The organism is Nocardia sp. NPDC051833, from assembly GCF_040681225.1.
In the GTDB taxonomy this organism is placed as follows: domain Bacteria; phylum Actinomycetota; class Actinomycetes; order Mycobacteriales; family Mycobacteriaceae; genus Nocardia.
On sequence record NZ_JBFAYK010000003.1, the window covers coordinates 178060 to 232884 of the forward strand.

Here is a 54825-nt window from a genome sequence, read left to right on the forward strand (position 1 = left end):
CGCGGCGCGGGGGGGCGGGCGCTGGGGGGGGGGGCCCGCGCGCCCCCCCCCCCCCCCCCCCCGGCCCTCTCGGCTGTCTAGGGGGTCAGCGCGACGACCGGGCCGTCGGACATGATCACGCCGGTGTCGACCGCGGGGCGGCCGGACGGGGTGAGGCTGCCGTCGGGGCGGATCGTGTAGGTGTGCACCCGGGTCGTGACCTGCGCGGTGAGCACGTCGATCAGGTAGAGGGTCCGGCCGTCGGGATGCAGCGCCACCTGGCCCGGCAGGGTGCCGCCGGGGCCCGCGTACGGCGAACCGGGGAGCTCGGTGAGCCGGCCGTCGTCGTGCACCGTGAAGCCCGCGATCGACTGACCCATGGCATTGGGCACGTAGAGCCGCTCGCCGTCGGCGGTCGGGACCGCGCCGTGCGGGACGCCGTGGGTCGGGTAGGGGGAGCCGGGCGTCGGCGTCAGCTGTCCGTTGTCGCCGACGGCGAAGCCGGACAGGTCGAAGCCGAACTCGTTGCTCACGTACAGATAGCGCCCGTCCGGAGTGAAGCCGGGCGCCACCGGGCCGAGCTCCACCGCCGTGGCGCCCAGCGGGATCATGGTGCCGTTCGGCTGGATCGCGTAGTTGGACAGGGTGTTTCCGAGATACGTGACCACCCGCAGGAAGCGCCCGCTCGGGTCGACCCGCGCCATGCCCACGGCGCTGAAGCCGTCCACCGGCACCGACGGCGCGCCGGTCGGGGTGAGCGCGCCCGTGCCGGTCACCGCGTACGACTCGACACGGCCCGGTGCGCCACCGACCACCACGAACAGCAGGGTGCCGTCGGGGCTGAGGGTCGCCGCGGTCGGTGGGCCGCCGACGGTGATGTCGGCGCCGGGGATCGGATGCAGGGCGCCCGCGTCGTCCAGACGGTAGCCGCTGACGCCGAAATCGCCCGCGTGCGGGACGTAGACGGTCCGCCCGTCCGGCGCGACGACGAGCGAGAGGACACCGAAACCGGTCGGGAAGGGGCTGCCCGCCACGCTCGACAGGGTGGCGTCCTCGTCGACCCGCAGGACGCTGATGCCCATCGACGCGGTGCCCGCGGTGAGCAGGAACCGCGGGTGCGCGGCCGCGGCGACGGGCGCGGGCGCCGCCGTCCAGCCGACGACGGTGAGCAACACCGTCAGGAAAACCGATGCGGCGCAACGGAAGGCGCGGGAAGCGGGGCGGGAAAGGGGCGGCGAAGCCATCGGAGATCTCCTCGACGAGATTTCTGGGGGTGCGATCGACCGGCAGCCGATCGCGCGACAGCTCGAACGATCACATTTTGTATATGGTGTTGCAATCGCCGTTGTGCGGAATAACAACAGGACCGGGCGATGAGTGCGGGATGTCAAATCCGGCTCCGCGTGGAGAAAGCAAACTATATTGTGCTTAGTTCAGGTGGGCGACGTGGCCTGCCGGAACACACGGAGGTTTCGTTCCTGATGCTCGGGATCGTTTTCGAACACCCGCGACGCGTCGCGGTCGGTGTCGCCGCCGCGCTGGCGCTCTCGCTGTCCCCGTCCCTGGCTCACGCCGACGCGGCACCGCGGTATCTGCTCGTCACCGGCACCGGTTCCTCGAACATCAGCGTGCTGCGGGTCGACGACAACGGCACGCTCACCCGGATTCCCGGCGCCCCCTTCGCCAGCGACACCGGGTCGCTGACCCTCGAGATCACCCCGGACGGCCGGCGCGCCTACGCCGGTCACGTGGTGTCCGGCTCGATCATCGGCTACGACCTCGGCGCCGACGGTGCGCTGCACGAGATCGCGGGCAGCCGTATCGATTTCGGCGCCCCGGTGATCGGTGTGACGATCACCCCGGACGGCTCCCGGCTGTTCGCGACCGTCGGCAGCGTCACCACCGAGGTGCGCTCGTTCGACATCACCGCCGCCGGCGTCCTGGTGCCGACCGGCGCGCCGGCCACCCCGGTGCCCGGGATGAGCGGCCTGAGCCTGCCGCAGGTCACCCCGGACGGGCGCAACCTCATCGTGAGCACCTTCGTCGGCGCGACGGTGACCAGCTACGCGATCGGCGCCGACGCCTCGCTGACCCAGGTCGGCGCGACGATGCCCACCGGTGAGCGGCCCGCGCTGCCCGCGGTCACCCCGAACGGCCGCTACCTCTACATCAGCAACGAGGGCAGTGGCACCCTGTCCGGCTATGTGATCGCCCCGGACGGCAGCCTGTCGAACGCGCCCGGCTCGCCGTATGCCACCGGCGCGACACCGCACGGCTCGGCGATCACCGCCGACGGCACCCGGATGTATGTGCCCGCCTCGACCGGCGGTGAGGTCGACGGGTTCCGCATCGGCGGCGACGGCGCGCTCACCCCGCTGCCCGGTTCGCCGTACAAGACCCCCGACGGCGCGCTGCCGGGCCGGCTCGTGCTGAGCCCGGACGAGGACGAACTGTTCGTCATCGACACGCTCACCGTGAATGGCTCGGCCCGGGTGCACACCTACACCGTCGCCGCCGACGGCAGCGTCGCCCCGTCGGGTCTGCTCGCGGCGGATACCGGCGTGACCTTCCACGACGGGCCGTCGGCCCATCTGACCCCCGCACGATGACGCACCGCGGCGGGCCGCCCGGCCCGCCGCGACCGCGTCGCCCGCACCACCCCGAGGAGAACCGCTGTGCCATCGGCCGCTGTCGAGCCGAGCGCCGAGAACCCCCGCGCCGACCGCCCCCGCCGCTCGTGGCGTCACCGTTTCGGCACGAGTGTGCGCACCCGCGTCCTGGCGATCGCGCTGGTGCCCAGCGCCGTGCTGCTCGGCACCGGCGCCGTCGCCGTGACCCTGGTCGGGCTCCAGGCGCAGTCGGTGAAGGAATGGAGCGACTACCGGGGCACGGTCATCGACCCGCTGCTACGGTTCGTGACCGCCATCCAGGCCGAGCGGCTGGCCAGCGTCACCGCGCAGGAGCCCTCGCCCACCGCGGCGGCGGAACTGCGCGCCAGCCGCGACGACACCGATCGCGCGATCCAGGAGACCGCCCGGATCGCCGCCACGGCACAGGGCATCGACCAGGACACCGGCGCCGAATCCATCAAGGCGCTGGGCGATCTCATCGGCCGGATGCAGGTGATCCGGGAGTCGGTGGACAGCAGGCGGGCCACGACCGGCGATGTCGACCAGTACTTCACCGATCTCATCGCCGCCATGCTGTCGGCGGGTCAGGACTCCGCCCGGTACAAGTCGTCGGACACGACGACCATGGACGCCGAGCTGACCTCGATCGACCTGTTGCGCGCGGCCGAAGGCCATTCCCGGGTGGTCGGTCTCGTCGCCGCCGGCGCGGCGCACGGCATGCCCTCGCTGCGCGAACGCCGCACCCTGGCCCAGCACATCGGCGCCTATCGCAAGCAGTTCGATCTCGTCGATTCCCGGCTCTCGCCCGAGGTCAGGGCGAGCGTGCGGGCACTGACCTCCGGCACCGACTGGCGCTTCGGCACCGCCGGCGAGGACGAGATGTCCGAGCGGGGCGACACGACAATGCCCACCGAGGAGTGGCTGGCCGCCGAACGCGCCGTCGACACCAGGATGATCGCGGTGATCCGCGACCAGTTCCGGGTCACCGTCGACGCCACCAGCGCCTCGGCCGACCGCATGCTGAACCGGCTGATCGTGGTCTCGGCCATCATGCTCGTGGTCACCCTGCTGGCCGTCTCGATCTCGATGGTGCTGGCCAACCGGCTCGTACGCCGCCTGCGGACGCTGCGCTCGGCCAGCCTCGACCTCGCCAACGAGCGCCTGCCCGCGCTGATCCGCCGCATCCATCACGGTGAGCAGGTCGACGCCGAGGCCGAGACCGCCGTCGTCGACGGCGGCCACGACGAGATCGGCCAGGTGGCCGCGGCGTTCTCGGTCGCCCAGCGCACCGCGATCGAGACCGCGGTGGGGGAGGCGAGTACCCGCAACGGTTTCAACAAGGTCTTCCTCGACATCGCGTTCCGCAGTCAGGCGCTGGTGCGCAGGCAGCTCGACGTGCTCGATGTCGCCGAGGCCCGCCAGGACGACCCCGAGGACCTGGAACTGCTGTTCCAGCTCGACCACCTGGCCACCCGCGCCCGCCGCAACTCCGAGAACCTGCTGATCCTCGGTGGCCGCGCGCCGGGCAGGCGCTGGCGCAATCCGGTGGCACTCGAGGAGATCGTGCGCAGCGCGGTCTCCGAGACCGAGGGCTACGCGCGGGTGAGCGCGGTCCGGCTGCCCGCGGTGAGCGTGCTCGGCAGCGCCGTCGCCGACCTCATCCACCTGCTGGCCGAGCTGATCGACAACGCCGCCGCGTTCTCGCCGCCGGACGCCCCGGTATCGGTGCACGGCAACGCCGTCGGCCGGGGAGTGGTCGTCGAGATCGACGACCAGGGGCTCGGCATCGTCTTCGAGGAACGCGAACGGCTCAACGCGCTGCTGGCCGAACCGCCGCAGTTCCACGAGATGGCGCTGGCCGGACATCGGCACCTCGGACTGTTCGTGGTGAGCAGGCTGGCCGCCCGGCACGGCGTCACGGTGACCCTGCAGGAGTCGCCCTACGGCGGGGTGAAGGCGATCGTGCTGGTGCCGTGGGGCGTGCTCGAGGCCGGTGACGACAACCCCACCACCGCGGTGGAACCCGTGACCACCCGTGATCTGGGCCCCCGCGCGTCCGAGCCGACCGCGCTGCCTCGTCCGGCCCAGCCGGTGCCCGCCCTGCCCAGCGGCTTCGCCGAGGTGACCCACCCCGGACCCGCCGACGAGACGGCCGGGCACCGGGCGCGCGCCGCGGCGCGCAACGGGCACCCGAACCGGTCGGCCGACCGCAGGCCGGCGCTCCCGCGCCGTGATCGGCTCACCCATCTGTCGCCCCAGCTCAGTGTCGAGTTCGACGAAACCGACACCCGCGCAGCGGCGCCCGACCCGGCGGAGCGCGGCCGGGCGCCCGAGAAGATTCGCGCGGCGATGAGTTCGCTGCAGCACGGCACGCGACAGGGTCGCGGCCGCCCACCCCATACGCACTCGTAGAACGAACGGTCGGAACATGAACGAGGACATGATGGTTCGCCAGCCGCCGGCGGGAACCCTGGACTGGCTGCTCACCACCCTGGTGAAGAACACCTCGGGCGCGGAGTCCGCGGTGGTGCTCTCCGCGGACGGACTGGCGCTGGCCGGGTCCGTCGGGATCGACCGGGAGGACGTCGAACACTTGGCGGCGATGGCGTCGGCGCTGCACAGCCTGGCGCGCGGCGTCGGCACCCGCTTCGGCAAGGGCGCGCTGCACCAGACGGTGATCGAGCTCGAGCTCGGCTACCTGCTGGTGACCGAGGCCGGTCAGGGTGCCTGCCTGGCCCTGCTGGCCGACGCGGAGGCCGATCTGGGCCTGGTCGCCTACGAGATGAACGTGATCGTCGGCCAGGTGCGCGACCATCTCTCGGCGTCACCGCGGAATTCGACGACGCGAGTGTCGCATCTGCCGTGAGTGAGGGACCGGACGACGCGTGGGGCTACGAGGACGACGACCCGGGGCCCCTGGTCCGGCCGTTCGCGCTCACGCGCGGCCGGGCGGGTAGGGAACTGCAGGATCTCGACATCCTGACCTTGGTGATCTCGGTCGGCTACGACGCCGACGTCGGCAAGCTCGACCGCGAGTACGCCGAGATCTTCCGGCTGTGCCGCCACCGTCCGCTCTCGATCGTCGAAATCGCCGCGCACCTGGGCTTGTTGCTGGTCACCGTGAAGGTGCTGGTCAGCGATCTGATCTCGGCCGGCTATGTGATCTTCCGTTCCCCACCGCGGGCCGACGCAGGCCCCGACCCCGAACTCCTGCAGGCGGTACTCGATGGCATACGCAATCTCTGACGGCTACGGCTCCCCGGCGATGTCGGCCGAGCTGGCCGTGAAGGTCCTGGTGGCCGGTGGATTCGGCGTCGGCAAGACGACGATGGTCGGCGCGATCAGCGAGATCACCCCGCTGCGCACGGAGGAACAGCTGACCGAGCTGAGCAGCTCGGTCGACGACCTGCGTGGCATCGAGGCCAAGCGCACCACCACAGTCGCCTTGGATTTCGGCCGGATCACGATCAATCCGCGAGTGATCTTATATCTGTTCGGCACGCCGGGGCAGGACCGTTTCTGGTTTCTGTGGCCGGAACTGTCCCGTGGCGCACTGGGCGCGGTGGTTCTGGTCGATACCCGAAGGCTCGCCGACAGTTTCGCCGCGGTCGACTATTTCGAGTCGCAGCGAATTCCGTTCGTGGTCGCGGTGAACTGCTTCGACGGCGCGGATCGCTACGAGCCCAACGAGATTCGGGCCGCGCTCGGGGTGCCGACGCACGTTCCGATTTTGCTGTGCGACGCCCGCGACCGGGCTTCGTGCAAGGAGGTGCTGGTGTGTCTGTTCGAATACATCATGGCGAACACCACGGCTGTTCGTGATCGGTCAAGCTGAATATATAAAGCGCGCAAGAACTCTGGCGGAAATTACTATGCACAATATATTGTTGGCTCGCCCGGGAGTTCCGGGCAGACACTCAGCGAAAGGCGCACCATGAGCGACCTGCTCGACCTCGTCAACACGCACTACGCCGGCCTCGAGGGCGGCGATCTCGACCTGGCCGCGAGCCCGTTCACCGATGATGTCGCGGCCGAGTTCCCGTCCGGTCCGCTCAGCGGCATCGAGGCGCTGCGCGGCCTCATCGGCGCCTTCATCACCGCGTTTCCCGGGATGAAGATCGAACGCCGCAACACCTGGGTCGACGGCGACACCGCGATCGCCGAGATCGTCTTCACCGGCGTCCAGACCGGCCCGCTGGCGACCGCGGAGGGCGAGGTGCCCGCCTCCGGCCGCACCGTCACCTTCCCGCTCGTCGACACCTTCACGTTGCGCGACGGCAAGGTCTCCGAGCACCGGGTCTATTGGGACAACGTCAGCTTCCTGACCCAGCTGGGTCTGCTGCCCGGCCAGGACTAGTTCCCGGCCCGAAAACCCCGTCGGCTCCGCCGCCGGGGTTTTCGTCGTCTGTGCTGGTCAACGCCGGTCTCGGGTGTGCAGATTTCTGGACAGTTCACCGGCCTGTCCACGACTTAGTCTCCTGCTATGACCTCTGATTCAACGTCGACAGGTGGTTCGGGGACCCGGCGGGCGGCGTGGGCGCTGGCACTGGCCGCGACCGTTCTCCCCGGCTTCACGGCGACGGCTCACCCCGCGTCGGCGGATACCGCCGGATACCACATCTACGCCCACGGCTTCCTCAGCGACGGCATCGCGGGCTACCACGCCTCCGACACCGGACAGCCGGCCCCGATCGGGGCCAGGGTACCGTCCGGCGCTTTCAACTGGCCGCAGGCCGCCACGCCGGACGGACGGTTCCTGATGGTCGCGCCCGGATCGAATCCGCAGTTGATCCCGTACGCGATCGGCGCGGGCGGCGAGCTGACCGCGGGGACGCCGCTGGCGATGCCCGACATTCCCGTCGACATCACCTTCTCGCCCGACGGCCGGTTCGCGTATGTCGTCGTCGGCCTGCAGAACGCCCAGGTCGTGGCGGTCCGCATCGGTGCCGACGGCACCCTGACCCGACACGGTGCCGGGACGCCGTTCGGGGAGCCGGTCGACGGCGTCGCCTCGGCCACCGTCTCGCCCGACGGCCGTCAGCTCTACGCGGCCAGCCTGCTCCCGCGTCAGTTGCTGGTGTTCGACATCGGCCCCGACGGCACGGTGTCGCCGGCCAAGCAGCGGGTCGACACGGGTCTGAACCCGATCTTCCCCCGGGTCACCCCCGATGGGCGCCATGTCTATGTCATCAACGAGATCAGCGGCTCGGTCTCGGGATTCACCAGGGCCGAGGACGGTTCGCTGACCGAGATCGCGGGCTCGCCGTTCCGCACCGGTCTGCTGCCGCATGTCACGAGTATCACGCCCGACGGTCGCTACTTGTACGTGCCGAACATGGGGTCCGGGCACATCAGTTCGTTCCGCGTCGAGCAGAACGGCGTGCTGACTCCGCTGCCCGACGTCGATTTCGCGCCGGGGCAGCCCGGGGTGTTCGCCGAATCGTCGGCGATGTCGCCCAGTGGTGAAGTGCTGTGGGCGCTGGGGACGGATCCGATGCGGGGCGGTGAGGAGATCCTGCGCCGGTTCTCGGTGGGCGCCGACGGTGTTCTCGACCTGGACGAATCGACGGCGGTCTACACCGGCACGTTCGTCGCCGACGGGCGCACGATGACGCTGGTTCCCGGCCGCTGACATCGGGCCCGAAGCCCCTTCCGGCGCCGGTCGGAGGGGGCTTCTGTGGTCTCGGTCTATAAGCAGCATCACCGCAGTTATTCAACTGAATTGATCAATTTAGTTGTATGGTTTCGCTATGCCCCCCGAACGATCCACCGCCCGAGAGCTGGGTGAAGCGCTACATCCGATCGCTCGCCGACTGCTCGCCGGGCGCTCGATCTCGGTGGGAAAGCTCGGTGTGCTCACCTATTTGGCCAAGCACGGCCGGGCCACCGCGACGACTCTGGCCGCCGAGCAAACTGTCAGTCCGCAGGCCATCGCCACCGCGGTGCGCGAGCTCGAAGTCCTCGGACTGGTGACCCGCACGCCCGACGAGGACGACCGCCGCAAAGTCTGGATCGAACCCACCGCCGCGGGCCGGGCGCGGCTCACCGAGGAACGCGCCGTCGGCCTGGACTGGCTCGCCGGCGCCATCGCCGAACGGCTGACACCCGAGGAGCGCGCGTCCCTCGACGCCGCCCTCCCGGCCCTGCGGATATTGGCGGACGCCGGGCCGATCGCATGATCGCCGTACCGCACCGGCTGGCTCCCGCGCTCGTCTACACCGCCCTGACCTCGGCCATCGTCAGTTCGCTCGGCATGCTGCTGGTGCCGGCGATCTCGCACGACATGCACGTCGACGTGAGCGCCGCGCAGTGGATGCTCACCGTGAACCTGTTGGTCGGCGCCGTGACCACGCCGATCATGGGCCGCCTCAGCGACGGCCCGCACAAGAAGCGGCTGCTGCTGTGGTCGCTGATCATCATCCTGGCCGGTTCGCTGGTGGCCGCGCTGGCGCCGAACTTCACGGTATTCCTGATCGGTCGCGCCCTGCAGGGCCTCAGCTACGGGATCGTCCCGGTGACGATCGCACTCGCGCGCCGCTATCTGCCGCCCGAGGAGGTACGCAACGGCATCTCGACCCTGTCGGTGACGGTCACCAGTGGGCTCGGCCTCGGCTATCCGCTCACCGGCATCCTCGCCGACCTGTTCGGCTACCGCTTCGCCTTCTGGGCCGCGGCGCTGTTCCTGCTGTCGACCGTCCTGGTCGTCTGGCTCGTGGTGCCGGACGGCCCCGACGAGCGGGCCGCGCGCACGCCGTTCGACCTGCGCGGCGCCGTGCTGATCGGCGTCGGCCTGGCGAGCCTGCTGCTCGTCGCCGGTGACGGCGCGCGCTGGGGCTGGGGCTCGCCCGCGACGATCGGGCTGTTCCTGGTGTCGGTGGCGATCCTGGTGGTGTGGGGACTGGTCGAACTGCGGACCCCGCACGCCCTCGTCGACCTGCGGGTGCTGCGCACCGGCGACGTGCTCGTCGCCAACGGCACCGCCATCGGGCTCGGCGCGGCGATGTACGCCTGCCTCTCGATCGCCAGCCTGATCGCCCAGGCGCCCACCTCGACCGGCTACGGTGTGGCGCTGCCGCTGTTCTGGGCCGGCTTCGTCATGTTGCCGCTGTCGGTCGGCAGTTTCGCGGCCAACCGGGTGGTACGCGTGGTCTCTGCCCGTATTCCCATGCGCGCCTTGCTGATTCCCGGTTCCGCGCTGGTCACCGCGTCCAGTCTGCTGCTGTGGATCGCCCACGACGAACTCTGGGAGATCCTGGTCGGCATGCTCGGATTCGGTATGGGCATCGGCACCACCTACGCCGCGATGCCCGCGCTGATCGCCCGCAGCGTCGCCGACCGCGAACTCGGCAGCGCGGTGAGCTTCAACCAGGTCCTGCGGACCGTCGGTGGCTCATTCGGTAGCGCCATGTCCGGCGCGGTGCTCGCCGCACACCTCGCTCCGACCGGCTACCCGACCGCCACCGGGATCGGCATCGGCTTGGCGGTGGGCGCCGTCGGCTGCACCGCGGTCCTGGTCGTGCTCAGCGCCACCCACCTGATGACCCGGCAGAAGCAGCCGTAGGCGAGAGGACGAACCACCGAAAGCACCGGCCGCGGTGGCTTGTCGGCCACCGCGGCCGGTGTTCTCGGGTCGGCTCACCTCACGACGCGGCGTGGAACTCCGCGGCGAAGTCGGTGATGAGCGCGACCGTGGCGTCCTTGGTCACGGCGGTCGACCCGCCGTCGACCGGGAGCGCGACCCCGGTGATCCAGGCCGAGAGCTCACTGGCGAGGAACAGCGCGGCGCCGGCGATGTCCCCGGCGCGGCCCGCGCGGCCGATCAACGTCTCGCCGCCGATGCGTTCGCCGATCCCGGTGAGGAATTCGTCCTCGCGCTCGCGGGCGACCCCGAACATGTCGGTGATGATCGAGGTGAGCACCGCGCCCGGCAGGATCGCGTTCGACCGGATGCCGGTGCCCCGGTTCTCCATCGCGGTCTGGCGGACCAGCGCCAGGACGGCCGCCTTGGCCATCGAGTACGCCGCACCGTTCCACCCGGCCTGCAGCGCCGCGACGCTGCCGGTGGTGATGATCGAGCCGGGCGTGCCTTGTAGGCGGAACTGCCGGGCCGCGTACTTGTGCGCGGCGACGTGGGCTCGCAGGTTCAGTGCCAGCGTGCGGTCCAGCCCGGCCGGGGTGAGCTCCTCGATCGGGGAAAGATCCACGGCGGCACCGGCGTTGCTGAACATCACGTCGAGCCGGCCGAAGGCGTCGACCGCGGCGCCGACCAGCGCTTCGACCTCCGCCGCCGAGGTGACATCGGTGCGGACGAAGTGCGCCGAGTCGCCGAGACGGGCGGCGGCCGCGGCACCGCGTTCGTCCTGGATGTCGGCGAGGACCACCCGCGCGCCGTGCTCGACGAAGGCTTCGGCGGTGGCCAGGCCCATGCCGCTCGCGGCCCCGGTGATGACGGCGACCTTGCCGTCCAGCATCTTCACAGCGGCCACTGCACGTGCTTGACCTCGAAGAATTCGCGGAATCCTTCCTCACCACCCTCGCGGCCGATGCCGCTGTGGCCGGGGCCGCCCCAGGGTGCGTCGGCCCGCATACCGCCGCCACCGTTGACGGTCACCGTGCCCGAGCGCAGGCGGCGGGCGAAGGCGATGGCGTCGGGTGTCGGCCCCCAGACATTGGCGTTGAGCGCGTATCGGACGTCGTTGGCCATCCGGACCGCGTCGTCGAGGTCGGTGTAGGGCAGAACGACGCCGACCGGCGCGAACAGTTCCTCCTGCGCGATCTCGGCCGCGTTGGAAACGCCGGTCACCAGGGTCGCCTCGAGGAAGAACCCGCCGTCGAGCCCGGCGGGCCTGCCGCCACCGACCGGCACCGCCGCGCCGGCCGCGCGGGCCCGCTCGAGGTAACCCTCCACGTCGCTGCGGTGCTCGCCGGTGATCAGCGGGCCGAGGACCGTGTCGGCGGCCAGCGGATCGCCGACGGTGAGCCCGCGCAGGAACGCGCCCGAGCGCTCGACGTATTCGTCGAAATCGGCCCGGGGCACCAGGGTTCGGGTGGTCGCGCCGCATGCCTGCCCGCTGTTGCGGGTGAACCGCAGCGCCGAGGCGGGCACGGCGCGTTCGAGGTCGGTGCCCGGCAGGACGATATTGGGCGACTTGCCGCCGAGTTCGAGCACCACCTTCTTCAACGTCGGGGCCGCCAGGGCGAGGATCTTGCTGCCGACCGCGGCGGACCCGGTGAACGTCACCATGTCGACTTCGGGCGCGGCCACCACCTGCTCGGTGACCGCGGGTGGGCCGAACACCAGATTGACCGCGCCTGCGGGGAATCCGGCCTCCTCGACCAGCCGCACGAACGCCGAGGTCAGCAGCACCGCCTTCGGCGAGGTGACCAGCACCGTCGAACACCCGGCCGCGAGCGCGGCGCCCAGCTTGTACGCGCTCATCATGATCGGCACGTTGTAGGCCACCACGGCGGCCACCACGCCCGCGGGCTGACGGAGCAGCAGACTGCTCGTGGTGATCGGGTCGTGGTCGAGTGGCAGCGGCTGCTCGTAGCCCTCGCGCGGTCCCCGGGCCGCGGCATCGGCGAACCAGCGGAAGAACTTCGCGGGCAGGTCGACGTGCAGCGTCGGCCCGCTGCTGATCGGCGTGCCGATCTCGGTGGCGGCGAGCCGGACGAGCGCGTCGCGGTTCGCCTCGAGCAGGTCGGCGAGCCGATGCAGCAGGGCGCCGCGATCGGCGGGCCCGAGCCTGCTCCACTCGCCGCCGTCGAACGCGCGGCGCGCCGCCGAGACCGCCGCGCCGACCTGTGTCTCGCTCGTCGACGGCGTGAGCGCCACCTGCACCCCGGTCGCGGGTGCGATCGTGGCGATCACCGGGCCGTCCCCGGCTTCCCAGCGACCGGCGAGGTAGCTCGCGGCCGTACCAATCAGGGCTGTCATGCGTGAATCCTTTTCGGGTCGAGATCGATTCGAGAAGCGGCGGATCACCCCGCCATGTATCCGCCGTCCACGACGAACTCGCCGCCGGTGGCGTAGGCGGCACGGTCCGACAGCAGCCACACCGCCATCTCCGCGATATCCGCGGGCGCGGCGAGCCGGGCCGCGGGAATGCGCGCCATGATGGTGTCGCCGCTGCGACGCTTGGCGTCCTTCATCAGGTCGGTGTCGGTGTAGCCGGGGCATACCGCGTTGATCCGGACGGCCGGGGCGTACTCGATCGCGGCGGTCTTGGTCAGGCCGATGACGCCGTGTTTGGCTGCCGAGTACCCGGCGGTGGTCTTGAATCCGGTCAGCCCCGCCAGCGACGCGGTGTTCACGATCGCCCCGCCGCCCTGCGCCACCATCTGCGTCAATTCCGCACGCAGACAGAGCCATACGCCCTTGAGGTTCACCGCGATCGCCCGATCGAAGGCGTCTTCGTCCCACTCGGCGACGCGTCGTCCGCCCTGGCCGATCTGTCCGCCGCTGACCCCGGCGTTGTTGAACGCACCGTCGAGGCGGCCGTACTCGGCGACCACCGCGGCCACCATCGCGGTCACGGCCGCGCCGTCGGTCAGGTCGGCGGGCACCGTGAGGGCCTCGCCGCCGGCGGCGCGCACCCGCTCCGCCGTGGCTTCCACGCCGTCCTTCGAGACATCGGTCAGCGCGAGGCGCGCGCCTTCCCGCGCGGCCAGCAGCGCTGTCGCCGTACCGATTCCGCCCGCCGCGCCCGTGATGAGCACGGTCTTCCCGTCGAGCAACAGTCCTGACATCGGTGTTTTCCTTTCGAGAGCTGGAACGGGACGGATCAGCCGACGCGCGAGGCGGGCCAGTCCCTGGCCGGGGCGCGCCACGCGGGCCAGTGGTCCGCTGGCTCGGGGCGCGTCACCGAGACGTGGTGGAAGCACGTCTGGCACTTGACCACCATGCGCGGACCGAGGAAGTTGGCGACGGGATAGCGCGCCAGCTTCTCCGCGCCACACGCGGGGCACGCGCCGTCGACGGGAACGCGTTCGACGTACACGCGCTCGGTGTCGGGGCGGGGGAACAGAAGACGATCGACTGCCATGAGAGTGTCCTTCGCTCAGAGGGTCCAGGTGAGGGGAGTGGCGACCGGCACCTGCCAGCGGCCCTTCGCGCGGTCGGTGGCCAGCCGGTCGCGCAGGGTCGCTGTCGCGCGCTCGTCGACCGCGCCGTCGCTGATCACGACTCCGTAAGCGGCGGCGGCGAATTCGGTGCTGACCAGCCCGGCGCGCACATCGGTGGCGACCCGGTCCGCCTCGCGGTCGAGCGGATCACCCCATCCGCCGCCACCGCCGATGACGAACCGCAGGGCATCACCGGCTTTCAGGATCAGCCCGGAGAACTTGCCGGTCCGATAGCGTGCGCCGCGCCCGAATTCGCCGTGGTTGGGATCGGGCCTGCCCTCGGCGTCGAACATGCCGAACAGCGGCTCGATGCCGCGCAGATCGAGTGGATCGCCGTGCCGGGCGAGATCGAAATCCTCGATGTACCAACCGAAGGCGGGAGCACCGGCGCCGCCGCCGCTGGATCCCGGTGCGCCGACCCGGATCCGGTCCGCGGTGACGGTCACCAGGGTGTCGGATTCGGCGTAGATCGAGTACACCGAACCCGCGCCGCCGCGATAGCGGCCCGCGCCCGCGGTGTCGACGACCATCTCGTGCTGGACCACCACCAGCGGACTCTCGATCTCCAGATGCTCCTGCACGGAGGTGCGGCAGTTGCCGATCGGGATCACACAGAAGGAGACGCCGTCCTCCTTCCAGGTGCCGCCCCAGCCGCCACCCGCCAGCGCGAACGCGCCCCACGGCGTGCCCTCGTGCCCGGGGCGGGTATCGATTCCACCCAGGCTCACCACCACGGCGGTGCCGGTGTCGCAGGCGAACGTCTCGTCGGTGGCCCGGCTCAGCGCCTGGGTGACCACATTGATCCCGCGCGCGCCGATGTCGGCGTGGTTGGAGCAACTCGACGGCGGCAGGACCTGGACCACGCTGCCCGACGGCAGCAGGGTCTCGATCGGCCGCAGCGTGCCGCTGTTGACCGGCGTGGACGGGTCGACCATCAGCTTGACCGCCTCGATGCAGCGGGTGGCCTCGCACCACGCGGTACCGCAGTTGCCCAGGGGCTGGCGGCCCGAGCCGGAGAAGTCGATCTCCATCGAATCGCCCCGGACCTTCACCGTCACGTGCACCGGGATCGCCTCGTCGCCGACACCGTCCTCGTCGAGGAAGTCCTCGGCGGTGTAGTCGCCGTCGGGAATGCTCGCGATGCCGCGCCGCATGCTCGCCTCGGTGGAGTCGATGGCGTACCGTCCGGCGGCGCGGACCTGATCGAGCCCGCTGCGGGCGATCAGGTCCTGGAGCTGGCGCTCACCCACGACCAGGCAGCCGTGCAGGGCGCGCAGATCACCGAGGACGAGCTGGGGGACGCGGTTGTTCTCGAGCAGGAAATTGAACGTCGGGCGCACCGGAACGTCGTTGGCGTACAACAGGGTCGGCGGCAGTTTGAGCTGTTCCTCGAAATGCGTCCGGGTGCCGTTGGAGAAGCCGCCGGGGATCGCGCCGCCGAGGTCGACCAGGTGCGAGGTCGAGTGCAGCAGGAACTCGACGCGGCCGTCGACGAAGATCGGTCGCAGCAGGTTCACGTCGGACTGGTGGATGGTGCCGCGCCACGGGTCGTTGACGAAGATGACGTCGCCGGGCTGCATCGTGTCGATGTCCCAGTCGTCCATCACGAAGTTCGCGATATGCGGTGCGGTGAAGGCGTGCTGCATGCAGCCCTCCCACAGCGCGACGGTCTCCCAGCCGTCGTCGGTGCGCATGTGGATGGCGCTGGTGCAGTCCAGGATGTCGCGGCAGACCGGTGAGAAGGCGCTGCGCATCAGCGAATCCAGCATCTCGCGGGCCACTTCGACGAGGCCGTAGCGCAGGATGTCGAGCTCGACGTCGACGGCGGGGCCCGGGGTTTCGGTGGTGATGGTCATGGGTGTGCTCCTCAGCGCTGCGGCTCGATGATGAGAGTGAGGTCGTCGTCCACGTGGGCCACCCGGCCGGGCAGCACCAGGGTGGTCGCGAACTTCTCGGCGATCAGGGCGGGGCCGGGCACCGGCTGATGCGGCGCGAGGCGTTCCCGGACGTGGATAGCGACCTCGACGGGTGTGGTGGTGCCCGGCACGGTCAGCGGGGTCGTGCGAAGGAAGGACTCGCCCGCCTCCGTGCTGCGGTCGGCGTCGCCGAGTTCACGCGGGAGCACCGCGGTCACCTCGACGGTGGACACCACGACGGGGATCTCCGGGGCCGCGAAACCGTAGGCCTGCCGGTAGAAGTCGTGGAACGCGGGGACCAGTTCGTCGACGCGGTCGGCGGTGACCGCGCCGGCGGCGATCGGCAGCCGGTTGTCCCAGGTCTGGCCGCGATACATCGCGAAGACGGCGCGTTCGAAGCGCAGCCGTGACACATCGATGCCCTGGTCGCGCAGGTCGGTCCTGATGCTGTCCTGGAGCGCGACGAACGCGGCCTCCACCGCGTCGGCCTGCGGGCGGGCCAGCGGCGTCATGATCGACTGCGCGCGGGTCACCATCAGATCGCTGCGCAGCAGCCCGAGCGCGGAGAACTGGCCGGGACTGCGCGGCACGATCACCGTGTCCAGCCCGAGGATCTGGCCGACCCGATCGGCGAGCATCGGCCCGGCCGACCCGGAGGGCTGCAACGCGAACTCCCGGACATCGAGACCGCGGTACACCGAGATGCTGCGCACCTTGGCCGCGATGTCCTGGCACGCGATTTCGTAGGCGGCGGAGGCGAGTTCGAGCGCCGACAGGCCCCACTGCTTGCCGGTCGTGCGCAGCGCATCCAGCGACGCGTCGACATCGAGCTGGATCGCGCCGTTGGCGAACAAGTCCGGTTGCAGGATGCCCAGGGCGGCGCACGCGTCGGTGAGCGTGGGCTCGACACCACCGCGCTGGTAGCAGACCGGGCCGGGATTCGACCCGGCCGAGGCGGGACCGACGGCGACGGCGCCGAGCGCGCTGGGCCGGATGAGGCTGCCCGCGCCGGAGCCGATGCTCTCGACATCGACCAGCGGCATGGTGAGCGTCAGGCCGGTCTCGAGCGTCCAGGTGTCGGTGAGCGGGGTCTTGCCGCCGCGGATCGCGGCCACATCGGTGCTGGTCCCGCCCACATCGATGGTGAGCAGGTCGAGCGCGCCGCTCTCGTTGGCCAGTTTGACGCTGCCGCTGACCCCACCGACCGGACCGGAGACCAGCTGGAAGACCGGCGCCTTGCTCGCGTCGGCGAAGGTCGCGACGCCACCGTTCATCATCATGATCCACAGGGTGCCGCGGTAATCCTGCTCGGCCAGCCGGGCCCGGAGCCGCTCCAGGTAGCCGACGACCGCAGGGCCGACATAGGCGTCCAGCGCCACGGTGGTGGTCCGCTCGTGCTCGCGGGTCACCGGGTACAGCGCCGAGGTCTGGATGTAGGCGCCGGGCAGCTCCTCGGCGACGATCTCGGCGGCGCGCCGCTCGTGCTCGGCGTTGATATAGGAGTTCATCAGGCACACCGCGACCGAGCGGGCACCCTGCTCGCCCAGGGCCCTGGCGGCCTTGCGGACCGCGTCCTCGTCGAGGGTCAGCAGTTCGGTGCCGTCGTAGCGCAGCCGGCCGGGCACACCGAAGCGCGACTCGCGCCGCACGATCGGGCGTTCCTGATGCGGCCGCAGCCAGGTGGGGTCGTAGAACCGGTCGCCGAACTCGCGGTGCATGCGACCGATGTCGAGCAGATCGCGATGGCCGCTGGTCGCGATCAGGCCGGTGTGCTCACCGGTCCGGCTGAGCAGGGCGTTGATGCCCACCGTGTGCCCGTGCACGATCTCGGCGACGTCGGGCACCGCGACGTCGATCGCCGCGAGCGCCTGCAGGACGCCGTTCTCCTGCTCCGGTGTCGACAGCACCTTGCCGTCGCGGATCTCCCCGGTGTTCTGGTGCACGCCGATGATGTCGGTGAACGTGCCACCCACATCGATGCCGACGATCCAGTCGGCTTCCCGTTCGCTCTGCGTCATACCCGCGCCTCCGTGCCGTGTGCGGCGGCGTGTGATCCGCCGCACTATGTCGCAGCTCACTCTCCCTTTCGGCGTGCGTCGCGACATCCCGCGCAGGTCATGCTTTTGTACGACCTTCGGACGACCCGGTGCGCTCAGGCGCGTGCCGAGTCGGTGCCCCGCAGCCAGATCGCGACCGCCTCGGCGCGATTGGCGGCGCCGAGCTTGCGCAGTACGCGCGTGATGTGGGTCTTCACGGTGCCCTCGGTGATGGCGAGTTTGCGGGCGATCCTGCCGTTGGAGTCGCCGTCGGCGAGCAGCCGCACGATCTGCACCTCCCGCCGGGTGAGCACGGTGTCGTCGGCGCGGCTCAGCGCCACCGACGCGGTGACCGGTGGCGCGGTCGATCGCCACCGGCCGAGTGCGCCGAGCTGACTGTGGATCGAGGAGATCCCTTCCAGCACACTGACTTTGGCGAGCTGCTGACTCACTCCGGTGGCGAACGCCGACAGCAGTCCCTGGTCGAAGTCGGTGAGCGCGCGGCGCTGGTGATAACAGTCGCCGTGCAGCATCCCGACGACGTCCCCGTCGACGATCAACGGCGCGATGCCGTACGACGAGGACTTCGTGACGGTCGCCAGCGGCCGGTTCACCCGCGGATTGTCCTGCACCTCGTGCACCAGTACCGCCCGCGCGCCGGCCACGGTGTCGTGCTCGACCAGCGCCTGGTCGAGCACGGGCGGGTTCTCCCGGCCGACGGCGACGATATCGGCCGCCCAGCGCGGATCGCGCACCACGAACATGGTGTGCAGTCGCCACGCGCCGTCGACGGTGGACACCAGTGCCCGATCGAAACCGAGTGCACACGTGGCCTCCGGGATCCGGGTCAGCAGGGTGTCCACGCTGGTCGCGGCGCCGAGGTCGGCCAGCGCGGCGTGCACGGCCGATACCTGCCGGGTCCGGTCCGCGAGCCGCGCCCGCGAGCGCATCGATTCCGCGGCCCTGATCCGCTCGAGCATCCCGATCAGCGCGGTCAGCCGGCCCGCGGACGGCTCCACCACTCGGGATTCGTGGAGCGCCGCGGCGGTCACCTCGTCCCAGAGACCGTCGAGGGTCTCGTCCGTGCGCCGCGGCTCGTCCGGCTCCCGGTCGAGCAGCGCGCTCGCCTGCCCGGTGATCTCGGTGATCTCGGCCGCCAGCTCAGCGGCACGCCACTGTATCGATGAACTGCCCATGTCCAACTCCCGTGATTCAACTCACGTCCAGCATAATATAAAGAATTTCGGGCGATAGGGATCGGTATGGCGCAGGACAGTGATGCGGGTAGTCGACTACGCGTGAGGTGATCGGGCGTGCCGACGACGATGGCGTGCACATCCACCGCACAGCCAGGTCCCGGGAGTGATCGCCATGACTGCCACCCACACACCGTCGACAGCCGTGAGTTCGGCGAGCGAAGCCGTGCCGAGGGCCGGGTACGAGCCGGGGTTCCTCGCCACCAGGATCGAGGTGCCCGAACTCGACGCCGAGGTCGGCGGCGACGCGGTGCGCCTCGACGGGTCGGCGGTCATCCGGTACACCCATTTCTCGCTGGCGCTCAGTGCGGCGCGGCGCTTCGCCTTCTGGGTGGCGTGGAACATCGACGGCGCGTCGATGAAGCGCATCGACCGGACCGGCATCGAATTCGTCAAGGACCCGCGGCTGCCGGCCGATGCGCAGGTGGGCAACGAGCTCTACCTGCGTAATCGGCTCGATCGGGCGCATCTCGCGCGGCGTGCCGACCTGCTGTGGGGGAGCATGCCCGAAGCCGAGAAGGCCAATGTCGACTCGTTCTTCTACACCAACATCACCCCGCAGATGGACGACTTCAATCAGAGCAGCCGCAACGGCGTGTGGGGACAGCTCGAGGACGCCGTCTTCGCCGATGTCGACATCGACGACCTGCGGGTGAGTGTCTTCGGCGGACCGGTGTTCGCCGCCGACGACCGCGTCCACCGGGGCGTGGCGTTGCCCCGCGAGTACTGGAAGCTGATCTGCTTCGTCGAGGGTGGTCGGCTGAAGTGCCGTGCCTTCCTGCTGTCGCAGCGGCTCGACCACCTCGAGGCGCTCGAGCTCGACGAGTTCCGGGTCTTCCAGGTGGCGGTGACCGAGCTGGAGCAGCGGACTCGCCTGCGCTTCCCGGACGCCGTGCGCGCCGCCGACACCGTGCCGGTCACCGAGTCGGCCGCACCGCGCGCGCCGCTGACCTCCACCGCCGACATCACCTGGTGACGGCCGAGGCGCACACGCTTCTACGATGGAGCGATGATTGCCGCGGTCCTGTCGTTCACTCTCGCCGCGGTCGTGCTGGTACTGCTGCCGGGCCCGGACACGCTGGTCGTGGTACGCAGCCTCGTCCGGGGCGGCCGCCGGGCCGGGATCCGCACGGCCGCGGGGGTGCTGTGCGGGCTGACGGTCTGGGTCGTCGCCGCGGTGCTCGGACTCTCGGCGCTGCTGCGCGCCAGCGAAGTCGGGTACGAGGCGCTCAAGATCGTCGGCGCCTGCTATCTGGTGTGGATCGGGGTGCAGTCGCTGAAGGCGCTGCGGCGGCCCGTCGGCGCGGGCGTGCTCGATCCGTCGGGGTCGACGGCGCCGCTGGACCGGGTGGGCAATTTCGGCGCGGGCTTCCTGACCGACATCCTGAACCCGAAGATCGGTGTCCTGTTCGTCAGCTTCCTGCCCGGGTTCGTCCCCGACGGATACTCGCCGGTGTGGACGACCCTGGGGTTGGGCGCGGTGTATATCGTGCTGACCGCCCTGTACTGCGCCGCGCTCGTGGTCGCCGCGGGCTCGATCTCGACCTGGATGCAGACCGAGCGCATCCGCCGCCGCATCGACGCGCTCACCGGGCTGGTGCTGGTCGGGTTCGGCGTGCGCCTGGCGACCGAATCCTGACCGCGCTCAGTGAACCCGTTCGTCCGGCGTCGGTTCCGGCTCCGGGGGATGACGTTGCAGTTCCAGCCAGTAGCTGATCACCACCACGGCGTAGCCGGACACCAGTGAGCCCACGGCCAGTGCACAGAGCCCGCCGATCACGGCCAGCGCTGTCACCACGTCCCTCCCGACCGGCCGTGGCGGTCTCCGCGCAGCCGATCCGATCGAGCGCGCTTGGCCGCATCCGCCAGATCGGCGATATCGAACGCCAGCGAGCGGCCCTCCTGCACCAGCTCGCGACCCGAATCGGTAGCTGTGCGCCGGATTTCGCGTTGATGCGCGGCCACCGCGGCCCCCACCTCCCTGGCGAATTCGCCGAACGCCGCCAGATCCCGCGCGGCCAGCTCGACCCATTCGCCTACTACCGTTGACACCAGCAACTTCATCGTCGCCACCCCGCCGGAATATTGAGTGAACAGTTGTGCACTGACATCACTACGCTATCCGGTAACGGAGGTACCGGCAAGTTCTACCAGGCGCCGGAGCGACGACGCAGTCCCGGTGCCCGGCACCGGGACTGCGTGTCGGCGGCGGGATCAGGGCAGGGGAACCCAGGTGCCGAAGAACCAGAAGCCGTGCTGGGGCGCCTGGTCGCGGTGTTCGGGGCGGTGTTCCTGCTGCGGGCGGTGTTCCTGCTGGGCCTCCGGTCGCGGCTGGTCGTGTCCACCGGGATCGGCACTCGCGACGCCCGCCGCCGCACCTGCCACCCCGACGGCGAGGGTGCCTGCGACCGCGGTCTTGGCCAGTGTCGACTTGATGCTCATGCGGATTCCTCCTGTCGTTCGACCCGGGGGAGTGGGTCGGCGGTCAGCGGTGTGCTGAACCGATAGGAGAAACCCTCGTCCCCGAAACTGGGGACGCGGTGGGCCGTGGGTGTGGGTGAGCTGTGAATCCGACGCGCAGTGGACTCCAGGCGCGGACGCTCAGGGCATCTCGACGGTCTCGGCCCTGGCGATCTCGGTGATGGCGCGCAGCACGGACTCCCGGGCGGGCACCCGTGCGGTGGTGGCGAGGTGGTCGATCAGCAGGATCGCCGCGGGCCGGGGGTCGGTCGGCGGGCGGTCCTCGCCCTCGTCGATGCCCAGCGCGCCGGTCAGCGCGCCGACGACAGCGGCCGGGTCCAGGCGCGGCAGCCAGACCACCGACCGCCGTACCACCGCCTCGAGGACCACGCGGACATCCTCGCCGGTGAGACCGTCCGGATGGGCGATCTCGAGCAGTTCCCGCACCACCGCCGCGAGCACCGCGCTCACCTGATCGGCAGGCAGTTCGGCGAGATCGCCGGTCGCGGCGCCGAATCCGGGCTCGTCGGCGGCCTGCGCGGCGAGCAGGGCGGCCTCGATCGCGGTCGCGATCGCGTGGGCCGGTGCGGGCCACTCGGTCGGCCACATGGCGCTGTCCTCCTCGCGGGTCGATACGCCGCGCACGTCCTGGCGCGGGCAGGTGCCAGCGTAGCGAGCGCCGGTGGTGGGCTGGCGAGGTACGGTGCGAGCCACCGGGATCGGTTATCCTGGAAGCGATCTCAGGAAGGCTTCGCATGCCCATCAGATTCCGTCAGCGCAAGTCGTTCGGCCCGCTGAAATTCAACTTCACCGAATCCGGCCTCTCCTCGTGGAGCATCAAGATCGGCCCGTGGACCTGGAACTCGCGCACCAGGAAGAACAGCGTCGACCTGCCAGGTCCGCTGAGCTGGCGCCAGCGCTGACCCACGCCCAGCGGTAGCGTCAGCCGGCGAGAGGGGTCGGCTGGTTGACGATCTGCGTCATGATCGCGACCGCGTGGGTGAGCACGGTGAGGTCCTCGTCGGAGAGCTTGGACAGCTGCTCGGTCAGCCACTCCTCACGGGCCTGGGCCTCGTCGGAGAGCAGGGCCAGGCCGGATTGTGAAGCGGCGATGATGATCTGACGGCCGTCGGTCGGATGCGGGGACCGCTCCACCAGGTTCATATCGGTGAGCGAGGCGATGACGCGGGTCATCGACGGCGGCTGCACGCATTCCCGGCCCGCCAGCGTGCCCGGTGTCATCGCGCCCTCCCTGGCCAGCGTGGACAGCGCCGAGAGCTGCGTCAGGGAGATGTGCGGATCGGCGCGCCTGCCGCGCAGGCGCCGCGCGAGCCGGACGGTGGACAGGGAAAGGTCACCGGCGAGAGCGCGGGTGTCCGGCAGAGGCGTGGTCATACCCATGAACTTTACGAACAAAACCTCCTCGGCGGCTACCGATCGGGGGGACCGGGGGCGAGACCCCCGGCACACCGCCGCCGACAGGGGAGCTCAGCTCGCGGCCGGGCCGTAGTCGAGGTGGACGACGCCGTTGTCGTAGACGTCGGTCGAGAGCAGCGCGAGGGGGGTCTGTTCGCCGTCGACGAAGAACCGCTCGCCGGTGCCGAGCGCGATGGGGTACACGAACAGGTGCAGGTGGTCGACCAGGCCGTCGCGCAGCAGCGCGCGGACCAGCGTGCCGCTGCCGCTGATGTAGATGGTGCCCTCGGTCTCGTCCTTGAGCTTGCGGATCACGTCGGCGTCGTAGGCGCCGAGGCGCACGCTGTTGGCCCACTCCTCCTTGGGCTCCTGCGATCCGACGATGTACTTGGTGGTCTCGTTGAAGAACGGGGCACCCGGGTCGTCGTCGACCGTGCGGGTCGACCACGCGGGGGCGAACATCTCGAAGGTGTTGCGGCCGAGCAGGATCGCGGTCGCGTCGCCGGTGATCGCGCCGAGGGTCTCGCCCATCTTCGGATCGAATCCGTAGGCGACGGTGAACGACGGGTCGTCGTACATGCCGTCGAGCGCGATGAACTCGTGTACTGCGATGCTGCCCATGATGGTGTCCCTTCGGTGGTTGTCGTCAGCGGTGCTTCGCTGTCGAAAACTACCTTGCCGGAACCGCCTTACGGTTTGTTTACGGTGGCGCGCTGGCAATCGGAAACGGTGCGCGGCAGCGCCGGAAGACCCCGGACAGAACAGTCCCCGGTAGCCTCGATCGTCACCACGAACCTCAGTCGTCGCTGACTGTTCTGGTACCCGATCGGCTTGCCGGGGGCCTGGGCCGGAGCCTGGGAATCAGTCACCACTGTCGACAGACGTCTCCGTCGGCTGCGCGGCTATTTTCCGGTGTTCCGGTATGTATCCAGTCTTCTCCGGATTTCGCCGCTGTCAATACCTGCGCCTACCCCAATATGGCGGAAAAAGGGCATTGTGCGGAGGGTGGGCGTGGAGGACAGTGGGTATGTCCGGTGGTGCCCACCGGGGCGCCGCCTTTACCCAGGTAGGAGGTGGCTCGTGTACGCACGTTCAAGCACAATCGCGGCTCAGCCGTCGTCGATCGACGGCGGGATCGCATACCTCCGCAACGACATCATGCGGAATCTGCCCGAAGTCGAGGGCTGGGTCGGTCTGTCGCTGATGGTGGACAGGGCGACAGGACGCTGTATCGCGACGACCGCGTGGGAATCCGAGGAGATGATGCAGGCCAGCAGGCCGCGCGTCCAGATGTGGCGAGACGGCCTGGCCCAGGCGCTGAACGGGCCGGTGGACAAGGTCGAGGAATGGGAAGTGGCGGTCATGCACCGCGATCACCTGGCCGGCGCGAACGCGTGCACCCGGTGCACGTGGGTGCAGGTCGACCCGTCCGCGGTCGACGGCACGATCGAGACGTTCAAGGCACAACTGCTGCCGGAATTCGAGAAGCTCGACGGCTTCCGCAGCGCCAGCCTGTTCGTGGACCGGGCGACCGGCCGCGGTGTCGGCTCGACCGTCTGGGCGAGTCGCGAGGAGCTCGACAGCAGCCGTGAGCACGCGGACCGGATCAGGGCGATGGCGACCCGGGTCACGGGCGCGCGCATCGTCGACGTGGCCGAATTCCGGCTGGGATTCGCGCACCTGCGGGTGCCCGAGATGGTCTGAATCCCGATCACCGCACGGCGCGCCCGTACCGTGGACGCCATGGGCGAACGTGTGGTGGTCATCGGTGGCGACGCGACGGGAATGGCCGCCGCGTCGCAGGCCCGCAGACTGCGTGGCGCCGACGAGCTCGAGATCGTGGTGTTCGAGAAGGGGTATCACGCCTCGTATTCGGCGTGCGGCATCCCCTACTGGGTGAGCGGGGACGTCGGCGAGGTCGACGACCTGATCGCCCGCACGCCCGCCGAACACCGCGATCGCGGGATCGACCTGCGCCTGCGGACCGAGGCGATCGAGATCGATCCGGCCGGTCGCCGGGTGCGCGCGCGTGATCTCGGCACCGGCGCGGAATCCTGGACCGACTACGACGACCTCGTGCTGGCGACCGGCGCGACACCCGTGCGGCCACCGCTGCCCGGAATCGATGCCGACGGCGTGTACGGCGTGCAGACCCTCGACGACGGGCAGGCCCTCATCGACGGGCTCGCGGCGGCGCCGGGGCGCGAAGCGGTGGTCGTCGGCGCCGGGTACATCGGCGTCGAGATGGCCGAGGCGCTGGTGGTGCGCGGATTCCGGGTCACCATGGTCACCCGGGGTGCCGAACCGATGTCCTCGCTCGATCCCGATATGGGCGCGCTGGTGCGAAAGGCCATGGAGGGGATGGGCATCCGGGTCGTGCCCGACGCGGAGGTCACCGGGCTGCCGACCGGCGCGGACGGCCGGGTCCGCGCAGTGGCGACCGCCGACGCCGAGTATCCGGCCGACGTGGTGGTCCTCGGGATCGGCGTGCGCCCGGCCACCGACCTCGCGCGCCGCGCCGGGCTGCCCCTGGGCGAATCCGGCGGTCTGCTCACCGATCTGGCGCAGCGGGTGCGCGGATACGACGAGATCTGGGCGGGCGGGGATTGCGTCGAGGTGCTCGATCTGGTGTCGGGGACCTCGCGCTATGTGCCGCTGGGCACCCACGCCAACAAGCACGGCCAGGTCATCGGATCCGGTGTCGGCGGTGGCTACGCCACCTTTCCCGGTGTCGTCGGTACCGCGATCAGCCGGGTGTGCGATCTGGAGGTGGCGCGCACCGGCCTGCGGGAGAAGGACGCCGCACGCGCGGGGTTGCAGTTCCACGCCGTCACCATCGAATCCACCGGCCGCGCCGGCTATTTCCCCGGCGCGGCCCCGATGACGGTGAAGATGCTCGCCGAACGCCGCACCGGCCGGCTGCTCGGCGTGCAGATCGTCGGCCGCGACGGCGCCGCCAAGCGCATCGACACCGCGGCCGTCGCGCTCACCGCGCGGATGACGGTGGAGCAGGTGATCTCGCTCGATCTCGGCTACGCGCCGCCGTTCTCCCCGGTTTGGGACCCCATCCTGGTCGCAGCGCGTGCCGCGGCCCGCGCGGTGGTGCGCGGCTAGCGACACCTCAGCCGGACTGGGTCGCCAGGTAGATGAGCAGGGTCAGTCCCAAGGCGAGGGCGCCGAGCACCCCGCCGACCAGGGTGTCGGCGCGATTGTCGGCCTCGCCGCGTTCGATGCGGTCCCAACCGAAGAAAGCCGCCGTCACCGCCGCCACGGCGGTCGGCGCCGCCAGGAATTCACCGGCGAAGGGGATGAACGAGAGCACGAACGCGACGATGCCGAGCACCAGCGCCAGCAGTCCGACACCGTTGCGCGGGGGCGGCGGGACCTCGGGGTCGGGCATGCCACGAGGCTAGCCGGTGTCGCGGCCCGGCGTGGTCCCAGCCGACGCCGGACCGCGCGTCAGGAGAACACAGCGACCAGGAAGTCCGAGTCGTCGGCGAACGGCCGCAGATCCCAGGTCGACAGCAGCAGATCGACGGTGAGACCGGCGGATTCGGCATCGGCCAGGAATTCGGTGAACGCGTAGCCCCGGTCGGCGCCGAATCCGACGACCACCCGGCCGCCCGGACCGCGATGCCGGGCGAAGGCCGTCAGCACCGCCGACCGGGTGGCCGGCGCGAGGAAGGTCATCACATTGCCGGCGCACACGATCACGTCGAAGTCCCGGGTGGGCAGATCCAGTTCGGCGAGGTCACCGACCAGCCAGGTCGGGCCGGGATGATCCGCGCGCGCCGCCTCGATCAGCACCGGATCGCCGTCGACGCCGACCACGGTGTGCCCGGCCTCGTGCAGGTAGCCACCGATCCGGCCCGCGCCGCAGCCCGCGTCGAGCACCCGGCGCCCGCGCCCGAGCATCGCGTCGATCAGGCGTGCCTCACCGACGATGTCCTCGCCCGCGGCCGCGAGGCTGCGGAAACGCTCCACGTACCAGCTCGAATGCGCCGGGTCGGCGGCGGTGAGCTCGTCCCAGCGGCTGGGGGTGCGCTTGCTCGGCGACGCGCTCATGCTCGGGTCCTCCTCGGGTCGACCCGCTCGACCCTACGCCGACCGCGATCACTGACTCGGCTGCGGCAGCGTGCACGCGGAGATCCGGGGGTTGGCGCCCAGATAGTTGAGTGGTCCGGCGAGGACGGTGACGCCGATCGTGCCCAGCCCGCCGCAGTCGGTCGGCGGATTCGCGAAGTACTGGCGTTGCGACGCCGCCAGCAACCCGAGCCCGAACCAGACCAGCATCAGCGTCGACAGGAGGAACTTGGCGATCTGGTGCGATGGCCGAGCGTGGATCTCTCGAACCTCGCGAATCTCTCGATTCCGTCGATTCCGGCGACCGCTCATCGTCATCGCGTCCTTCCCGTTTCCGAGTAGCTCGCTGATACTCCCTGTGACCAGGGCCGATCCTGTGGAACCACCGACACGCGCGACGCTCAGTGCTATCAACAGTGCAGCCCGGCGCCCGGACAGTCAACCGTTACGGGGTGTCGCGGCGGGCGGATCCGGCCGCCGCGGAAAAGTGGTGGTCAAATCCCACGACTCGGCGGGGTTGTGGGACAGAATGTCGCCATGCGGACATTTGCCGGGATGTTGCACGCTGTTGTCGCCGGAGTTCTGGTCGTCGCCGCTGGTCACGGGGTCGCGGGCGCCGCGCCGTCGGGCAGCGCCGCGCTCGACCAGCTGCCCTGGACCGTCGGTCCGGAGGGAGTGCAGGCCACCGGGGCCGCGCTGGCCGACGGGCTCACCGGAACGGTGGTGTGGTCGCGCAACGCGCACACCCCGGTCCCGATCGCCAGCATCACCAAGGTGATGACGGCCATCGTCGTGATCGCGGGCAACGACCTCGAACGGCCCGTGACGGTGCCGAACGAGGCGTTCGCCTACTGCGCCAGGCACAACGGCAGCACCGCGGGCCTGGCGCCGGGCGAGGTGCTCACCGCGCGCCAGCTCCTGTACGGGCTGATGCTGCCGTCGGGCTGCGACGCGGCGTACGCGGTTGCCGAGTCCTTCGGGCCGGGGCAGGACGCGTTCATCGCGAAGATGAACGACACCGCGCGCCTGTTGGGTTTGGCGGGAACACAATTCACCGATCCCAGCGGACTGCCGAACCCCACCGACGACTCCACGCATTCGACCCCGGTGGACCTCGTCGCGATGGGCGTGCGCGCGATGAGCCTGCCGGTGTTCCGTGAGATCGTCGCCGCGCGTGACTATTTCGTGCCCGCCGGACCGGGGAACCGCGAGCACCGCTGGGAGACGACCAACCGGCTGCTGCGGGAATACCCGGGCACCATCGGCATCAAGACCGGCAACACCGACGCGGCGGGCCACTGCCTGCTGTTCGAGACGGTCCGGGCGGGCATCCCGGTGATCGGCGTGGTGCTGCACAGCTCGCCGCACAGCAGCGTCGCCGCGAAGGAAGACGCCGAGCGCCTGCTGAACTGGGCCTACGACCCGATCATGCGCGTGCTGCAACCGGCCTGACGACCAGCGCGCCGATGTCGGACGGTGTTCCTACACTGTCCGGCGTGACGCTCTCTCCCGCCGACCTCGTCGGCTACACCGAACGCGACCTCGACGCCGATCTCGCCCGCTGGTTCCCGGACGCCGAACCCGTCGTCGTCCCCGGCGGAACCCGTTCGGTCGCACCGTTTCTCGACCGGCTCGCGCCCGCCGACGCGGCCGCGCTCGCCGCCTTCGACCGCCGCGTCCGCTCCGGGCGGCTCCCGCAGTTCCTCGACATCTTCGACTGGTCCTACGCCTTCGATTTCGCCGCCAACGACTGCGGCATCCTCGACGCGGACTACACCACCGCGGTCACCGACGACGACGTGTTCTCCGTCGGCGCCGACGGCGGCGGCAATCTCTATGTCGTGCTCACCACCGGCCAGATCGCGGTGTGGTTCCACGAGGAGGAGGTGCTCGAGGGCGGCACCCGCTTCGACAACCTCGACGTGTTCCTCTGGTCGTACGTGCGCTACCGGGCGGTGCGCGCGGGCCGGCTCGCGCGCGCCGACGTCGAGGCCGATTTCACCGCGCTAGGCCAGGACGGCGCGCTCGCGCGGGATCTGGGTCTGCTGGCGATGATGTCCTAGCCGCCCGGCTCGCTCAGGCGCGCGGTGCCCCCGCGGTGAAGGCGTTGTAGAGGACGCTGAGATCGAGGGACTCGATCGGGCTGGTCGGCGGGCGCGGCGTGCGGTCGATCTGCCGGTGCAGGGCCTCCATCTTCTCGTCCAGCTGGGTCGCCACCTCGGCGGCCTGCGCGAGGTCGCTGCGCAGGTTCGGCGGCACCTCGCCCCGGTACTTGTAGTAGATCTTGTGCTCGAGGCTGGCCCAGAAGTCCATCGCGATGGTGCGGATCTGGATCTCGACCGGCACCCGCTGGGTGCGGTCGGAGCGGAACACCGGGATCGAGACGATCAGGTGCAGGCTCTGGTAGCCGTTCGGCTTGCGGTTCGTGATGTAGTCGCGCTCCTCGAGGACGGTGATGTCCTCCTGACCGGCCAGCATGTCCCGGATGGTGCCGATATCGGAGATGAAGCTGCACACCACCCGCACCCCGGCGATATCGAGCACGTTCTCCCTGATCGCGGCCAGGTTCATCGCGTAGTTCTTGCGCTGCACCTTCTCCAGCACGCTCTCCGGCGACTTGAGCCGGGAGCCGACGTGCTCGATCGGGTTGTACTCGTGGGTGTTGTTGAAGTCCTCGCGCAGGATGTTGATCTTGGTGGTGATCTCGTCGATCGCGAACTTGTAGCCGAGCATGAAGTCGACGAACTGTTCGCGCAGATCGCGGATGTCCTCGACGGTGGCGTGCGCTCCGTTCCCGGGCGGGCCGTCGTCGGCGTTGGGGTCGAGCTGCCAGGTTTTCATCGCCCTCCATTGTGCCCGCATCGCCGGGGTGCTCCGGCGGGCGCGGGTAGGGTCGGTGCCACCATGATGCTCACCGATCGCGTCGCGCGCGGGATCGCGTCCGGCGACGTGACCCACGTGTTCCGCCGCTGGGCCCGGCCACGGGTACGCGCCGGTGGCACGCTGCGCACCTCGGCGGGCACCGTCGAGATCACCGGGGTGGACCAGGTCGAAGCCGGTGCCATCACCGACGCGGACGCGCGCGCGGCGGGCGAGGCGGACGCCGACGCCGTGCTGGCGGCCTTTCGCGGCGCGGCGCACTATCCCGTCTTCCGGATCGCGGTCCGCTTTCTCGGTCCCGACGACCGGATCGCGCTGAGCGGCCGTACCGATCCGGACGCGCACGAGGTGGCCGAGATCACGGCGGCACTGGCGCGGTTGGACCGGGCCAGCCGACGGGGGCCGTGGACGGCCGCGGTCCTCGACGTCATCGTGGCCCACCCGGGTCGGCGGGCCGGTGACCTCGCGGATCTGCTCGGCCGGGACCGGGAATCGCTGAAGCTCGATGTCCGCAAGCTGAAGAATCTCGGTCTCACCCGCAGCCTGGAGGTCGGCTACGAGATCTCGCCGCGGGGGCAGGCGTATCTCCGCGCGACCGGGCGGTGATGGGAAGATACGCCGATGTTCCAGATATTGCTGGTCGGTGCGCTCCTCGGGCTCGTGCACTGGCTGCTGTACCGGCGGTTCGGCGTCGCCACCGGACTCGGCCGCGTCGCGCGCCGGGCGCTCGCGGTCCTGCTGGTGATCCTGTGGATTCCGCCGGTCGTCGCGGTCGGCGCGGGCAACGTCTACTCGCCGGAGCCGGTGCGGCCGATCGTGTGGTGGGGCGAGGTCTGGTTCGCGGTCATCTTCTACCTGCTGATCGGGCTGCTCGTGCTCGGCGTGGTGCTCGCGGTGGCCCGGCTGCTGAAGTTCCAGCACCGTCGCGGACTGACCCAGGTGGCCTCGGCGGTGCTGGTGGTGGCCTCACTGGGGACGGTCGCCTACGGCGTCACCGAGGCGAACGACCTGCGGGTGATCGAGACCGAGCTGTCCTTCGCCGACCTGCCCCGCTCGGTCGACGGGCTGCGGGTGGCGGTCGTCGCCGACATCCACGTCGGCGCGGCCCGTGGCGCCGGCTTCACCCAGCGGGTGGTCGACCTGGTCAATGCCCAGCAGCCCGATGTGATCGTGCTGCCCGGCGACCTGCTCGACGGCGCGGTTGCCTACGTCGGCCCCGATATCGACCCGCTCGCGGGGCTGCGCGCGAAGTACGGGAAGTTCGTCGTCGCGGGCAATCACGAAGGGTACGTGGACCGTCCGGACAACTGGCTCGACTACTACGACACCCTCGGGCTCACCACCCTGCGCAACAGCCACGTCCCGCTGACCGTCGGTGACGGCGCCATCGACATCGCCGGGGTCTACGACTTCGACGCCACCGATCCGGCGCCCGATGTCGACGCCGCCCTGGCCGGACAGCAGCCGGGCCGGTTCACGGTGCTGATCGCCCACCAGCCCCTACAGGGCACCGGGGCGAGCGAACGCGGCGTCGACCTGCAGCTGTCGGGACACACCCACGGCGGTCAGATGTGGCCGCTGAGGTACCCGGTCGGCTGGATCAACGGCACCGTCGCCGGCACGAGCCGCATCGGCGACATGCAGATGTACACCACCCGCGGTGTCGGCGCGTGGGGCCCGCCGGTGCGCGTCGGCGCGCCGCCGGACATCACCGTGGTGACGCTGCGGGCCCGCTGACGATCGGTCAGCCGTGGCGCCGGAAATCCGGCAGCTGCCAGGTGCCGTCGAACGCCGGGCCGTCGGGGCCGTAGATGCGGAAATAGGTGAACCAGCCGGTGCCCGGGGTGGTTTGGATCCACCGGTCGATCGGGGTGTTCGGCGGCGGCGTCGGCCCGAAATAGAGGGTCAGCGGCTCGGTGGTGTCGACGTCGGCCAGCTCGTACAGGGAGCGCAGCGCGGGCCGGTTCAACGGCGAGCGCAGTTCGCTGCGGGTGCGGGCGTCGTAGGCGGTGATCGACCAGAACAGGGTCGCCGGAACCGGTTGCGGGACGGTGAGGCTGTAGTAGCCCGCGCCCTCCAGATATGCCCCCGCGGAGTCGCGCAGGCCCAGCCAGTACAGCGAACCCGCGCCGGGAGTGCGCGCGAACATCGCCGGTGACTCGATCTGGGCCTGGTAGAACCACTTCTCGCGCGCGTACAGATCGGTATAGCCCGCGGCGTCGAAGGTGCCGTTCTCCGGGCGCAGGACGGCCCACTCCCAGCGGCTGTCCGGCCACACCTGCCGATCCGGCCTGCGATCGGCGAACGATTGCACGCACAGGTGCAGGTGCCCGCGCCGGGCCGCGTCGGTGAGAATGGCCGTCATCCGCCGATCGGGCACGAACGGGAGGTCGCGCGCGATCCCGAGCGTCGCGAGTTCGCCGTACTGGTAGCGATAGTCGGGGTTGGGCGGCTCGGAGTTCAGGATCTCGTGCAGGATTCGCCAGTAGTCGAGGGTCTCCTCCCACCGCACCGGGGTGAAGTCGAGGCCCTTCTGCTCCGAAAGATCCACCCACTCCAGCGGATTCGACTCGGCCTCGGCGCCCAGCGGATACACCCGCACCTGCTGGATGAGCGCGATCGCGGGGTCGACCTCGGCGCCGTGCGGCAGCGCGCGGACGAGGACGAGCACCCGGTTCGTCGTCGCGGTGCCGGTGAAATAGCCCTCCGGCACCGGCTCGTCGTAGCCGGGCGGCAGCAGCAGGTGCTTGCCGCCCTCGGCACCCGCAGGTCCGGGCAGCCCCAGGTCGAGCACCCAGAGCTGGTTGAGGTCGTTCGCCGTGCCCATGAGCGTGCCCGGCGGCACCTCGACGACCATCGGCCCGGCCGACAGATCGACGGTGAGCCCGGCGTAGGGCGTATCCGAATTGGCGGTGAAGACATACTGGTCCGGGCTGCCGACCAGCAGTGCCATCACCCGATTCGGCACCGCCCCCGCCGCGAGATTCTCCCGCCACGTCGCCTCGAGCGAGACGGTGGGGAAGAAGAACCGGTACATCGCCAGCGCCCGCTGGTAATCGAGTTCGTCATAGGCGCGGCGGACAGCGTCCGGGCTGGGAAAACCGCCACGAATGTACTGCGGTGCAGTCATGCCCGACCTCTTCCGTCGACAGCATCGGCCCCTCGTTGCCGACGTTAGGCAGACGTGTACCGCCTCGCTTCACCCGAAACGGATGAACCACGCACCGTGTGCCGGGCTGCTATCGCCGCCACCCGGCAGCCTTGTCGTCGGGTTCCGGAACCGGCGTCGGCGCGTATCGGGTGGCGACGGCGATCGCGCGATCCCGCAGGGAGGCGCGCAGCGACGACGGGGCCAGGGCTTCCGCGTCGATGCCGAGCTGCCACAGCGCCCATTCGGCGTGCCGGGAATCCTGGAAGGTCACCGCCAGCCGCAGCCACTCGTCGTCGGGTTCCTCGGAATGGACGGCCAGTGCGGTGCGCACCAGCTCCTCACGCCGCGCCGGCCGGACCCGGACCAGCACGGCGAGCTGGTCGCCGCCGGTGCGGAAGCGGGCGCTGCGTTCCTGCCAGGCCCGGTCCAGATCGACCCGGTCGGGCCGCTGTGCCGGTTCGGGCAACTCCTCGGCCGCCAGCACCCGGGACAGCCGATAGGTGCGGTCCGCCCCGGATCTCGTGGCCAGCAGATAGCCGTGGTCACGCACCATGACGATCCCGATCGGGTCCACCGTCCGCCAGCTCGGTGCCTGGCCGACCGCGGCGTAGTGGATGCGCAGCTTGTGCCCGGCGAACACCGCGCGGCGGATCGCGGCCGCGATGTCGCCGGGGACCTCGTCGTCGACCGCCGGACGCGAGAGCAGATCCGTCGCCGGGTCGATGAGCAGCCGTTCGGCGACATCGGCCGCGGTGGTGCGGTGGTTGTCGGGCAGCGCGTCGACCACCTTGAGCATGGCCGAGGACAGGGCCGACCCGAGACCGAAAGCCTGTGCGCCACGGCGTGATCCGGCGATCAGCAGGGCCAGCGCCTCGTCGTGGTTCACCCCGGTGAGCTCGGTCCGGAACCCGGGGAGCAGCGCGAAGCCGCCGTGCCTGCCGCGTTCGGCGTAGACCGGCACACCGGCCGCCGAGAGCGCCTCGATATCGCGCAGGACCGTGCGGGTGGACACCTCCAGCTCGGTGGCGAGCTCGGTCGCGGTGAGCCGGCCGCGCTGGCGCAGCAACAACACCAGCGACACCAACCGGTCTGCGCGCATTCGCGAACTCTACCGAATACACGACAGAGGATGTCGTGATTACTTGCGAGGGTTGTCCCACGGCGTCGCGGACGCCGGACTACGACGAATCGAATGGAGCTGAAGTGGGACTGGAACGAACCGCGGTCAACCCGGTGACCTGGTCGGTGGCGATGGGATTCAACCAGGGCGAACTCGTCACCGGGCACACGCGCACCCTGTATTGCTCCGGGCAGACCGCGATGAGCGGCGACGGCACGCCCCGGCACGAGGGCGATCTGGCCGCGCAGCTGGCGCTGAGCTTGGACAACCTGGAGGCCGTGCTCGCCGAGGCGGACATGTCGCTGGCCAATCTCGTCCGGCTCAACGTCTACACCACCGACGTGGACCTGCTGTTCCAGCACTACGGCGTGCTGGCGGCCCGGCTCGGCGCGGCCGCGGTGGCACCGGCGACCACCATGCTCGGCGTGAGCCGGCTGGCGATTCCCGGGCAGCTGGTCGAGCTCGAGGGGACCGCCGTCGACTGAGGCGTTCCGGTGCGCCCGCGCAGCGCAGTTCTGCGCGGGCATGGACGCGGAAGGTGCTCCGGGAGTGTGACTTTCGTGTCAGGCGACGCGGCGGGTCGGGGGTTCGAGCACGTCGGCCAGCGGACGGCGCGGGCTCGCGGAGACCGGGGGAGCGGTGTGGTGCAGGCGGCCGACGCGGACCACCACCTGGGGGTGCGCGCAGTCGTGCAGCAAGGAGTGCCGGATCGCGTCGCGGAGTTCGGGGATGCCCAGCGGTTCGGATTGGATGCAGGTCGCCAAGCCCAGGCTGGTGGCCCCGAGCAGCAGGGCGCTGGTCGCCTCGCCCGCCCGCAGGCGGGCGCGGCGGTCGTCGGCCGCGGTGCAGATCACGACCCAGCTGGCGTGGTCGGCGCCGTCGCCGGGATCGTCGAGACCGGGGTCGCGGAAGGCGCGGAGCGGGAGGGGGTCGTCGTGCCTCGGCAGCACCGTCGTGTGCGACGGCACGCCGTCCCCGTGATCGGCGCGCCCGCTCCAGTCCGCGAGTTCGCGCAGATACGCGGCGTCGGAGCGATGCCGCGCCGCGGCGGCCCGCATCGGCTCGGCCAGCAGCGGCAACAGCTGTTCCGGGATATTCCGGGCGACCGCGCCGAATTCGACAACGGTCGAGGACAGGGCGCGCAAGGCGCCCGCGGGCAACGGCAGCGGCGCGAATCGGCGCCGCTCGGATTTCCGGAGCAGAATCGCGGCGGCGAGCTGGATATCGGTATCCGACGGCGGCCTCGGCGAGACGGTGATGGTGGCCAGATGATTCGGGTCGCCCGGGTCGGGCAGGAATTCGGGAATCGCCGACCAACCGGTGACCGCGAGTGCCACGCGCAAATGATGGAGAGCGGCGCCGCAACTGACGACCATGGCCTGCCCATCGGGATCTTCCACCGGCAATTGCCGCGCGGGATCGCTGTACAGCTCGACCCGTCCGTCGCCGACCTGCCAGCGCCAGGGCTGCGTGTTGTGCACCGACGGCGCCTTCACCGCGAGTTCCAGCGCGGCGGTCATCGTATCCACATCGAATAGCAACGGTGTCATTTCACGATCCCTCCTGACGGGATTGCGGCACGCGCTTCTCCTCCGGTCTTCCCACTGTGGAAGACGCGCCGCAATCGACCATAAGTCGGTCTCCCGAATTAAGCGAATTCATATCGTTTCAAATACCCCGCATATCGGTCCGGCGCGCCCGGCCGTCGATCGAGCTGACCGGGGGACAGCGGCGCGAGCTATCGGTTCCGTAACGAAAACAATGCGCGGGGCATTTTCGCCGATCGCATAGATCAGGGGAGGTCGGTGAAATGGACGTCGTGGGCGACGGCGGTGGCGTGCAGGCCGTCGGGGGCGGGGCGGATGGCGGTGAGGCGGGCGCCGAGGGGCAGTTCCTGGAGGGGAACGACGAAGGTGAGGGGACCGCGGAGCAGCGACAGCGGGACGGTCGGGCCGCCGAGGGCGGACTGGACCGAGACGGGGGTGACCTCGATGCCCGCGTCGGTGGGGGCGACGGTCACGAAGACGGTCGCGGGGACCGAGAGGCCGGCGACCGGGAAGGTTCCGGTGACGCGCAGTCCCTCGGGGCTGTCGGAGATCGACTCCACGCCCGAGGGCGCGAAGGTCCGCACCACGTCGTACGGAACCACGGCCGTCGCTGTCGCCGTGTCGGCGACGAGGTTCGCGGTGCGGTTACCGACGATGTCGGCGAGCGGCGCGGAGACGTCGGTGAGGACGACATCGAGATCGCGGACGGAGATGTCCTCGCCACTCCAGTCGCCGACCCGGATGTCGATGTCGCGGTAGATGCCGTCGATGGCCTGGGTCAGGAACGGGACGCCGCCGATCTCGACGTCCGGTGGCTGCGCGAGGTCGTACCGGGCGGCGACGGCACGACCGATCTCGTTCTGCGCCAACACGACTGCGACGCGATCGCCGACGACGAGTCCGATCACCCCGACGACGATCAGTATCAGCACTGCGCGCATACGCTCACCCTCTCGGCCATCCCACCATCATGCTGTGGATCGTGGCCGCGTGCGGGCAGGGCGACACCGAAAGGCGGGAACCGCTAGATCGCTCGGACGGTCACCACGGTCTCGGCGCTGGGGAATTCGATCACCCGGAGCCGACCGTTGACGAGATCGATCGTGTCGGCGATCACCCGTCCGGCGTGCTGGGCGCCACCGGTGAAGCTCGTGCTGATCACCCGGAAGCTGCGCCGTGGGGTGAGGACCACATCGCCGGATTGCAGCAGTCCGGCCGAGGTGGGGGCACCCGGGCAACTCTCGATCGTGGTCTTGCGGCCCCGGCCGCCGAGCAAACCCAGCACGGTGTGTCTCCAGTCGTGTCCGTCGCGGAAGCCGCGTCCCGTCGCGGAATCGCGAGCGGGTATCGGAGACTTCTTACCCATCGGCCGCGCCCAGGAAACCCCAGGCAATCCGACTCGACGCCGTTCCCGATGAGCGGGAAGAGGCGCAGGCAGCCGCGCGGACCCGGTCCTACGGTGAGCGACATGACCGCGACACCCCACCCCGACGACCCGGCGAGCACGCCGGGCGTGCCCGCGATCGCCCTGGTGACCGGCGCCAGCCGGGGCGTCGGCAAAGGCATCGCGCTGGCCCTCGGTGCCGCGGGGTGGACCGTGTATCTGACCGGCCGGGGCAGCGCCGGTGACGGCGGGCCGCTGGAAGTGGCCGCCGCCGAGGTGAGCGCCCGCGGTGGCACCGGCATCGCCGTGCACTGCGATCACCGCGACGACGCGCAGATCGCCGCCGTCTTCGCCCGGATCGCGGCCGAACAGGACGGGCTCGACCTGCTGGTCAACAACGTCTGGGCCAACCCCGACGGCTTCGCCGGTTTCAGCGACCCGTTCTGGCGGCGACCGGTCGGCGACTGGGATTCGCTGATCGGCGTCGGCCTGCGCGCGCACTACGTCGCTTCGGTCGAGGCGGCGCGGATCATGGTCGCGCGCGGCCGCGGCGTCATCGCCAACATCTCCTCCTTCGGTACCCGCGGCTACCTGCACTCGGTGCTGTACGGGATGTCGAAGGCGGGCTTGGACAAGATGGCCGCCGATATGGCGGTGGAACTGCGCGGTACCGGTGTCAGCACGCTGTCGCTGTGGCCGGGGATCGTGCGCACCGAGCAGGTACTGGCCCTGGGTGTCGAGGACATCGAGGGTTTCCCGATCGCGGGCGCGGAGACGCCCGAATTCGTCGGGCGGGTCGTGCTGGCGCTGGCCACCGACCCCGCGATCGGCGACCGCAGCGGCGCCACGGTGATCACCGCCGAGGCGGCGCTCGACTACGGCATCACCGACATCGACGGTGGACAGCCGGTCTCGCATCGCGCGGCCTTCGGCGGCGGCGCGGTCTTCGGCATCCGAGAAGAAAAGGAACTGTGATGGATCTTTCGGGCAAGGTAGTGCTGGTCACCGGTGGTGCGCGCGGTCTGGGCGCGGCCTTCGCGCAGGGCATCGTCGCCGCGGGCGGCAGTGTCGTGATCGGCGACCTGCTGGACGACGACGGTGCCGCCGTCGCGGCGGAGCTGGGCGAGCGCGCCCGCTTCGTGCACCTCGACGTCACCGACCCGGCCGCGTGGCAGACCGCGGTCGACACCGCGATCGAGGCGTTCGGCTCGCTGACCGGCCTGGTCAACAACGCCGGGGTGACCGCCACGGGCGTCCCGCTGGTCGAGGAGCCGCTGGAGACCTTCCAGCGGGTGATCCAGGTGAACCTGGTGTCGGTCAACATGGGCATCCACGCGGTCGTGCCCGCACTGCGGGCGGCAGGCGGCGGTTCCATCGTCAACATCTCCTCGGCCGCCGGACTCGTCGGCCTGGCGCACACGGGCGCCTACGGCGCGGCCAAGTGGGGCGTGCGCGGGCTGACCAAGGTGGCCGCGATCGAGCTCGCGAGCGACCGGATCCGGGTGAACTCGGTGCACCCCGGCATGGTCCTCACCCCGATGACCGCGCCGACCGGCATCGTCCTCGCCGACGGAGCCTTCCCGAACGCGCCGCTGGGCCGGGTCGGTCGCCCCGAGGAGCTCGCCGGGGCTGTCACCTACCTGCTCAGCGACGCCGCCTCGTATACGACCGGCGCCGAGCTGGCCGTCGACGGCGGCTGGACCGCCGGTCCGCCGGTCGTGCGGGTCGAGGCCTGACCCCACTCAGGGCCGAGCAGGCTTGCGGCACACCAGCATCTGGTGGGCGCCCGCCTGGAACTCGTAGTCGACATCGACGATCCGCCCCTCGATCCCGTGCTCGCGCAGATCCGCGAGCAGCCGGTCGAGGTCGCGGTAGCGCTCGTCCGCTCCGATCGGGACCAGCGGGAAGATCCGCGCCTCGGTGCCCACCCGGAGCAGTTCGCGGACCGCGGCGAGATGGAACGCGTAGTCGAGGTCGGCGGCGTAGCTGAACAGCAGGTGCGAGCTGAGCACGAGGTCGAAGGCGTTGTCGCCGAACGGCAGACCGGGCAGCGTGCCCGCGACATAGCGGTCCGGTTCGGCCCGGCTGTGCGCGGCGAACAGCTCGGCCGCGCGCTGCCGGACCGTCAGGTGTTCGCCCGGGTCGGCGAAGTACGTGAACCGGAACTGCTCCGGATGCGCGCGAACGTAGTCGTTGCCGCGCACGACCTCGCCCGCCGCGGTGGCGGCGACCTCGGCGGTGCCGCCGTTCGCGTAGGCGAGGTCGCAGGCCGTCACGTCGCCGCCGAGGCCCCGGACCGCGGCGGTGAACCCGGCCGCGCCGCCGGGACAGTCCAGCAGGCGGCGGCGCAGGTCCGCGTCGGTGAGGGCGAACATCGCCCGGTACTCACCCAGTGCGCGGGAGCTGACCAGGAAGCCGCCGAACGGCTGGTTGCTGGTGTGGTCGGAAGTCATTGCCGGTACCCCGTTCTCGTCGGGGCCGCCGACCGGCGCGGACCGCGAGTCCGACGCGAGGACGGGATGCGACCGCTCCGGGGGCGGCCGCACGCACAGTCGATGATGGCCGCTACCGCGGCCACCACCCCTGCGCTGTCATCGTCACCTGGCCATTGAATCACAGCGGGCCAGTGAATTACCGCGGGCGATCACAGCATGCGCTGCCTGCCGTGGGCGGTGAATTCCGACTCCAAGTCCCGTCGGTCCACGTCGGTCATCCGGCGGTACCGCGGTCGGCCGCGGCCTGCCCACCGGTGCACCGGCTCCTCCGTCCGCCAGGCCTGCTCCTGGAGTTCGCGCTTGAGGACTTTGTTCGACCCGGTCACCGGCAGATTCGCCGAGACCCGCACGAATCGGGGCATGCCCTTGCTGCCGAGATCGTCCTGGGCGCAGAGGAACTCGGTGAACTCGTCGAGATCGAAGGCGTCCAGATCGGCGACTTCGACGGCGGCCATGACCTGATCGCCCGAGCGGGGATCGGGCACTCCGAACACCGCGGCGGCGATGACGGCGGGGTGCCTGCGCAGCACCTGCTCGATCAGCAGGGTCGAGGTGTTCTCGCCGTCGACCCTCAACCAATCACCCTTGCGGCCCGCGAAATACAGGAATCCGTCGGTGTCGAGGTAGCCGAGGTCGCCGGTCCAGTACCAGCCGTTGCGAATCCGGTCGGCGTCGGCGACCTCGTTCTTGTAGTAGCCCTCGAAGACGAGCGCGCCCGCCTTGTCGATCATCTCCCCGATCGCCTCGTCGGGATTGCGGACCCGGCCGTACTCGTCGAGCTCGGCCCGCGCGCACTCGCGCAGGGTTTCCGGATCCACCACCGCGACACCGGGATGCGCGGGCCTGCCGAGCGCGGCGGGCGGTGCGGCCGGATCCAGTGCGGCCAGGCTCGGCCCCTCGCTGGAGCCGTAGCCCTCGTGCAGTGCCGCGCCGAAGCGGCGCCGGAACTCGTCCTGGTCGGCGACCGACGCCTCGGTCCCGAAGCCGCGGACCAGCGGATTATCCGCATCCTGCGCGGTTTCGGGGGTGGCGAGCAGGTAGCCCAGTGCCTTGCCGACGTAGGTGAAGAAGGTCGCGCCGAAGTACCGCACGTCCGGAAGGAACTGCGAGGCCGAGAATTTCGGCGTCAGGCACACCGTCGCACCGACCGACAGCGCGGGCGCCCACAGCGCCATGATGGCGTTGCCGTGGAACAGTGGCATGCAGCAGTAGTCCACGTCGTCGCGGACGTGCCCGAACTTCGCCGCCGCCGCGGCGGCGATCACCGCGAGGCGGCGCTGGGTGCACCGCACCGCCTTGGAGGTCCCGGTGGTGCCGGAGGTGAACAACAACAGCAGCAGATCCGCGGGTCCACCCACCGCTGTCGGCTCGACCCGGTGGGCATCGACGCGGGCGGCGTAATCGGGGCTGTCGACCAGCAGGATTCGGTCCTCGGTCAGGTCCAGATCCAGCCGCCGCAGCCGCGCCATCCCCGCCGCGTCGGTGACGATCAGCTGGCAGTCGACATACCGGATGTCCTCGGCCAGTTGCGCGTCGCCGCGGGTCGGATTGAGCCCGGCCACCGTCGCGCCCGCCAGCGCCGCCGCGCCCAGCCAGAAGACGAAATCGGGCACATTGTCGAGCAGCACGCCGAGGTGGAACGGGCCGTCGCGACGCAGGCTCCGGGCCAGTTCCGCGCGCGCGGCCGACTCGTGGACGACCGCGTCCCAGGTCCAGTCGGTCTCGCGGGTGCGCAGACCGAGGCGCTGATCGCCGAGCCGGTCGAGCAGCATGGTCGCGATGTCCGCGTGGTTCCCGTCCGTCATCGCACGCCCGGGTGGACGAGGTCGATGTACTCCTGCGGCAATTCGTCGAAGGTCAGTTTGCGGATCTCGGACGGGCCGGAATGGTAGGAATCCTCGCCCTCGATGCGGCCCTCGGCATCGATCGGCCACAGCAGCAGCTGGCGGAACACGATCAGATAGTCGGCGTCGGGATCGTCGACGGGGATGCCGATCTGGAGGGCGTAGGAGCCCGGGTAGATCTGCTTCAGGAAGCCCTCGGTCACCACGCAGTCGTCGTCGACGACGAGCCGGTCCAGCTCGTACTCGAGGACGTTGCTGCGACTGGCGACGAAGTCGGAGTAGTAGGTGTGCACGGTCTCGCGCCCCTTCGGGCCGACATCCCGGCCCGCGTTCCAGAAGTGGTAGGCGGGTTCGGGCACCAGGGTCCGCATGAGCCCGTCCAGGTCGGGGGCGGCCTCGGCCTTCATGTGCTCGATGACGATGCCGAGCACCTGGCGATGCCGTTCGTTCGTGGTGACGGCCAGGCGCTGCTCCAGCGGCGCCCAGGTGCTGGTCGGATCGATGACCGCCATGGCGGGACTCCTTCTCGTTCACCGGGTTTCCCCGGCTGCCTCATCGGTGCCCGCCGATCATCGCTCGCCGGAGTGATCCAGATCACCCGACACCTGTCGCGGGATGGTCCATCTCGGCCCGACGCGCGTCGGATCCGTCGGGCGCCAGCTCGGCCGCCGACAGGGCGATCCGCCGCATCATCAGCGCCAGCGTGGCCATGAACCGGTCGAGCGATTCGCCGACGTCCCAGCCCATCGCCGCCTCGACCTGCGCGATCCGCGCGGCGACCGTGCTGTGGTGCAGATGCAGTTCGTCCGCGGTGCGCCGCAGCGAACCGAACAGGCAGAACGCCTCGAGCGTGTCGACGGCCAGCGCTCCGGCCTCGGTCGCGGCGAACTCGTCGAGCCGCATCACATCCGGTGCGCCGAGCAGCTTCGGCACCGGAAGTTCGCCGAGCAGGGCGAGTGAACCGAGCCGTTCGAAGGCGATCACCCGGCGGCCGTGCCAGGTCGAGGACGCGAATCGCAGCGCCCGGCGCGCCTGCTCCCACGAGGTGGCCGCCGCCAGCGCGGGCAGCCGTTCGCCCATGCCCACCCAGGGCCCGTCCGCGCCGCGACGTGAGGCCGGAAACGCTTGGACGACAGCGGCATTCAGCACATCGGACAGTTCCCGACAGGCGCCGCCGTCCTGGAGGAGGACGGCGGTGACGGTGCCGAGGACCGTCGAGCGGACCACCGGGACGCGCGCGCCGATGATGCGCACCGCGTCGGCCGCGCCCGGACCGGAGATCGCGAGCAGGCACAGCGGCCGCGCCGGGTCGACGCCGAGCAGCCGCATCGCGCGCACCCGATCGGCCCGCCGCTGTTCCTCCGAGAGCACCACCTCGAGCAGGGCCGGATCGGCGAGCCCGGTCGGCCCGGCGGCACCCCGGCGCGAGGTCACCCGCAGGCAGTGCCGCATCCGGGCCACCAGCACCGCGTCGAGCGGGCGGGCGTCCCCGGCCCGCTCGAGCCACACCACCGGGTCCACACCGAACGCCGCGGGCGGCGGTGCGGCGGCGGCCAGCAGGCGCCCCGCCGCGTCGTACCGGATCGTGGTCCCCGACGGCCACCGCGCACCCGCCGGACACTCGGCCAGCACCGCGGCCGCCCGGATCACGGTGTCGGCATTGGCATCGGACTCGGCGAACCCGTCGAAATACTCGACCACCCGCAGCAGGTCGTCGGCGAACTCCGCCGCACCCGGCGGCTCGGGATCGGTCGCACCCATTCGGCACCTCCACTGGCGGGGACGTCTCGACCAGAGTGTCAGCAGCATGCCGCCGCGCCGCGGAATTTCCCCCGCGCCGTCCCGCTGGGTGGCACGACGACACGATCCGAACCCTCCGCGGTCCGCCGCACCGATCGATCCACCCGCCGGTGGGCGACGCGCTTCTTCCTCGCGGCTCGCACGCCGCGCTGACGGGTCGGCCGCGCCGGAAAGTTTGGTTCTTTTCACGATGGCGACCGGTCTCGTTTCGTTCGGTCGCCAGAATCCGGAGATCTTTCGTTCGCCCACGGCGGGCCGCGCCACCATGGGTTCTGGTGCAGTGCCTGCCGACCGGGCACCGCCGTGGCACGGGGGCCGCGGTGACGAGGCACTTCCCGGCAGTGTGGCCGGGCCTGCGGAAGCGCGAACGAATGCCGAGTGACGTCGTCGATGTGGCCGTGGACTTCGCCGTCCCGCGCCGGCCGCTGTGGGATGTGCTGCTGGAACCGCAGAGCTACCCGCGCCTGTGGACCGGGATCGGCGGGTGCGAGCGGATACTGCACCCCGACGGCGGCACCGTCTGGCAGGTCCGGGTCGGCGACGCCGCCCTCGGTGTCCGGACGGTGGGCCTGGCGCTGACGATCGGGCGCTGGTACGAGAGCTTCGAACTACACAATCCGGAGACCGGCAGCTTCGCCATGGTCCGGCTCACCGGCGCCGACGACCGCACCTCGGTCAGTGTCACCGTCTTCGCGGCGCCCCGCCTGCATCCGGCGCTGCGCGGCGCGACCAACGCCACGATCGTCAACTGGGTCAAGGACGGCCTGCGCCGGGCGGCCGACCTGGTCCGCGGGGCACGGACGTCGGTGGTGGCCAACGGCGACCGGGCCCCGATCCGGCGCCGATCCGAAATCGCGCGATGGTGGGTGAACTCGGGCCTGATCGCACCGCCGCTGACCTCGGCCCGCCAGCTGCGCTCGCTGTACCGGTGGGGATTCAATCTGGCGGGCGGGTACGCCGCGGGCGCCGCGCACAGCCCCGACCAGCTCGCCCTGCTCGACGACGGCAGTACCGCGACCTTCGCCGAGACCGACAAGCGCACGACCGCGCTGGCCGGCGCGATGTACGAGGTCGGCCTGCGGGCGGGTGACGCGGTCGGCCTGCTGGCCGGAAACCATTGCGGCATGGTCGAAACCATGGTCGCCGCGGGCAAGCTCGGCGTCGACGTGGCACTGCTCAACGCCGGCCTGTCCGGACGGCGCATCGAGGAGATCGTGCAGCGGCACCGCCTCTCGGCGCTGTTCGTCGACACCGACCTGGCGCACCTCGTGCAGTACCTGCACCGCGATCTGCCCCGTTTCTGCACCGACGACCGGCCGGTGCGCCCGGATCAGACCACCATCGAGGACCTGATCGCGTTGCGCCGCACCAAGTTCCCGGTGCCGACCGTGCCCGGCAGGCAGATCGTGCTCACCTCGGGTACCAGCGGCACCCCCAAGGGCGCCCGCCGGCCGCACGCGAAGGGCTTCGACACCCTCGTCGCGCTGCTGTCCCGGATTCCGATCCACGTCGGCAGCACGATGATGATCCCCGCGCCGCTGTTCCATACCTGGGGACTGTCCGCACTGCAACTGAGCACCGCCGTGCGCGCCACCGTCGTGCTGTCCCAGGGTTTCGACGCCGAGGACTGCCTGCGCCGCATCGCCGAACACCGGGTCCAGACCCTCATCGCCGTGCCGACTATGGTGCAGCGCCTGGTCGACCTTCCGGAGACGGTGCGCACCCGCTACGACCTGAGCAGCCTGCGGCACGTGATCAGCTGCGGCGCTCCGCTGGCGGCGATCACGGTGGACCGCTTCCTGGCCGACTACGGCGACGTGCTCTACAACCTCTACGGGTCGACCGAGGTCTCCTGGGCCAGTGTGGCCGGACCCGAGGAGTTGCGGGCCGCCCCCACCACCGCGGGCCGCCCGCCGCTGGGCACCCGCATCGCCGTCCTCGACCCCGAGCGCGTGCCGGTGCCGGTGGGCATGATCGGGCGGATCTTCGTCGGCAACCACATGCTGTTCGACGGCTACGTCAGCGATGCGCCGCCGGAGGAGTCCGACGGCATGCTGGACACCGGTGACCTGGGCTACCTCGACGCCGAGGGCAGATTGTTCGTGGTCGGGCGCGACGACGAGATGATCATCTCCGGTGGCGAGAACGTCTTCCCCCGCCCGGTCGAGGAGGCGCTGTCGTACCTGCCGCAGGTCACCGATGTCGCGGTGGTGGGCGTGCCGGATCGCGAGTTCGGTCAGCGGCTGGCCGCCTTCCTGGTCAAACACGAGGGCTCTGGGCTCGACTCGGACATGGTCCGCACCTACGTGCGCAATCGGCTGAGCCGCTTCTCCGTACCGCGCGATGTCACCTTCCTCAACTCGCTGCCACGGGGCGAGACCGGCAAGGTGCTCAAGCGGCTGCTGGTCGATCCGGAGGGGCTGGCGGGCTGATCCCGATCGCGGGAGCCGACTGCGCTCAGCCCGCGGTGCCGGGCACGGAAATCCGTCCGCTGTAGATCGCCCGCAGGGACGTGGCGGCGAACGCGGCGCAATAGTCGATCAGGTCGGCGATCGGCACGTCCAGCCGTCCGCTGTGCTTCTCGACGATGACGCGCTCCAGCGTCCCGACCACCGAGAGCGCGAAGATATCCATCACCTCCGCGGGCGGGTGCTCCTCGGGCCTGGCGCTGGTGCCGGTGGCCGCGACCAGCCGGGCGAATCGCCAGAGTGCCTCGCGCATAAGGTCTTCGGCGCCCGCGCCCGCCGGTTCGACGAAGACGATCCGGAGCTTGCGCGGGTCGCGATCCAGGGCGGTGAGGTAGGTGCCGATGCCCGCGCGCAGCTTGCCGGTGCCCCGGGCAGGCGTCGCTTCGACGGCCGCCGCCACCGACCGGTACAGCTCGTCGATGACGCCGTGGAAGACCGCGGCGAACAATTCCCTGGTGCCGGTGAAGGATTCGTAGAAGTAGCGGTCGGTGAGCCCGGCCTCGCGGCACAGGTCTTTGACGCCCGTCGCGGCGTAGCCGTCGGTGCCGAACAGCGCGAGCCCGGCATCGAGCAGCTTCGCCCGCCGGGCGGCGGCCCGTTCCTCGGCACCCAGGCCGCCGTAGGTGCGGCCGGGCCGGGTGCTCACCGCGTCACCGTGATCGTCATGTCGGCATTGTCTCCCATCCGCGCGGACTCTGTGTCAGCATGTGACGATCGCGATCGTCAGATTGAGAACGGGGTCGATCAATGGCAGCTCGACAGCAGGACCACCTGGTCAGCCGACGGACCGTGCTGCGCGGTGCGGCCGCGGTGGCCGCGAGCGCGGGGCTGGCCGCCGGGCCCGCGCAGGGGAGTCCACGGAGGCGAAACAGTCCGGCGGGCACGACCGTCGCGATCTTCGGCGCGGGTATCGGCGGTTTGACCGCCGCCCACGAACTGGCCGAACGCGGCTTCGCGGTGACGGTCTTCGATCGCAAGGAACTCGGCGGGAAGTCGCGCACGATCCCGATGGCGGGCACCGGGGCCGGGGGCCGGGCGGCACTGCCGGGCGAACACGGCGCGCGCGGGTTCACCTCGTTCTACCACCACGTGCACGACACCATGCGCCGCATCCCGGTGCCCGGCACGCGGAAGACCGTGTACGACAACCTGATCCCGTTCTCGGTCACCGACCCGCGCTACCCCCGCGCGGGCAACCTGCCCGACGGCTTCCCGCTGATGTTCGGCTTCTACTTCGATCCGGCCGAAGCGCTCACCCCGATGGGGCTGCAACGGATCCTGACCGAGGTGTTCATGAAGAACAACCTCGTCCCGCTGCCCGAGGCCATCCACATGGCCGGGCGGGTGGTCACCTATCTGACCTCGAGCGAGGAACGGCGCTTCGGGCAGTGGGAGCATGTCAGCTGGTGGGATTTCATCGGCGCGGGCAGCCGATCCCCGCAATTCCAGGCGCTCGCCGCGACCGGCCTGACCCGGGCGCTGGTGGCGGCCAAGGAATACGTGGCCAGCACCCGCACGATGGGCAACATGATGGAGGGCTTCTTCCTCGCGCTGCTGCGGGAGCTCACCGGCGGGCCGAAGGTCTACGAGGTGCTCAACGGCCCGACCAACGAAGCCTGGCTCGACCCGTGGATCACGCTGCTCGACAACATGGGCGTGCGATTCCGGCCGGGGGAGGCGCTCGAGGAATTCGTGGTCGCGGACGGACGAATCGCCGGTGCCCGGATCCGGGGTGCGCGCGGCGGCTCCGCGCAGGTCGAGGCCGACTGGTACGTGTGCGCCGTGCCGACCGACCGGGCCCGCGCGCTCTGGACACCGGAACTGCGGGAGCTGGATCCGGTGCTGGGCCGGATGGACGCGCTGAACCTCGACTGGATGAACGGCCTGCAGATGTTCGTCAGCGAGCAGCTCGATCTCGGCCGGGGCTACAATATCTACCTCGACGCGCCGTGGCGGCTGACCTCCTACACCCAGCGCGCGTTCTGGGACGTCGACTACCCCGCCGTCTACGGTGACGGCTCCGTCGCCGACGGTCTCACCATCGACATCGCCGACTGGGACACCCCGGGCATCCTGTTCGGCAAGCCCGCGAAATACTGCACCCACCAGGAGATCTACCAGGAGACCTGGGCCCAGCTGACCGCCGCTCTCAACGACGACGGCCGGATCCAGCTGCCCGACGGGATCGTCCGCGAATGGATGATCGACCCCGGCATCGTCTGGAACGGCAGCGAGAACACCAACGACGAACCGCTGCTGGTGAACACGATCGGCTCCTGGGACAACCGGCCGACCGCGCGGACCCGCGTCCCCAACCTGTTCCTGGCCGCCGACTACGTGCAGACCAACTTCGACCTGGCCACCATGGAGGGCGCCAACGAAGCGGGTCGCACGGCAGCGAACGCCCTGCTCGCCGCCGCGGGTTCGGCGGCGACACCGGCGCAGCTGTTCACCCGGGAGTCGATTCCGGCGTTCGAGCCGTTGCGGGCGGCCGACGCCGCCCGTTTCCGCGCGGGTCAGCCGAACCTGTTCGACCTCGGATGACCCGCGCGGCCGCGGGTCGTGTCGCTAGGCGGTCGCCTCTTCGTACGCGGCGATGATGTCGGCCGCGATCCGGCCGCGGGCCGAGACCGGGTGACCGTTGTTGCTGGCCCAGGTCCTGATCGCGGTCAGATCGTTGCGTCGTGCCGGAGCGGCGGCCGAGGTGGTCGATTCGGACCGGCGACCGCTCGCCTTGATCCGTCCGGTGCGACGGGCCGCCGGGATCCACTGTTCGAAGACATCGCGGAGTTTGGCCGCGTTCGTTTCGGACAGGTCGATCTCGTAGCTCGCACCGTCGATGCCGAACGATACGGTCTCGTCGGCGGCGGAGGCGCCGTCGAAATCGTCGACGAGGGTGACAACGACTTTGCGCGCCATGAGGATCCTGTTCGATGAGGGGCTGTTTCCTCAGTGATCGTAATGCGAGCCCGGTGATCGCTTCCGCCGCCCCACTCCCGGGGATATTTCGGGGTTACCCGTCGGTCGGTGGTAGCCCGGTGCGGTGGTCTACCGGCCGCCGTCCTCGGGGCGAACCGCCAGCGCGACGGTGACGGCGAGCAGTCCGAGCACGGCCGCGGTCGGCGCCAGCGCGACCGCGCCGGCCAGGGCCAGCGCCCCGCCGCCGAGACCGGCACCGAGCGCGACCGCGAGGTAGACCGCTGACCCGTTGAGGCCCATCGCGATCGGCGCGATCGCGGGGACGAGCGCGAAGAACCGGTGCTGCTGCGGCACGATCGAGATGCCGACGCTGATACCGAGGCCGATCATGGCGAGGACCGCGCCGAGGGTGGTCGTGCGGGCCGCCGCGAGCAGGACCGCAGCGACGGCGACTCCGGCCGCGCCGAGGGTGAGCGTGCACGGCGCGCCCCGCCGATGGATGAGTCGCGCGACGATCGTGGTGCCGATGACCTGCCCGCACCCGAAAGCCAGCATCGCCGCGACGACCAGCGTGCCGGAGACATCCAGGACCGTGGGCAGGTAGGCGATGAGGAGGAACGCGGGCACGATCACGGTCACGGTGCCGAGCAGGATGGCCCGCACCCGCGCGTCGGTCAGGATGCGTAGCCGGTCACCCAGCGACAGCCTCGGCGCGTGCGCGGGCGGGAGGAACGCCACCGCGCACCCCGCGATCACCGCGGGCACCACCAGGATCCACACGGCGGTACGCCACCCCCAGGCGTGCCCGGCCAGGATGCCGAACGGGAGTCCCGCGACCAGCGCGAGGGACCCACCACCCGCGACCACGGCCAGTGCGCGGGCCCGGTGCGCGTCGTCGCTCAGCAGACCCGCGGTGCTGAACGCGTTCGCCTGATACGCCGCCGCTCCGAGCGCCGCGACGACCCGCCCGGCCGCCACCGTCGCGAAGTTCGGCCCCGCCGCCTGCACCACCAGCCCGGCGACGAACACGACCATCCCGCCGACCAGCAACACCCGGCGATCCCAGCTGCCGGTCAACGCGGCGATCACCGGCGACCCGACCGCGTAGACGATCGCGAACAGCGCGGTCAGCTGCCCCGCCGTGCTGATCGAGACGCGCAGATCGACGGCGACCTCCGGAACCAGCCCCGCCAGCACATAACCGTCCACCCCCAGGGTGAAGGTGCCGACGGCGAGCACGAGCAGATGCGCGAGGGTCAGATTCCGCGGCCCCGCCACCGACGGCGCGTTTAGCTCGGCCCTCGTACTCATCGCGGTCCCCACGGCATGGTCCTCAGTCTCGGCGATCGCCGCCGCCGCCGCGCCCCGATCCCACAGCTCCTATCGCTGACAAGCTTTCACCGATCCTCACTCCCCGCACCGAGCGGCGCTCCTGGTCCGGACCCGGTCGCCACCCAGTCGGTTGGGGCATGATCGGCGGATGGAGTTCCAGCTCGCGATATCGGCCCGGCCCGACAGTCACCAGTTCGCTGTCTCGATCGAGCCGGAAGGGATGTACTACGAGTTCCCGAAGGAAGGCAAGGTCGTGCTGGCGTTCCGCGGGCCCGACGCGATGCTGGCCGAACTGACCCACTACCCCGATGCGGTGGTCGTCTGGCGCCCGCCGGATACCGAGGTCTGGGCCACCACCACGGACGGAACCCACGAACTGATCGGCGGGTTCAGCGGCAACCCCGCACCCGGTTTCGATACGGGGGGAAAGCCGTTGGACCAACCCCTGCGCGGCCTGATCGAACGCGTCTTCCACCACCGGGAGCCATGACAGGAATTCCGTCGCACCGAGGGTTGACTCGGCACGGTGGCGGGCGCACCATCGGTGGGGTCGATGCTCCGGGGTGGGAAGAGGTTTGCCGTGAACGCAAGCGGGCAAGGGTTTTTCGATCAGCTCGACTGGTTCGATGAGGGTCATTGCGCGCGGTTGGACGGGGAGCTCGCGTGGGCGCGCGAGCACTGTCCGGTCGTGCACACCGGGTTCGGCGGTGGGATGCATGTGGTGACGCGGTACGAGGATCTCGTCACCGTGGCCGCGCATCCGAAGATCTTCAGCTCGGCCATGCCCGGCCTGACGACGGTGCCGGTGGCGTTGCCGCCGATCGACGTGGATCCGCCACTGCACCACGACTTCCGGGCATTCCTGAACGGGCCGTTCGCCAAGCCCGCGCTGCAACGGTACGAGCCGGTGGTGCGGCAGCTCGCCGACGACCTGATCGATCGGTTCGCCGAGCGTGGGGAGGTCGAGTTCGTGAGTGAGTTCGCGATCCCGTTCACCGCGGGCGCGCTGGCCAAGATCGTGCTCGACGACGACAACGAGGAGCGCCTGGCCCGCGCGGTCGACGCCGTCACCCAGGTGTCGGTGCAGAACACCCCCGAAAGTTTCGCGGCGGTGGCGGGATTGGCCGCCGAGCTGATGGCGGAGCGGGCAGCGGCGCCGCGCGAGGACCTGCTCCAGTCCATCGTCGACGCCACCGTAGAAGGCGGGCGTCCGCTCACGATGGAGGAACGGCTCGGGGTCGTCACCGTACTGCTGCTGGGCGGTCTCGACACCACCCGCGGCGCCCTGGCCTACATCGCCGAATACCTCACCGCGGTCCCCGGCCTGGAGGAGCGCTTGCGTGAACCCGACTGGGCGACCCGCGATCTCGACGAGATCTTGCGCTACACCTCGACCGTCAGCGTCATGGGACGGGTCGTCGCCGAGGACAACAACCTGCTGGGCGTCCCCCTGGTCAAAGGCGACCGGATCGCCGTGCACTGGCGCTCCGCCAACCGCGACACCGTCCGCTTCGACAACCCCGAACACCTCGACTTCGACCGTAACCACAACCCCCACTTGGCCTTCGGCATCGGCATCCACCGCTGCGTCGGCCGCCACTTCGCCCGCATGCAACTCGACATCGGCATCACCCGCCTCCTGGACCGCCTCACCGGCTTCCGCCTGGCCCCCGGCACCGAGATCGAGCGCTCGGTCGGCATCAGCGTCGGCGCACCCCGCGAACTCCACCTGACCTTCGACAGCGTGACGCGCTGACACCCGCGTTCAGCATCGAGACCGGAGGGCGCGCGGTCGCTAGCCCGGCGTTGTCAGGCCGAGGAGCAGCGCCGTGAACTCGGCGGCGTACCGGTCGGCGCGTTCCTCCGACAGCGAGGTCGAGAAGTCGACGCAGAGCCTGCCCGCCCGGGTGTGGATCATGTGCACCGAGGTGCGCAGTAGTGGATGGTCGGTGTGCCCGGCTGCGGTCATCATGGCGACGAGCGGTGCCCAGTCGAACCGTAACGCGTAGCGCAGATCGGTGATCGTCGTCTCCGGTGGCGTGGGAGTCGGTGCCAGCACGCCCAGGTTCGTCGTGATCGTGCGCGGCACCAGGGGCCGCGGCCGGTCGACGGTATCGGCCATGTGCAGGAACGATTGGTGCACAACACCCGCCGCCAAGTCCGCGGCCAACTGTCCCGTCACGACGGCGCCCACGTCGGCGGGATCCGAACCGGGGTGTACCGCGACGACGGCGTTCGCCATCCCGAGGATGTTCGTGCCCGCCCAGACCGGCACCGGCGGGTCCAGCCTCGGCCGAATGTCCACGGGCGAAACGACATTGATGTCGATCGGCCGATCATCCTCGATCGGCAGGAACCGCCGGGTCGCGACGCCGGCCACACCGGCGACGAGGCTGTGCACCGTCTGACCTCGACGCCTGGCGGTGGCGAGCAGGGCCGTGGTATCGGCCGCGCGCAGCCGCACCTGGCGCCAGCGCACGGGAGGCGCCGCCCGGCCACTCGGCAGATTGGTGGGAGTGGCGTGGCCCAACCGGTTCGGCGGGCCCGCGGTCCTGACGACGCCGCGTTCGCCGAGTAGTGCCTCGGGGGACAGGGGCACCGGATGCGGTCGGATCGCCGGTGTCCGCCCGGCCGCGAGTTCGGTGTAGTACGACCACAACTCGTCGTGCCAGAACTGGACGAGCCTGCCGTCGGCGATCGCGTGGTGGCACGCGAGGGCGACCCGTGTCGGGTCCGTGCCGACGGAGAGCCGCGCGACCGGACCGCCTGCCCCGAGCGTCGGGGACTCGTCATCGATCCGCCCGATCGGCGCTGCCGCCGGCCCGGCCGGGACCACGATCTCGAGACCGCGCAGTCCGGCGACGGATTCGTCGTCCCCGGCGGTGGGCACGAGCCGGGCGGTGAGCACGGGATGCGACAGGCACACCAGGTCCCACGCCGCCCGCAACATGTCGAGATCGAGCGGCCCGACCACCTGATCGGTGACCCAGATCGTCGCCGAGGTGACGGCGAAATACGACTCGAACGACGACAGCGGGCGGGCGAAGGCACGGGTCGGGGATATTTCCGGCATCACGACCCGAGACCACGCAACCAGCGACGGACGTCGCCGGCCGACGTCAGATGCACCACGGTCAGTTCGGGAAACCGGGCGATGAGTTCTTCGGTGCGGACCCGACGGTCCTCGTAGCGGGCCCAGGCCCATCGTATGGGGTGGTCGTGATCCGGCCAGTTCCGGAACGATTCTCGATTGCCGTTCCACAATTCCCGGCCGGTGACGGCCCGGGTGAACGAGCGCCACACGACCCGCGTCATCACCGTCCGCTTCGGCAGGTCCAGCCACACCACGGTGTCGGCCCGCGTCCACAGCAGATCGCCCAGCCACCGCCGATACTGGTCTTCGGTCACCCAGCACGGCCCCGCCGTGAACTGCTCGACCTCGGCTTCGAATTCCGGCCGTTTCACCCAGCCCGGCCCGTGATGCAGCGCATCCAATTCCCGCCTGGGCAGGGCGAGCCGGTCGGCCAGCGCGCTCGCCAATGTCGTTTTCCCCGCCCCCGAGATTCCGGAGATCAGAATCCTCTGCACCGACCCACCTTATCGGCGCCGCGGCCTCGTCAGCGGGGAGCCAACCGGTGCACGACGATGCCCGAGTCGAACCGGGTGGTGCCGAGCAGCTTCAGGTGTGTGGTGTCGGCTTTGCCGTCGAACAGCCGGGTGCCCGCACCGGCGATGACGGGAAACACCCAGAAGTGGTACTCGTCGACGAGCGCGTTGTCGAGCAGGAGCTGGGAGAGTGCGCCGGTGCCGAACTTCAGGAGCGCCCCGTCGGTCCGGGCCTTCACCTCGCGCACGGATTCGACGGTGTCGCCGGCGAGCAACTCGGCGTTCCAGGTCAGCTCCGATGGCCGCAGGGTGGTCGAGGCGACGTACTTGGGCAGGGCGTTGATGCGGTCGGTGTAGGGGTCGCCCGCCGGGCGCGTCGGCCACACCTGGGCGAATCCCGCGTAGGTCTCGCGGCCGAGCAGCAGCCCGTCGGCGGCGGACAGCAACTCCGAGGCGTAGGCGGCGTGCTCGTCGTCCCAGTACGGTGCGCTCCACTCGTGCGGTGCGTCGACGCTGCCGTCGAGAGTGACGAAGGTGGATTCGATCAGCTTGCCCATTGTCTTCTCCTGCATAGTGGTTCGTGCGATGTGAACACTGTGCCCGTGCGGGTTTACGGTTTCCTTACGCACGCGACGACGGCTCGTCGTTCACTCGTCGGGGGTCGTCAGGCCGGTCCGGAAGGCGATCACGACGAGCTGGGCGCGGTCGCGGGCACCCAGCTTGGTCATCGCGCGGCCGACATGGGTGCGGGCGGTGGCGGGACTGAGGAACAGCGCCGCGCCGATCTCGTCGTTGCTCATTCCCCGGCCGACCAGGGCGAGGACCTCGCGTTCCCGGTCGGTGAGCACCGCCAGCCGGTCCGCGGCCGACGCGGCCAGCCGGCGTTGTGCGGCGAACTGCCCGATCAGGCGGCGGGTGACCCGCGGTGCCAGCAGGGCGTCCCCGGCCGCGATCACCCGGATGGCATGCAGCAGTTCGGCCGGGCCCGCGTCTTTGAGCAGGAACCCGCTGGCCCCGGCCTGCAGGGCGTCGAAGACGTTCTCGTCGGTGTCGTAGGTCGTGAGGATCAGGACCTTGACGTGCTCGAGCCCTGGGGTGCCCGCGATGCGCGCGGTGGCCCGGATCCCGTCGAGCGTGGGCATGCGAATGTCCATGAGCACCACGTGCGGGCGGGCGGTCCTGGCGAGATCGCACGCTTCGACGCCGGTGGTGGCCTCGCCGACCACGCTGATGTCGTCCTCCAGGTCCAGCAGCACCTTGAACCCCGATCGGACGAGATGCTCGTCGTCCGCGAGGACGACCTTGATCGCGGGCGCCGGGCTCACCGGAGCGCTCCGACCCGAGCCAGCGGGAGCTGGGCGAGGACCTCGAATCCGCCG

60 protein-coding genes (1 of these 60 only partly in view) are annotated in these 54825 nt (G+C 70.4%); 25 read left to right on the forward strand and 35 right to left on the reverse strand.

Annotated elements, in window-relative coordinates:
* Nucleotides 1-77: 77 nt before the first annotated feature.
* Nucleotides 78-1223 (reverse strand): beta-propeller fold lactonase family protein, encoded by a 1146-nt coding sequence (locus AB0L91_RS25415; protein WP_365014052.1) that lies wholly within the window; start codon nt 1221-1223, stop codon nt 78-80.
* A 237-nt stretch (nt 1224-1460) separates the two neighbouring features.
* Between AB0L91_RS25415 and AB0L91_RS25420 the strand changes: the two genes are divergently transcribed.
* The 9 genes from AB0L91_RS25420 to AB0L91_RS25460 all read left to right on the forward strand — a co-directional run bounded on the left by AB0L91_RS25420 (nt 1461) and on the right by AB0L91_RS25460 (nt 10170).
* Complete coding sequence (locus AB0L91_RS25420) at nt 1461-2588, forward strand: beta-propeller fold lactonase family protein (RefSeq protein WP_365014054.1); 1128 nt, start codon at nt 1461-1463, stop codon at nt 2586-2588.
* A 66-nt stretch (nt 2589-2654) separates the two neighbouring features.
* Nucleotides 2655-5021, forward strand: a complete 2367-nt coding sequence (locus tag AB0L91_RS25425) for an ATP-binding protein (protein WP_365014057.1) — start codon at nt 2655-2657, stop codon at nt 5019-5021.
* A 16-nt stretch (nt 5022-5037) separates the two neighbouring features.
* On the forward strand, nt 5038-5475 hold the full coding sequence (locus AB0L91_RS25430; RefSeq protein WP_357348767.1) for a roadblock/LC7 domain-containing protein: 438 nt from the start codon (nt 5038-5040) through the stop codon (nt 5473-5475).
* Nucleotides 5472-5855: a DUF742 domain-containing protein gene (locus tag AB0L91_RS25435; protein ID WP_365014060.1), complete on the forward strand. Its 384-nt coding sequence runs from the start codon at nt 5472-5474 to the stop codon at nt 5853-5855. Before AB0L91_RS25430 ends, AB0L91_RS25435 begins: the two co-directional genes overlap by 4 nt.
* Entirely contained in the window at nt 5836-6444 is a 609-nt protein-coding gene (locus AB0L91_RS25440) for an ATP/GTP-binding protein (RefSeq protein ID WP_365014062.1), read from the forward strand. Before AB0L91_RS25435 ends, AB0L91_RS25440 begins: the two co-directional genes overlap by 20 nt.
* Before the next feature lie 99 nt (nt 6445-6543).
* Nucleotides 6544-6966, forward strand: a complete 423-nt coding sequence (locus AB0L91_RS25445) for a nuclear transport factor 2 family protein (RefSeq protein WP_365014064.1) — start codon at nt 6544-6546, stop codon at nt 6964-6966.
* A 126-nt stretch (nt 6967-7092) separates the two neighbouring features.
* Complete coding sequence (locus AB0L91_RS25450) at nt 7093-8241, forward strand: beta-propeller fold lactonase family protein (RefSeq protein WP_365014066.1); 1149 nt, start codon at nt 7093-7095, stop codon at nt 8239-8241.
* Nucleotides 8242-8359: 118 nt separating this feature from the next.
* Nucleotides 8360-8788, forward strand: coding sequence for a MarR family transcriptional regulator (locus AB0L91_RS25455; protein WP_357348777.1), 429 nt, complete (start codon nt 8360-8362; stop codon nt 8786-8788).
* Nucleotides 8785-10170, forward strand: coding sequence for an MFS transporter (locus AB0L91_RS25460; protein WP_365014069.1), 1386 nt, complete (start codon nt 8785-8787; stop codon nt 10168-10170). Before AB0L91_RS25455 ends, AB0L91_RS25460 begins: the two co-directional genes overlap by 4 nt.
* A 79-nt stretch (nt 10171-10249) precedes the next feature.
* Here the strand turns inward: AB0L91_RS25460 and AB0L91_RS25465 are convergent, their stop codons facing one another.
* The 7 genes from AB0L91_RS25465 to AB0L91_RS25495 all read right to left on the reverse strand — a co-directional run bounded on the left by AB0L91_RS25465 (nt 10250) and on the right by AB0L91_RS25495 (nt 18881).
* Nucleotides 10250-11095, reverse strand: coding sequence for an SDR family oxidoreductase (locus tag AB0L91_RS25465; protein WP_365014071.1), 846 nt, complete (start codon nt 11093-11095; stop codon nt 10250-10252).
* On the reverse strand, nt 11083-12546 hold the full coding sequence (locus AB0L91_RS25470; protein ID WP_365014072.1) for an aldehyde dehydrogenase family protein: 1464 nt from the start codon (nt 12544-12546) through the stop codon (nt 11083-11085). The genes AB0L91_RS25465 and AB0L91_RS25470 overlap by 13 nt, the downstream gene beginning before the upstream one ends.
* Nucleotides 12547-12590: 44 nt before the next feature.
* Nucleotides 12591-13358, reverse strand: a complete 768-nt coding sequence (locus AB0L91_RS25475; RefSeq protein WP_365014074.1) for an SDR family oxidoreductase — start codon at nt 13356-13358, stop codon at nt 12591-12593.
* A 35-nt stretch (nt 13359-13393) separates the two neighbouring features.
* Nucleotides 13394-13654, reverse strand: coding sequence for a hypothetical protein (locus tag AB0L91_RS25480; protein ID WP_357348785.1), 261 nt, complete (start codon nt 13652-13654; stop codon nt 13394-13396).
* A gap of 15 nt (nt 13655-13669) precedes the next feature.
* Nucleotides 13670-15589 (reverse strand): hydantoinase B/oxoprolinase family protein, encoded by a 1920-nt coding sequence (locus AB0L91_RS25485; protein ID WP_365014078.1) that lies wholly within the window; start codon nt 15587-15589, stop codon nt 13670-13672.
* An 11-nt stretch (nt 15590-15600) separates the two neighbouring features.
* Nucleotides 15601-17667: a hydantoinase/oxoprolinase family protein gene (locus AB0L91_RS25490; protein WP_365014081.1), complete on the reverse strand. Its 2067-nt coding sequence runs from the start codon at nt 17665-17667 to the stop codon at nt 15601-15603.
* A gap of 134 nt (nt 17668-17801) precedes the next feature.
* On the reverse strand, nt 17802-18881 hold the full coding sequence (locus AB0L91_RS25495; RefSeq protein ID WP_357348791.1) for a LuxR C-terminal-related transcriptional regulator: 1080 nt from the start codon (nt 18879-18881) through the stop codon (nt 17802-17804).
* A gap of 205 nt (nt 18882-19086) precedes the next feature.
* Between AB0L91_RS25495 and AB0L91_RS25500 the strand changes: the two genes are divergently transcribed.
* Nucleotides 19087-19917, forward strand: coding sequence for a DNA/RNA non-specific endonuclease (locus tag AB0L91_RS25500; RefSeq protein ID WP_365014084.1), 831 nt, complete (start codon nt 19087-19089; stop codon nt 19915-19917).
* Between the two features lie 33 nt (nt 19918-19950).
* The gene (locus AB0L91_RS25505) at nt 19951-20580 is read left to right on the forward strand and encodes a LysE family translocator (protein ID WP_365014086.1); all 630 of its coding nucleotides are present in this window, start codon (nt 19951-19953) and stop codon (nt 20578-20580) included.
* A 6-nt stretch (nt 20581-20586) separates the two neighbouring features.
* On the opposite strand, the gene AB0L91_RS25510 is transcribed toward AB0L91_RS25505, so the two are convergent.
* The 4 genes from AB0L91_RS25510 to AB0L91_RS25525 form a co-directional block, all read right to left on the reverse strand.
* Nucleotides 20587-20736 (reverse strand): hypothetical protein, encoded by a 150-nt coding sequence (locus AB0L91_RS25510; protein ID WP_355282452.1) that lies wholly within the window; start codon nt 20734-20736, stop codon nt 20587-20589.
* On the reverse strand, nt 20733-20993 hold the full coding sequence (locus AB0L91_RS25515) for a hypothetical protein (protein ID WP_365014089.1): 261 nt from the start codon (nt 20991-20993) through the stop codon (nt 20733-20735). The genes AB0L91_RS25510 and AB0L91_RS25515 overlap by 4 nt, the downstream gene beginning before the upstream one ends.
* Nucleotides 20994-21155: 162 nt before the next feature.
* Entirely contained in the window at nt 21156-21383 is a 228-nt protein-coding gene (locus tag AB0L91_RS25520) for a hypothetical protein (RefSeq protein WP_355282458.1), read from the reverse strand.
* A gap of 159 nt (nt 21384-21542) precedes the next feature.
* Nucleotides 21543-22115: a hypothetical protein gene (locus AB0L91_RS25525; RefSeq protein ID WP_365014091.1), complete on the reverse strand. Its 573-nt coding sequence runs from the start codon at nt 22113-22115 to the stop codon at nt 21543-21545.
* A gap of 41 nt (nt 22116-22156) precedes the next feature.
* Between AB0L91_RS25525 and AB0L91_RS25530 the strand changes: the two genes are divergently transcribed.
* Nucleotides 22157-22324 (forward strand): DUF4236 domain-containing protein, encoded by a 168-nt coding sequence (locus AB0L91_RS25530; protein ID WP_218721039.1) that lies wholly within the window; start codon nt 22157-22159, stop codon nt 22322-22324.
* Between the two features lie 19 nt (nt 22325-22343).
* On the opposite strand, the gene AB0L91_RS25535 is transcribed toward AB0L91_RS25530, so the two are convergent.
* Both AB0L91_RS25535 and AB0L91_RS25540 read right to left on the reverse strand, forming a co-directional pair.
* A complete protein-coding gene (locus AB0L91_RS25535) occupies nt 22344-22796 on the reverse strand; it encodes a MarR family transcriptional regulator (RefSeq protein ID WP_357348805.1) in 453 nt (150 codons plus the stop codon).
* Between the two features lie 93 nt (nt 22797-22889).
* Entirely contained in the window at nt 22890-23438 is a 549-nt protein-coding gene (locus AB0L91_RS25540; RefSeq protein WP_365014094.1) for a dihydrofolate reductase family protein, read from the reverse strand.
* Nucleotides 23439-23897: 459 nt separating this feature from the next.
* Between AB0L91_RS25540 and AB0L91_RS25545 the strand changes: the two genes are divergently transcribed.
* Together AB0L91_RS25545 and AB0L91_RS25550 are read left to right on the forward strand one after the other, a co-directional pair.
* On the forward strand, nt 23898-24521 hold the full coding sequence (locus tag AB0L91_RS25545) for a hypothetical protein (RefSeq protein ID WP_365014097.1): 624 nt from the start codon (nt 23898-23900) through the stop codon (nt 24519-24521).
* A gap of 39 nt (nt 24522-24560) precedes the next feature.
* Nucleotides 24561-25931 carry an FAD-dependent oxidoreductase gene (locus tag AB0L91_RS25550; protein WP_365014100.1) on the forward strand — a complete coding sequence of 457 codons (1371 nt, stop codon included), beginning with the start codon at nt 24561-24563 and terminating at the stop codon, nt 25929-25931.
* A gap of 7 nt (nt 25932-25938) precedes the next feature.
* On the opposite strand, the gene AB0L91_RS25555 is transcribed toward AB0L91_RS25550, so the two are convergent.
* The 3 genes from AB0L91_RS25555 to AB0L91_RS25565 are packed head-to-tail and all read right to left on the reverse strand — an operon-like array spanning nt 25939 to nt 27110.
* Nucleotides 25939-26217 carry a hypothetical protein gene (locus AB0L91_RS25555; protein ID WP_365014103.1) on the reverse strand — a complete coding sequence of 93 codons (279 nt, stop codon included), beginning with the start codon at nt 26215-26217 and terminating at the stop codon, nt 25939-25941.
* Between the two features lie 59 nt (nt 26218-26276).
* A complete protein-coding gene (locus tag AB0L91_RS25560) occupies nt 26277-26882 on the reverse strand; it encodes a class I SAM-dependent methyltransferase (RefSeq protein WP_357348813.1) in 606 nt (201 codons plus the stop codon).
* A 48-nt stretch (nt 26883-26930) separates the two neighbouring features.
* On the reverse strand, nt 26931-27110 hold the full coding sequence (locus tag AB0L91_RS25565; RefSeq protein WP_365014105.1) for a hypothetical protein: 180 nt from the start codon (nt 27108-27110) through the stop codon (nt 26931-26933).
* 327 nt (nt 27111-27437) lie between these two features.
* On the opposite strand from AB0L91_RS25565, the gene AB0L91_RS25570 reads away from it, so the two are divergent.
* Together AB0L91_RS25570 and AB0L91_RS25575 are read left to right on the forward strand one after the other, a co-directional pair.
* Nucleotides 27438-28352, forward strand: a complete 915-nt coding sequence (locus AB0L91_RS25570) for a D-alanyl-D-alanine carboxypeptidase (protein WP_365014108.1) — start codon at nt 27438-27440, stop codon at nt 28350-28352.
* Nucleotides 28353-28396: 44 nt separating this feature from the next.
* On the forward strand, nt 28397-28963 hold the full coding sequence (locus tag AB0L91_RS25575; protein ID WP_365014109.1) for a hypothetical protein: 567 nt from the start codon (nt 28397-28399) through the stop codon (nt 28961-28963).
* Between the two features lie 13 nt (nt 28964-28976).
* Here AB0L91_RS25575 and AB0L91_RS25580 read toward each other — a convergent pair whose 3' ends face one another.
* A complete protein-coding gene (locus AB0L91_RS25580) occupies nt 28977-29741 on the reverse strand; it encodes a GTP pyrophosphokinase family protein (protein ID WP_355282489.1) in 765 nt (254 codons plus the stop codon).
* A gap of 63 nt (nt 29742-29804) precedes the next feature.
* Here AB0L91_RS25580 and AB0L91_RS25585 point away from each other — a divergent pair, with 63 nt between their 5' ends.
* Together AB0L91_RS25585 and AB0L91_RS25590 are read left to right on the forward strand one after the other, a co-directional pair.
* On the forward strand, nt 29805-30386 hold the full coding sequence (locus AB0L91_RS25585) for a hypothetical protein (protein WP_365014113.1): 582 nt from the start codon (nt 29805-29807) through the stop codon (nt 30384-30386).
* Between the two features lie 15 nt (nt 30387-30401).
* Nucleotides 30402-31517: a metallophosphoesterase gene (locus AB0L91_RS25590; RefSeq protein ID WP_365014116.1), complete on the forward strand. Its 1116-nt coding sequence runs from the start codon at nt 30402-30404 to the stop codon at nt 31515-31517.
* 7 nt (nt 31518-31524) lie between these two features.
* On the opposite strand, the gene AB0L91_RS25595 is transcribed toward AB0L91_RS25590, so the two are convergent.
* The gene (locus AB0L91_RS25595) at nt 31525-32910 is read right to left on the reverse strand and encodes a DUF1254 domain-containing protein (RefSeq protein WP_365014119.1); all 1386 of its coding nucleotides are present in this window, start codon (nt 32908-32910) and stop codon (nt 31525-31527) included.
* A gap of 109 nt (nt 32911-33019) precedes the next feature.
* Nucleotides 33020-34030: a WYL domain-containing protein gene (locus tag AB0L91_RS25600; protein WP_365014121.1), complete on the reverse strand. Its 1011-nt coding sequence runs from the start codon at nt 34028-34030 to the stop codon at nt 33020-33022.
* Between the two features lie 110 nt (nt 34031-34140).
* On the opposite strand from AB0L91_RS25600, the gene AB0L91_RS25605 reads away from it, so the two are divergent.
* Nucleotides 34141-34536 (forward strand): RidA family protein, encoded by a 396-nt coding sequence (locus AB0L91_RS25605; RefSeq protein WP_355282674.1) that lies wholly within the window; start codon nt 34141-34143, stop codon nt 34534-34536.
* A 78-nt stretch (nt 34537-34614) separates the two neighbouring features.
* On the opposite strand, the gene AB0L91_RS25610 is transcribed toward AB0L91_RS25605, so the two are convergent.
* The 3 genes from AB0L91_RS25610 to AB0L91_RS25620 all read right to left on the reverse strand — a co-directional run bounded on the left by AB0L91_RS25610 (nt 34615) and on the right by AB0L91_RS25620 (nt 36883).
* Nucleotides 34615-35601, reverse strand: coding sequence for a hypothetical protein (locus AB0L91_RS25610; RefSeq protein WP_365014124.1), 987 nt, complete (start codon nt 35599-35601; stop codon nt 34615-34617).
* 242 nt (nt 35602-35843) lie between these two features.
* Nucleotides 35844-36539 (reverse strand): DUF2993 domain-containing protein, encoded by a 696-nt coding sequence (locus tag AB0L91_RS25615; RefSeq protein WP_357348830.1) that lies wholly within the window; start codon nt 36537-36539, stop codon nt 35844-35846.
* A gap of 83 nt (nt 36540-36622) precedes the next feature.
* Complete coding sequence (locus AB0L91_RS25620; protein WP_365014128.1) at nt 36623-36883, reverse strand: hypothetical protein; 261 nt, start codon at nt 36881-36883, stop codon at nt 36623-36625.
* Between the two features lie 183 nt (nt 36884-37066).
* On the opposite strand from AB0L91_RS25620, the gene AB0L91_RS25625 reads away from it, so the two are divergent.
* Nucleotides 37067-37957: an SDR family NAD(P)-dependent oxidoreductase gene (locus tag AB0L91_RS25625; protein ID WP_365014131.1), complete on the forward strand. Its 891-nt coding sequence runs from the start codon at nt 37067-37069 to the stop codon at nt 37955-37957.
* The gene (locus tag AB0L91_RS25630; protein ID WP_355282512.1) at nt 37957-38718 is read left to right on the forward strand and encodes a glucose 1-dehydrogenase; all 762 of its coding nucleotides are present in this window, start codon (nt 37957-37959) and stop codon (nt 38716-38718) included. The genes AB0L91_RS25625 and AB0L91_RS25630 overlap by 1 nt, the downstream gene beginning before the upstream one ends.
* A 6-nt stretch (nt 38719-38724) precedes the next feature.
* Here AB0L91_RS25630 and AB0L91_RS25635 read toward each other — a convergent pair whose 3' ends face one another.
* The 4 genes from AB0L91_RS25635 to AB0L91_RS25650 all read right to left on the reverse strand — a co-directional run bounded on the left by AB0L91_RS25635 (nt 38725) and on the right by AB0L91_RS25650 (nt 43082).
* Nucleotides 38725-39435 carry a hypothetical protein gene (locus tag AB0L91_RS25635; protein ID WP_365014134.1) on the reverse strand — a complete coding sequence of 237 codons (711 nt, stop codon included), beginning with the start codon at nt 39433-39435 and terminating at the stop codon, nt 38725-38727.
* Between the two features lie 191 nt (nt 39436-39626).
* A complete protein-coding gene (locus AB0L91_RS25640; protein ID WP_365014136.1) occupies nt 39627-41282 on the reverse strand; it encodes an AMP-binding protein in 1656 nt (551 codons plus the stop codon).
* Complete coding sequence (locus AB0L91_RS25645; RefSeq protein WP_365014139.1) at nt 41279-41833, reverse strand: nuclear transport factor 2 family protein; 555 nt, start codon at nt 41831-41833, stop codon at nt 41279-41281. The genes AB0L91_RS25640 and AB0L91_RS25645 overlap by 4 nt, the downstream gene beginning before the upstream one ends.
* Before the next feature lie 82 nt (nt 41834-41915).
* Nucleotides 41916-43082, reverse strand: coding sequence for a helix-turn-helix domain-containing protein (locus tag AB0L91_RS25650; protein WP_365014141.1), 1167 nt, complete (start codon nt 43080-43082; stop codon nt 41916-41918).
* A gap of 410 nt (nt 43083-43492) precedes the next feature.
* On the opposite strand from AB0L91_RS25650, the gene AB0L91_RS25655 reads away from it, so the two are divergent.
* Nucleotides 43493-45553, forward strand: a complete 2061-nt coding sequence (locus tag AB0L91_RS25655) for an AMP-binding protein (protein WP_365014144.1) — start codon at nt 43493-43495, stop codon at nt 45551-45553.
* 25 nt (nt 45554-45578) lie between these two features.
* On the opposite strand, the gene AB0L91_RS25660 is transcribed toward AB0L91_RS25655, so the two are convergent.
* Nucleotides 45579-46235, reverse strand: coding sequence for a TetR/AcrR family transcriptional regulator (locus tag AB0L91_RS25660; RefSeq protein ID WP_365014147.1), 657 nt, complete (start codon nt 46233-46235; stop codon nt 45579-45581).
* A 101-nt stretch (nt 46236-46336) separates the two neighbouring features.
* Between AB0L91_RS25660 and AB0L91_RS25665 the strand changes: the two genes are divergently transcribed.
* Nucleotides 46337-48133, forward strand: coding sequence for an FAD-dependent oxidoreductase (locus AB0L91_RS25665; RefSeq protein ID WP_365014150.1), 1797 nt, complete (start codon nt 46337-46339; stop codon nt 48131-48133).
* A 24-nt stretch (nt 48134-48157) separates the two neighbouring features.
* On the opposite strand, the gene AB0L91_RS25670 is transcribed toward AB0L91_RS25665, so the two are convergent.
* Both AB0L91_RS25670 and AB0L91_RS25675 read right to left on the reverse strand, forming a co-directional pair.
* Complete coding sequence (locus tag AB0L91_RS25670; protein WP_355282535.1) at nt 48158-48508, reverse strand: Lsr2 family protein; 351 nt, start codon at nt 48506-48508, stop codon at nt 48158-48160.
* A gap of 129 nt (nt 48509-48637) precedes the next feature.
* Nucleotides 48638-49786 (reverse strand): MFS transporter, encoded by a 1149-nt coding sequence (locus tag AB0L91_RS25675; protein WP_365014153.1) that lies wholly within the window; start codon nt 49784-49786, stop codon nt 48638-48640.
* A 202-nt stretch (nt 49787-49988) separates the two neighbouring features.
* Here AB0L91_RS25675 and AB0L91_RS25680 point away from each other — a divergent pair, with 202 nt between their 5' ends.
* Both AB0L91_RS25680 and AB0L91_RS25685 read left to right on the forward strand, forming a co-directional pair.
* Complete coding sequence (locus tag AB0L91_RS25680; RefSeq protein WP_365014156.1) at nt 49989-50330, forward strand: hypothetical protein; 342 nt, start codon at nt 49989-49991, stop codon at nt 50328-50330.
* 198 nt (nt 50331-50528) lie between these two features.
* Nucleotides 50529-51596 carry a cytochrome P450 gene (locus AB0L91_RS25685; protein ID WP_355282544.1) on the forward strand — a complete coding sequence of 356 codons (1068 nt, stop codon included), beginning with the start codon at nt 50529-50531 and terminating at the stop codon, nt 51594-51596.
* A gap of 39 nt (nt 51597-51635) precedes the next feature.
* Here AB0L91_RS25685 and AB0L91_RS25690 read toward each other — a convergent pair whose 3' ends face one another.
* The 5 genes from AB0L91_RS25690 to AB0L91_RS25710 form a co-directional block, all read right to left on the reverse strand.
* On the reverse strand, nt 51636-52913 hold the full coding sequence (locus AB0L91_RS25690) for a hypothetical protein (protein WP_365014160.1): 1278 nt from the start codon (nt 52911-52913) through the stop codon (nt 51636-51638).
* Entirely contained in the window at nt 52913-53428 is a 516-nt protein-coding gene (locus AB0L91_RS25695) for an AAA family ATPase (protein ID WP_365014162.1), read from the reverse strand. The genes AB0L91_RS25690 and AB0L91_RS25695 overlap by 1 nt, the downstream gene beginning before the upstream one ends.
* A 29-nt stretch (nt 53429-53457) precedes the next feature.
* On the reverse strand, nt 53458-54018 hold the full coding sequence (locus AB0L91_RS25700; protein WP_365014164.1) for a dihydrofolate reductase family protein: 561 nt from the start codon (nt 54016-54018) through the stop codon (nt 53458-53460).
* A gap of 75 nt (nt 54019-54093) precedes the next feature.
* Nucleotides 54094-54771: a response regulator transcription factor gene (locus AB0L91_RS25705; RefSeq protein WP_365014167.1), complete on the reverse strand. Its 678-nt coding sequence runs from the start codon at nt 54769-54771 to the stop codon at nt 54094-54096.
* Nucleotides 54768-54825 carry the final stretch of a sensor histidine kinase gene (locus tag AB0L91_RS25710; protein ID WP_365014169.1) on the reverse strand. The gene runs 1166 nt beyond the window's last position, so the window shows 58 of its 1224 coding nt (coding positions 1167-1224); the start codon falls outside the window, past its right edge; the stop codon is at nt 54768-54770. Before AB0L91_RS25710 ends, AB0L91_RS25705 begins: the two co-directional genes overlap by 4 nt.

Excerpts from the sequence above, each read along its gene's own strand:
- AB0L91_RS25550 (WP_365014100.1), top strand. The coding sequence starts at position 24,561 with ATGGGCGAACGTGTGGTGGTCATCGGTGGCGACGCGACGGGAATGGCC.
- AB0L91_RS25560 (WP_357348813.1), bottom strand. The coding sequence starts at position 26,882 with ATGAGCGCGTCGCCGAGCAAGCGCACCCCCAGCCGCTGGGACGAGCTC.
- AB0L91_RS25630 (WP_355282512.1), top strand. The coding sequence starts at position 37,957 with ATGGATCTTTCGGGCAAGGTAGTGCTGGTCACCGGTGGTGCGCGCGGT.
- AB0L91_RS25490 (WP_365014081.1), bottom strand. The coding sequence starts at position 17,667 with ATGACGCAGAGCGAACGGGAAGCCGACTGGATCGTCGGCATCGATGTG.
- AB0L91_RS25570 (WP_365014108.1), top strand. The coding sequence starts at position 27,438 with ATGCGGACATTTGCCGGGATGTTGCACGCTGTTGTCGCCGGAGTTCTG.
- AB0L91_RS25690 (WP_365014160.1), bottom strand. The coding sequence starts at position 52,913 with ATGCCGGAAATATCCCCGACCCGTGCCTTCGCCCGCCCGCTGTCGTCG.
- AB0L91_RS25440 (WP_365014062.1), top strand. The coding sequence starts at position 5,836 with ATGGCATACGCAATCTCTGACGGCTACGGCTCCCCGGCGATGTCGGCC.
- AB0L91_RS25450 (WP_365014066.1), top strand. The coding sequence starts at position 7,093 with ATGACCTCTGATTCAACGTCGACAGGTGGTTCGGGGACCCGGCGGGCG.
- AB0L91_RS25555 (WP_365014103.1), bottom strand. The coding sequence starts at position 26,217 with ATGCCCGACCCCGAGGTCCCGCCGCCCCCGCGCAACGGTGTCGGACTG.
- AB0L91_RS25535 (WP_357348805.1), bottom strand. The coding sequence starts at position 22,796 with ATGACCACGCCTCTGCCGGACACCCGCGCTCTCGCCGGTGACCTTTCC.
- AB0L91_RS25640 (WP_365014136.1), bottom strand. The coding sequence starts at position 41,282 with ATGACGGACGGGAACCACGCGGACATCGCGACCATGCTGCTCGACCGG.
- AB0L91_RS25455 (WP_357348777.1), top strand. The coding sequence starts at position 8,360 with ATGCCCCCCGAACGATCCACCGCCCGAGAGCTGGGTGAAGCGCTACAT.
- AB0L91_RS25595 (WP_365014119.1), bottom strand. The coding sequence starts at position 32,910 with ATGACTGCACCGCAGTACATTCGTGGCGGTTTTCCCAGCCCGGACGCT.
- AB0L91_RS25655 (WP_365014144.1), top strand. The coding sequence starts at position 43,493 with ATGCCGAGTGACGTCGTCGATGTGGCCGTGGACTTCGCCGTCCCGCGC.
- AB0L91_RS25540 (WP_365014094.1), bottom strand. The coding sequence starts at position 23,438 with ATGGGCAGCATCGCAGTACACGAGTTCATCGCGCTCGACGGCATGTAC.
- AB0L91_RS25680 (WP_365014156.1), top strand. The coding sequence starts at position 49,989 with ATGGAGTTCCAGCTCGCGATATCGGCCCGGCCCGACAGTCACCAGTTC.
- AB0L91_RS25530 (WP_218721039.1), top strand. The coding sequence starts at position 22,157 with ATGCCCATCAGATTCCGTCAGCGCAAGTCGTTCGGCCCGCTGAAATTC.
- AB0L91_RS25625 (WP_365014131.1), top strand. The coding sequence starts at position 37,067 with ATGACCGCGACACCCCACCCCGACGACCCGGCGAGCACGCCGGGCGTG.
- AB0L91_RS25460 (WP_365014069.1), top strand. The coding sequence starts at position 8,785 with ATGATCGCCGTACCGCACCGGCTGGCTCCCGCGCTCGTCTACACCGCC.
- AB0L91_RS25415 (WP_365014052.1), bottom strand. The coding sequence starts at position 1,223 with ATGGCTTCGCCGCCCCTTTCCCGCCCCGCTTCCCGCGCCTTCCGTTGC.
- AB0L91_RS25480 (WP_357348785.1), bottom strand. The coding sequence starts at position 13,654 with ATGGCAGTCGATCGTCTTCTGTTCCCCCGCCCCGACACCGAGCGCGTG.
- AB0L91_RS25615 (WP_357348830.1), bottom strand. The coding sequence starts at position 36,539 with ATGCGCGCAGTGCTGATACTGATCGTCGTCGGGGTGATCGGACTCGTC.
- AB0L91_RS25475 (WP_365014074.1), bottom strand. The coding sequence starts at position 13,358 with ATGTCAGGACTGTTGCTCGACGGGAAGACCGTGCTCATCACGGGCGCG.
- AB0L91_RS25610 (WP_365014124.1), bottom strand. The coding sequence starts at position 35,601 with ATGACACCGTTGCTATTCGATGTGGATACGATGACCGCCGCGCTGGAA.
- AB0L91_RS25485 (WP_365014078.1), bottom strand. The coding sequence starts at position 15,589 with ATGACCATCACCACCGAAACCCCGGGCCCCGCCGTCGACGTCGAGCTC.
- AB0L91_RS25430 (WP_357348767.1), top strand. The coding sequence starts at position 5,038 with ATGAACGAGGACATGATGGTTCGCCAGCCGCCGGCGGGAACCCTGGAC.
- AB0L91_RS25700 (WP_365014164.1), bottom strand. The coding sequence starts at position 54,018 with ATGCAGGAGAAGACAATGGGCAAGCTGATCGAATCCACCTTCGTCACT.
- AB0L91_RS25670 (WP_355282535.1), bottom strand. The coding sequence starts at position 48,508 with ATGGCGCGCAAAGTCGTTGTCACCCTCGTCGACGATTTCGACGGCGCC.
- AB0L91_RS25505 (WP_365014086.1), top strand. The coding sequence starts at position 19,951 with ATGATTGCCGCGGTCCTGTCGTTCACTCTCGCCGCGGTCGTGCTGGTA.
- AB0L91_RS25520 (WP_355282458.1), bottom strand. The coding sequence starts at position 21,383 with ATGAGCATCAAGTCGACACTGGCCAAGACCGCGGTCGCAGGCACCCTC.
- AB0L91_RS25650 (WP_365014141.1), bottom strand. The coding sequence starts at position 43,082 with ATGGGTGCGACCGATCCCGAGCCGCCGGGTGCGGCGGAGTTCGCCGAC.
- AB0L91_RS25420 (WP_365014054.1), top strand. The coding sequence starts at position 1,461 with ATGCTCGGGATCGTTTTCGAACACCCGCGACGCGTCGCGGTCGGTGTC.
- AB0L91_RS25585 (WP_365014113.1), top strand. The coding sequence starts at position 29,805 with ATGATGCTCACCGATCGCGTCGCGCGCGGGATCGCGTCCGGCGACGTG.
- AB0L91_RS25665 (WP_365014150.1), top strand. The coding sequence starts at position 46,337 with ATGGCAGCTCGACAGCAGGACCACCTGGTCAGCCGACGGACCGTGCTG.
- AB0L91_RS25590 (WP_365014116.1), top strand. The coding sequence starts at position 30,402 with ATGTTCCAGATATTGCTGGTCGGTGCGCTCCTCGGGCTCGTGCACTGG.
- AB0L91_RS25470 (WP_365014072.1), bottom strand. The coding sequence starts at position 12,546 with ATGACAGCCCTGATTGGTACGGCCGCGAGCTACCTCGCCGGTCGCTGG.
- AB0L91_RS25580 (WP_355282489.1), bottom strand. The coding sequence starts at position 29,741 with ATGAAAACCTGGCAGCTCGACCCCAACGCCGACGACGGCCCGCCCGGG.
- AB0L91_RS25600 (WP_365014121.1), bottom strand. The coding sequence starts at position 34,030 with ATGCGCGCAGACCGGTTGGTGTCGCTGGTGTTGTTGCTGCGCCAGCGC.
- AB0L91_RS25645 (WP_365014139.1), bottom strand. The coding sequence starts at position 41,833 with ATGGCGGTCATCGATCCGACCAGCACCTGGGCGCCGCTGGAGCAGCGC.
- AB0L91_RS25495 (WP_357348791.1), bottom strand. The coding sequence starts at position 18,881 with ATGGGCAGTTCATCGATACAGTGGCGTGCCGCTGAGCTGGCGGCCGAG.
- AB0L91_RS25565 (WP_365014105.1), bottom strand. The coding sequence starts at position 27,110 with ATGCTGGTCTGGTTCGGGCTCGGGTTGCTGGCGGCGTCGCAACGCCAG.
- AB0L91_RS25635 (WP_365014134.1), bottom strand. The coding sequence starts at position 39,435 with ATGACTTCCGACCACACCAGCAACCAGCCGTTCGGCGGCTTCCTGGTC.
- AB0L91_RS25445 (WP_365014064.1), top strand. The coding sequence starts at position 6,544 with ATGAGCGACCTGCTCGACCTCGTCAACACGCACTACGCCGGCCTCGAG.